A 54520-nucleotide genomic window follows, 5' to 3' on the forward strand; every position below is an offset into this window, starting at 1 on the left:
TCACCCGGCATGCACGATCCGTCTGTACCCAGACCGTTGCGGAGTCCGCGTCGACGTACCTCAAGAGCGGGCCGACCATGAGCTCTGGTGTCCTTCGCGAAGCTGGATGCACGCTGTCATTCTGCGGGCCAATGCTGACGGATACCTGAGAATGCGTGTTACGCATTGCCCGACCGTCGCCAGTTGAGCGGGGTGGTCCCGTGGTTGCGGCGGAAGATTCTCGTGAAGTAGCCGGGATCAGTGAAACCTGTGTGACGCGCGACTTCCTCAATAGGAATATCCGTGTCCGCAAGCAATCGACGTGCTGCGGCCATGCGCCGCTGCACAATCCATTCCCCGACGGTACGACCAGTCTTGTTCTTCACTGTTGTCGTCACGTGCCCAGGAGTCAGGCCGACCGCTCGCGCGATATCTGTTAGCGCCAACGGTTCAGCGTAATGGTCCTCAATGTGCGCGAAGACGGCTGCAAGGAGGGGCTCGTTCTTTGTTTGCAGATCCCGGACGACGTTCTCGCCTAAGCGTGCCGTGTCAACGAGGAGCAGGGTGAGGTGCGCCAGTACTGCGTCGCGGTAACCATCGCGGCGTTCTTTCAGTTCACGCTCCAGCGACTGGAAACGCTGGGACCACGTGTACCTGTCCTCTTCTGGGACATTGAGCCACTGTGCGGTTTCGGTGGCGCCGTGGACGAAGCGACTGAGAAGTGGGTGAGAACGCCACTCACCCGAAGCGCCGGTTCGCAGTACTTCTGGCGGAAAGAACACGATCCACCCGCCGCCTGAATCATCGGAGTCATGATCGTGTGCCGACACCACCTGGCCCGGTGTCACGACACATACATCACCCGGCGCTATCAGGTGAGGCTGGCCCCCTGTGCGCACGCTCCCGCCACCGTCTTCGAAGAAGCAAAGCACAACGAAATCGTGTGCGTGGGAGGACTTCTCCGGCGCCCGTACGCCCGCCTCGAATCGTGTCACGCTCACCGCTGGCAGCCCCGGACTGACCTTATAGCTGACGACAGGGGTTCCGTCGCTGAGCCGGCGCAGCATCCTCGTGCTCATCACGGTCCCCGTCCTGCGAATATCGTCCTATAACAGCCGAATATCACCCGTTCCCCGCTACTGCCTGCCACTTTACGCTAAATAGCATCCAAATATCATCCGAAGGGAACCAGAGAATGACTCACACCGAAGCACATCCGCACGACGAGTGGTACCTTCCCGGTTTTGGCCGTGACTGGCTTCTGCCTCTGTACGATCCATTCAGTAAGCTGAACAACCTCCGGCGCTATCACGAGCTGCTACTCAAGCAGGCCGCACTTTCTCCCGGCGATAGCGTTCTTGAGATCGGTTGCGGTACAGGAAACCTCCTTCTCCTAGCCAAGAAGCTGCATCCGTCTACGGAGTTCACCGGCATCGACCCCGATCCGAAGGCCCTCAACCGTGCGGAGAAGAAAGCGGCCCGCGCGCACCTCGATGTGCGGTTCGAACGCGGGTTCGCGCAGCGGCTGCCCTATGACGATGATTCGTTCGACCGGGTGCTTTCCGCCTTCATGCTGCACCACCTGCCGACAGAGGTGAAGCAGGATGCCCTAGCTGAGGTCCAGCGTGTGTTGCGGCCAGGAGGACAGCTGCACCTCGTCGACGTGACGGGAGGCGCGCACCGGTCCCACGGTTGGCTGACCCGCAGCAGGCGCGCGAAGGCACATATCCATGACCACCTCGGCGAGGGCATCCCTGATCGTCTGCGCGCCACGGGGTTTGCTGACGTACGAGAAGTCGACCACCGCGCTACACGGTTCGGACGGCTTAGTTACTTCGAGGCTTCTTTATGAGGTCCTGAGTGACTCGAGAAGTCCGGCGGACGTCAAAGAGCCTGCGGTGACTAGCTCGAGGTTGGCGAGCGACCCCTCGTGCACAGAATGTTCAGCTGCAGCCACGCAATCAGCGACAACGTGGACAGTGAAGCCGAGATCTGTTCCGTGCCGCGCTGTCTGCTCGACCGTCAGATTCGTTGCCACCCCCGTGATAAGCAAGGTGTCGACACCCTGCTCCTTCAGCCACTGCGGGAGGGCACTTCCAGCGAGTCCGGAGAGCTTCTGGTTATCACTGATGTGCTGCTGGGCTGCCAGGTCTGCCATCTCAGGAATGACCTGGCAGCCAGCGCTGTCCGGACGGAATGCAGATTGCGCCGAACCGACCGCGGACATGAAACCTGTGTTGCGAACGAGGAGTCCTTCGTCTTCGGGGATGGTGAATCGAGTGAACACCAGGGGGATGCCTATCTCGCTGATCGCCTGATGGAAAGCGACAGCACGATCCACTACGCCGCTGCTGGCGACTGGTTCGGCCAGCATCGGACCGAAGAAACCCTCCGGCTTGATTACATTCACCTGCCAGTGCAGGCCAAGAAGCGCGGTTCGCTGAGCCTCGAACGTCATCCCGTCATCCTGCCACCGGTACAGCCCAGAGGCCTCTATTCGCAGTCGACCCACTCGAGATAACCAGTGCCGGTCACCGGTTCACCGTTCCACACGCCGCTGTAGGTGTAGGCGCCGACGTAACCTCGTCCGTGGCCGTACCGGAGCGGAGAGTCGACGTCTGCATCGAAGTGCAGTAGGTCGTCTCCGTTTTCCCGTACTGTCCACCGTAGTTTCGCGGGGACACGCATCTGCCGGCCGCGCGGGTCGATTGCTAGCTCGCTCTGGTATCCCAGAACCTCCATGGTGACGTCGTCGAAGACGCGCGCGTCACCGTCGAGGCTGCGAAGATGGGCGAGTCTGCACGCGGACACACCCGCTGCGCGCACATCGGTGAGCAACAATTGGGTGCGTTCGTTGAGGTTGATGATTTGGTAGGTGAAGAAGTCCACGGGGAGCTTCAGAGCCTCGGGCAGCGGTTTAGCGGTCAGGGATTGCGGTGACATGTAGCGCGCGTACTCGAATGTGCACAACCCTGAAATGTCGGTGTGACCGTTCGCGTCCTCGATCGATCCCGTGTACGTGGCGAGCAGACTGAAATGGTCACACACTGGAGATCGCACGAACCAGGACACCACCTGCGTCGCGGTTACTTGCAGTTCGACGGCCATGTGGCCGTAGCGTGCTGACAGGGCGTAACGCGGATGCTCACACCTAATGGTGAGGTCATCGCCCCATTGCAATAGGGAACTGTCTTCAGCGAGTTGGCAATCGGCGCTCGTGTCGTATGCCCGGTAGTGATGCTCCGGGCCGTGTGCAGTGGAGGACAGCACCGTCGCGGTGCGTCGTGCGTCTTCGGAAACGAGATAGTCGTTGTCGAAGCAGAGGGCACCTGAAGCACCGATGAGGGTCATCGTATTGAGGTACCGGTACGGCTCGGGCAGTTCAGGGATGAACACCCCGTAGTGAGTGCATGCCCACCGAGCGGAATTGATCTGTGGCGCAATTATTTCGGGACAGTCGAAGGGTTCAGATGAGGCGCCGATGCGGCTATCCAGGCGAGGAGCGAGCCCCTTGAGCAGCATCGTTGAGGCCAGCTTCTGCGGCAGCGTTGCCACGTGTTCTCCTTTGATGATTCAGGTGCCCGGTATTGTAGGCGCGATCCGATTGGTGCTAGCGCGTTCGTGGATGATGAGGGCGAGCTCGTCCGCGTTCTGGTCGGGAATCCAGTGCGTAGCGTCGGGGAGCGTGACGAATCGGTAGTCACCGGTCACGTAGCGTTGCGTGAGGCCGGCGCCCTGCTTACTCAGCGCCGTGTCTTTGGCGCCCCATACATGCGTCGTGGGGACGGCCACCTTGCGCATCACTTCCAACGGGTTATCCAGCAGCATGGCGCGGTACCAGTTGAGAGCGCCTGTCAGCGCACCTGTCTGGACGATCTCCTCGTGGACGGCCTCGATCTGGGCGCTCGGCATGCCTGTCGATGAGAGGGCACGAGCGAGCAGCCCTCTGTTTCGCCGGATGAGCATTTCGGGAAGCCATGGGACCTGGAATAAGCCCATGTAGAAGGAGCGCAATGCTTGATCGCTCGTGAGCATCGACCGGACGAATGCAGCACTGTGCGGAACTGAGACTGCGGTGAGGGTCCTGACCCTTTCGGGGTGGCGGGCGGCGGTTGACCATGCGACAGCGGCTCCCCAATCGTGGCCGACGAGATGTACTTCGGGCGCACTGATCTCGTTCAGCAGCTCGATAGTGTCGCGAACCAGCGCACTCATCCGATAAGCAAATCGCCCGCGCGGGCAGGCGAAAGGGGTGTAGCCGCGCTGGTTCATCGCAAACGTTCGATAGCCCCGTTGGTGCAAGTGGGCAGAGACATCCGCCCACGATGATGACGTTTGCGGGAACCCGTGCAGGAGCACCACAGGTTCGCCCTCTAAGGGTCCCGAATCGACCACATCGAAAACGAGATCATCGTTGAGAACGACGTGTATGCGTGAGCGTTTCATGAACGAACCCCTTTCGGCGGGCACTCCGTTGTGCCGCCTCGGTTAACTTACCCGACGGTAAATTACCGTGCATTCATATGAAGCGTCAACCGGACCCGCCAAAGATGTTTAGATAGGAGACAATGAGCACCGCAGGAACCAAAGGGGTGCCGCGCGCGCAGCGTGAGCAGCAGATCCTCGACATAGCCACCGATGAGTTCGGCGGCAGCGGCTACACGGGCACGTCTCTCGCCGCGGTAGCCGCAAGAGCGGGGATCTCGAAACCCCTGATCGTGAGTTATTTCGGTTCCAAGGACGGGCTATATGCCGCGTGCGCGGATCGTGCCGGAACGAACTTGTGCGACCGCATAGAAACCGCACTCGAGGCTCAGGGGCCGACCGCTGTGCGCGCAGAAGAGACCTTGCGAGCGTTCTTCGATGCGCTTCAGCGGCGGCCGCACGACTGGAACATCATTTTCGACCGGACTCTCCCGGCTGACGGGCCAGCAGCCACAACCGCGCGCCGAATCCGAACCCGCCTTGCCGACCAGGCAGCCCGCGGGGTAGCGGCGGTAGGCGCGATGGAACACGTCACCGACCCCGATGATCTCTCCGTCCTGACGGAAGTCTGGATGAATATCGTCGGGGCAATTGTCAACTGGTGGCTGCGCCACCCCGACCAAACGGCAGAACAAATGATCACGCGGTCCAGCCGTATCATCAACCTCATGACCAACCGTCCCACGCGCGGCCATGACTCCTGATCCGCTTCCGGTTCAGCGCGACCGTTTCGACCTTCCCGAAGACGTCGCGTATCTCAACTGTGCCTATATGTCGCCACAGCTGCGCACTGTGTCGGAAGCTGGCATCGAAGCGGTCAAGCGTAAGGCTCAGCCCTGGCGGCTCGCACCCTCTGATTTCTTCACGTCTCTCGAAAAACTGCGCCACCAATTCGGCGCACTCACCGGGCTTGACAGCGAAGGCGTGGCGCTGGGTCCGTCAGTTTCATACGGAATGGCGACGGCTGCATCCAACATCGCTCTGCGCGAGGGTGACCAGGTCCTCGTGCTGGCCGACGAATTCCCGTCACCGTTCTACGCGTTCTCCGCAGCCGCTGCGCTCGCCGGGGCTGAGGTGCTGACAATCCCGCGCCCACCCTCCGCCGAATGGACGCAGCAGATCCTCGCGGCCATTGATGAACGCACAGCTGTGGTCGCTATACCGCCGTGCCACTGGACCGACGGAGCCACTGTAGACCTCGTGGCCATCGGCGCAGCAGCGCGCGAAGCTGGTGCTGTTCTGGTGGTCGATGCCAGCCAATGGCTCGGGGCGGAACCAATGGATGTGACTGCGATTCAGCCCGATGTCGTGTGCGCCGTGGGCTACAAGTGGCTGTTCGGTCCGTTCAACCTGTCGTACGCATGGTTTGCGCCGCATCTGCGCACTGGCGTGCCGCTCGAAGGCAACTGGCTCTCGCGCGCGGGCAGTGACGATTTCAATCGGCTTGTTGAGTACACGGAGAACTTCCAGTCTGGCGCGCGACGGTACGACATGGGCGAAGCGTCGAGTTTCATCCATGTACCTATGGCTATCGCAGCGCTCACGCAGGTTGAGGCCTGGGGAATTGACCGAATCGCAGCCGCGACCCAGCAGCACATCAAGCAGATCGTTTCGGACGCTGAGGGCTTGGGACTCAGCGCGGTACCCGAAGCGCACCGGAGCGCACATCTTGTAGGGCTCACGCTTCCGGCGGATGGGCCCAGCGATATGCCGCGGCGTTTCAACGATGCCGGGGTGTACGTCTCGTTCCGCGGTGGCGTACTGCGAGTGGCGCCAAGCGTCTACAACAGTAGAGAGGACCTCACGCGATTCCGCGATGTCCTCGCGGGCTGCCTGTAGATTCACCACGCCCGGGCGGCTATCCGAAGCTCCTCACGGACAAGCGTGACATGGGGGTTGGTCGGAGGCCCCGACCGCCACGCCAGGTAGGTGGTGTTGATCGGTGGATCGTCGGGTGAGAACAGTTCGACGAGCGCGCCACTCCCAAGTGCCTCGCTGCACAGATATCGCGGCAGCACTGCGAACCCCGCATCGGCGACCACGGCGGCCTTGACTGAACGAAGATCTGGAACGGTAATAGAGGGTGACTGTATGAGTCTGCGCCCAAACACATGCCGCCAGTATCGCCTGGTGATGGGCAGATCCTCCGCGTAAGCGATGAGCGGAGCTCTATGGAGTATGCGTGGGCCCTCGTCTGCGATTCGCTGGGATACCCCGGACGTGCTGAGCCGTCCCGCCCAGGCGGGTGAAGCAACGAGAACGAACTCTTCATCCATCAGCGGAACGGATTCGACTGACCTGCTGCGCGGCCGGGTCGTTGCGATGACGAGGTCATGCCGTCCCACACGCAACTCATCGAGGAGTGGATCAGTGTGTCCCGTGGCTATGCGCACTCGTACTCCCTGGACCACCAGCGGAGTCAGTGCGGGCACGACCCGCGCTGAAAGAAGTTCAGCCGGTCCAGCGAGATGCACTGGCTCAGCGTGGTCCTGCGGATCGGCTGATGAAGGCAGCGCTGCAACGGCGAGCGAATCGAGTGGCCCCGCTATCTGAGCGGCGAGCGCGTCCGCGTACGGAGCCGGCGAAACTCCGCTTCCGCGCCGCGCAAAGAGTTCGCGTCCGAGTTCTCGCTCAAGCGCCGCAATGTGGGCTGTCACCGTGGGTTGCGACAACTCGAGAACGCGTGCCGCGGCAGTGAACGACCCGGCGCGGTGAACGGCAAGGAACGTGCGTAAATGGTTCAGATCGCGTGCCGCATCCGCCATAATCACCGCCTATCAGTAATCTAATACCAGACATCAGAAATCCTATTGGAAATGTGATGCGGTGCGTGCTTAGGGTCGGGCTATGCCAAAGATACTGTTCGTAATGACAGGCGCCGACAAATGGACGCTGGATGACGGCACACAACACCCCACCGGTTTCTGGGCCGAAGAGGCCGTCGCGCCCTACGAAGCCTTCCGCGAAGCCGGATACGACGTAGTCGTAGCAACACCAGGCGGCGTTGTGCCTACGGTAGATAAAGCGAGCCTCGCGGCCGATGCAAACGGGGGCCAGGAGGGGGCAGACAAGATTTCGCAGGCCCTCGACTCGTTCACGGAACTGCAGCAGCCCATTGAACTCGAACACATCGATCTGGACGGCTATGCAGCCGTGTTTTATCCCGGTGGGCATGGTCCTATGGAAGACCTCGCGGTCAACGCGGACTCTGCGAAGATCCTCACGGAGACGCTCCGATCCGGCAAGCCACTGGGCGTGGTCTGCCACGCACCGGCCGCGCTTCTCGCAACGACAGGTTCTGACGGCAAGTCACCATTTGAGGGCTACCGCATGACTGCTTTCACCAATGCCGAGGAACAGCAAGCCGGTCTCGCTGACAAAGCCAAGTGGCTTCTGCAAGACCGGCTCGTGCGGATCGGTGCGGATTTCCAGGAAGGTGAACCGTGGTCGCCGAACGTCATCGTCGACCGCAACCTCTTCACTGGTCAGAACCCAGCCTCCTCCGCGCCGCTCGCTGAAGTCATGCTCGCGTCGCTGAATAACGAGAAAGGGCGATGAATTTCGAAGGCAGCGCGGGTCAGTAGCTCAACCGATACGGTTGCTGCGAGAGGAGTCTGTGATGGCTGAAAATGAGTACGCGATGCCACCTGTCACGCCCCACCTAGTGGTGGACGGTGCCGCAAAAGCAATTGAGTTCTATAAGGCCGCATTTGGTGCCGAAGAAGTGCAGAGAGTGCCCGCCGAAGACGGCGAACGGCTCATGCACGCGGCTGTGACTATCAACGGCGGGCTCGTGATGTTGATGGACGACTTCCCAGAGTACGGAGATGGTCAGGGCAGCACGCCGCAGGCTCTGGGCGGCTCGCCAGTAGTCATCCATCTCGAAGTCGCGGACGTCGACTCCGCGTGGAAGCGCGCCGTCGACGCGGGTGCGACCGTCCTCATGGAACTCGCCGATCAGTTCTGGGGTGACCGCTACGGACAGGTCAAGGACCCCTTCGGGCATACGTGGTCGCTGGCATCGCCTAAACCCGAGTAGACCGCACGATATCGAGAGCCGCGTCTTTGATCTCGGCTTCGGACAACAAGACGTGAGCCGCCGCGCCGCCAAGCGGGATGAAGCTATCTCTGCTTGTCACGCGGCGCAGCGGCCCGGTGAATCCATCGTCGGCAAGCAGCGCGAAGATCGCTTCACTGACTCCGCCAGAGCGTCGGGTCTCGTCAACCACGAGAGCCCGGCCGGTCGCGCGCGCCTCACGGCGGATGTCGTCAGCGGGAAGCGGCGCCAGCCATCGCAAATCGAGCGTTCGGGAATGGATTCCGAGACGATCGAGTTGGCGCGCGACACGGAGGCTCATTCTGAGGCCATTGCCGAAGGTGATTATCGTGAGGTCGGTCCCGCGACCGTATGTCCGCGCCTGTCCGAGCGGGACATGGATCTCTGGGTGACTCCGCGCCACCCATCCCTCATCACCGTCCTGGTGCAGATCTCTGGTGTGATACAGCGCAATGGGTTCTAGAAACACACAAACTGCACCCGCGTTCCTGGCCGCCGCTACGCAAGTCTGCAGCATCGCGGCAGCGTCATCAGGACGGGACGGTGACGCGATGATCAGTCCCGGTATGTCGCGCAGCGCGCCAACCGCATTGTCGTTGTGGAAATGCCCGCCGAAGCCCTTTTGGTACCCGTAGCTCGCGACGCGAACCACCATCGGGTTGCGATACTGGCGATTCGAGAAGAACTGCAGGCTGGCGCCCTCGCCGCGAATCTGATCGGCCGCATTGTGCAGGTACGCGAGATACTGGATTTCCGGGATTGGTAAGAGGCCAGCAAGTCCCGTTCCCAGTGCGAGGCCGAGAATCGTTTGCTCATCGAGCACGGTGTCGAAAACCCGGTGAGAACCGAAACGCTTCAGCAGTCCGCGCGTAACCCCATAAACTCCGCCTTTCAGCGCGACATCCTCACCGAAGACGATGGCTTCCGGGTTCTGGCTGAGTATGTCCGCAAGCGCCTGGTTAATGGCTTGCGCGAGCGTCCGCAATTCGGGTTCCTCGCGTTTTCCGGTCGTCTCAGCCGGGCACGGTTCGGCCGCGATGCTCGCTTCCGCGACAGCGAACAGTGGCCGCATCACCTCTTCCGTGGTCGCTAGCTGCGGGGCGGTACTGACCTCTCGCGCGATATCTAAGATCTGCGTTCTCTTGTCCTCATACAGCTCGAGGATTCCTTCGGGGGAGACGCCCGCGCACGCCACGAGATATCGTGCCGTCTTGATCAGCGGATCCTCGGCCAGATCCGCCGCAACCTCACGCGAAGTGCGATATGCCGGTTCATAATCCGACCCGGCGTGGCCCATAAGCCGAACCGTGCGCAAGTGCAGGAAGGCGGGCCGCCGTCGCGCACGCACCCACTCCACGGCGGCGACTGCTGCGCAGTACGTGTCAGTGACGTCCGTGCCGTCTGATCTGAAGTACTGCAGCCCGTGCCGGGCTTTGAAACTCGATTCGATCCAGCCGGGCGGTGTGCGAGTACTGATACCGATGCCGTTGTCCTCGCACACCAACAGCAGCGGTATGGGGAGACGTTGATACGACGCGTGCAATGCTGCGTTGATCGCACCGAGCGCGGTTGAGTGGCTGGCAGACGCGTCGCCAAAACTGCAAATGACCACCGCGTCGGATGGCCACAAAATCGGAGTTCCGAGTCTGGCTGCGCGACCGATCGCGAACGCTGCGCCGACAGCGCGCGGGAGATGGGAGGAGATAGTTGACGTTTGCGGAATGACGTTGAGATCGCGTCGTCCAAAGACCTTGTGGCGCCCGCCTGCGATGGGCTCCTCCGCAGCCGCGACGATCCCCAGCATTACGTCCCGCAACGGGTCGCTGCCCCTCACTTGCCTGGCACGCTCGAGGAAGAACGCACCGGACCGGTAGTGCAGAAATGCGGGATCTGTGACACGTGTCGCCCGGGCGACCGCGGCATTTGCCTCATGGCCGGACGACCCGATGGTGTAGAAGCCTCTCCCTTGCGCGCGAAGCCACCGCGCCGCTAAATCGAGGTGACGACTACCGAGCTGAGAGTCGAACAGTTCCAGGATGTCGCATGCAGAAAGTTTCGTGGTTACCGGGAGGTTCGATGGCGCTGCCATGGCGGCCACCGCCTCAATGAAGTGGTCATCAACCGGCTCAGTCATTGCCCGGCCTCCTCGGCGCTCCTCCCATGATCGTACGGGCGAGGCCAGATTGTTGTGGCGCCACTCGACAGAAAATTCGCATGCGGAGGTCACCGAAACAGGCGGGAAAACGTCGTTAGTGTTGACTTGCGCAGATGGATTCCATTCGAGGGCAAGGACGGCCACTGCGACTCCTGCGGTAGATTTCATTCATGCCCGATGAGCGCGCTGATCAAGGCCACGTGCAATTCCAGCCCGGAGCCCCAGAGCTTGCGCTCCTGCGTTCTGCGCTCGCCCCGTTTCGGCAGTTGACCAGACCGGTCATGCACGGCATTGAGAACATCCCAGCGAGCGGTGCGGTGCTGGTGGTGGGCAACCACGGACTCCTGGCTCTGGACATGCCGTTCATGATTGATGAGATACATCGCGGTACGGGACGTTTTGTACGCGGGGCAGCGGACAACGCGCACTACGCGATTCCGGGCTGGCGTGACATTCTGACCCGGTACGGCGCGGTACACGGTACGCGTGACAATTGCCGCGCTCTCCTCGCTGCAGGTGAAGCCGTGCTGTTGTACCCCGGGGGCGGGCGTGAGGTAGCTAAGCGCAAGAATGAGCATTACAAACTGATCTGGAAAGAACGACTCGGGTTCGTCAGGCTCGCGGTCGAGGCGGGGTGCCCTATCGTCCCTTTTGGGGCCGTTGGCGCTGACGACTTTTACGACATCGTCGTCGATGCGGACCATCCGGCGCTCAGCCCGCTCCGATCACTTGTGGAACGGTTCGGAGGCCGATGGGACATTGTTTTCCCGCTCGTCCGAGGGATCGGGCCTACGCCTGTGCCACGGCCGCAGCGTTTGTACTTCTCCTTCGGAGAACCGGTCACAACGAGCCAGTGGGCTGGCCGTCAGGACGACACTGACTTGCTGCGATCAGTTCGTGATCAGGTCAAGAGCGCCGTACAACGACAAATCGACTTGATGCTCGACGAGCGCGAGCAAGCTCAGCGGAAACGATAATGACCGCTCAACGATGGGCAATCTGCGCCGGCATCAGTCAGCTGAGGAAGCTACATTGACGCACCGCTCTTAATGGGGCCAACCTGGAATGAGCAGGGAAGAAGGTGCGTCATGACGATCGACCATATTCTGACCAACGACGAGATGCTCGCTGGCCTCACGGCTCAGCAGTTAAGAGAACTAGTCGGCCTCGTCGAGTACGACCCCTCTCACGACCGTTTTCCGGTCAATGGATGGGACGCTGTGGTGTGGGCAGTTGGAAACGCCACCCAGAGCGCGCACTACTTCCAGTCCGCGATGGGAATGGAATTGATCGCTTATTCAGGCCCGCGAACCGGTAATCGTGACCACCAAGCCTATGTACTCCGCAGCGGTGCAGTGATCTTTGTGCTTAAGGGCGCGGTTTCGCCCAGCAGTCCGATCGCCGAACACCACCGCACGCATGGCGACGGTGTGATCGATATCGGGCTCGAGGTCGCGGACGTCGACCGCTGCGTTGAACAGGCACGCGAGGCTGGTGCCCGTGTACTCAGTGATTCTCACGACGAAGCAGACGAGTATGGCACAATCCGTTGCGCTGCCATCGGGACGTACGGCGATACGCGGCACACGCTCGTGGATCGCAGCCGCTACCACGGCCCGTACTGGCCCGGATATGTATCGTGCGCATCCGGATACCGGAAGCGCACGGGCTCGCCCGATCGGCTGTTTGACGCTCTCGACCACGTCGTCGGCAATGTCGAGTTCGGGCGGATGAATGATTGGGTGGACTTTTATCGCCGCGTCATGGGGTTCACTAACCTCGCGGAGTTCATCGGTGACGACATCGCCACCGAGTATTCAGCGTTGATGAGCAAAGTCGTGACCAACGGCAATCATTGGGTGAAGTTCCCGCTCAATGAGCCGGCCGTTGGCAAGCGCCGTTCACAGATCGACGAATATCTCGATTTCTACTGCGGACCGGGAGTGCAGCACCTGGCGCTGGCCACGCCAGACATCCTCACAACAGTCGATCACATGCGACTCGAGGGGGTGGAGTTCCTCTCGATCCCCGATGCGTACTACCTCGACCCCACGCTCAAGGCCCGAATCGGGAAGGTCCGCGCCCCCGCAGAAGAGCTGCGCAAACGCGGTGTGCTTGTCGACCGGGACGAAAACGGCTACCTACTACAAATATTCACGAAGCCAATCGGGGACCGCCCGACTGTCTTCTTCGAACTGATCGAACGACATGGGGCGACAGGGTTCGGTAAAGGCAACTTCAAGGCACTGTTCGAAGCGATCGAACGTGAACAGGAAGCTCGCGGGAACCTCTAGGATCCGGCGAAATGTGCCAGTCATCGTGCGCGGCTAGGATGACTGGGATGAGTTACTCCGCTGCTCCCAACGAGCCGTTCGACGCTGTGATGTTTGATTTCTCAGGCACATTGTTCAGGTTCGAAGAGGACGACAGTTGGCTGACCGGACTGACAGATGAACTTGGACGACCCTTCGACGTCCATCAGCTGACCGAAATTATGCGCCGAATGACCGCGCCAGTTGGACAGATGGTTGAACTGGATGACGAACACCTTTACGCGTGGACCAATCGTGATCTCGACCCCGCGCTACATCGCCGCGCGTACATGGAGGTTCTGCGCAAGTCCGGTGTGACACGCGAAGAGCAGGCAGCGAGTCTCTACGGGCGAGTGATCGACCCGGCATGCTGGACCCCTTATCCCGATGCCGCCGATATGCTCATCGGGCTGAACAAGCGCGGAGTCAAGATCGCCGTCCTCAGCAACATCGCGTTCGACATTCGGCCCGCGTTCGCGGCGCTCGATGTCGACGGTCTTGTCGACGAATTCGTGTTGTCGTTTGAGGTGGGCGCGGTCAAACCGCACCCCAAGATCTTTGAACATGCGTTATCGGCGCTCGAAGTGGAGCCGCGCCGCGCACTAATGGTCGGCGACAGCGAAGAAGCAGACGGCGGTGCGCACGCACTCGGGTGCGAATTCGCTCTCGTCGATCCCCACCCGACGAAGGAGCGTGTCGACGGTCTCGCCGCCGCTCTCACGAGCTTCGGGCTTGGTCCAGTCAGCAGGTGAGGAGGCGCCCATATCGCTGCCAGCCGGACTGTTAGCGAGGACGCCAATCCCGACGGCAATAAACAAGAGCGTTATTGCGGCTGCGATTACGCTGCGCTGTACACGGGCTGGGGGAGGCTGACGAACTTCGAGTGGGACCAGGAAGGATTCGGGGTCGGGATACGGATCTCCGCCCACTCTCACAACCTCCCGTAAGTCGCCCTCGTGCCCCGCACAATTCGTCGATCCTCTTCCGAGGCCCACGCTACCTTCGCTGCACTGTTCCGGTGCCCTGGCGCAGGCTGGGCGCGCAGATCTTTACCAGACAGTTGTCGAAGTGACGCCTATCGATGCCGGGTACTCGAATCCCGCGGTCAGGAAGCGCTCGCTTCACCCCTCGTGGAGCAACCGTCGCATTGGGTGCGGATATCGGGCTCTTCGTGGTTAGCCCGCGGGGCACACACAGCCTCTCGTCATTGCGCCGTTCTGTGTGGCCAAGCAATACCGAAGCGAGATAGCGTCATGATCGCGGGTGGGATGGCCGCACATATCGCAGTCATCTGAATTCTTGGGCCTAGCCGCAGCAGGGGGTTTCGTTGTTGGGGCGGAGGAGGTGACGTATCCGGTGAGGTTCACTGTGGCCATTCCTGACTGCCCAGCCGGAATGCGGCGAGGCGTAACGTGCGCGGTCCCGCAGCGGCTGTCGCCCCTGGTTGATATGGGTGCGCAACCTCAACCCTACGCTGAAACCGGCTCGCTGAGGACGCCCCGTCGCTACAAGTCTTTTTTTGGGCCGCTGTCGATTCGGCTGCATTCCGTTCGTCGTCATCATGTACGGCGCTCAGGCCGTGCGGACCGAAACAAACTATGACTGGAGTCGAACGATGAAATACATGCTGCTGATCAACGCCGGTGCGGTCGACGAGAACGGTGGCGCCGAGGGTTGCGCTCCCGAGGACTGGATGGTCTACGACAAAGAGGTGCGAGAAGCCGGGATCTTGGTGTCGGGTGAATCACTTGCGGACCTTGTCACTGCGACCACGGTCCGAGTAAGCCCAGACGGTGAGCGAACGGTAACCGATGGGCCGTTCGCAGAATCACGTGAAGTTCTTGGTGGCTTCTATGTGCTCGATGTGCCCAACCTTGATGTTGCACTCGACTGGGCAGCGCGCTGTCCCGGCGCGCGGGGCAGCGGTTCGATAGTCGTGCGTCCGATCGCAGATTTCGATGCATAAAAGCGGTGGCCGATGATTTCTCCTCAACTGAGGCATCTTCGCTAGTCGACACCGTGTTCCGAGAGGAGCACGGTCGTCTGCTGGCGTCGCTCGTCAGCCAGTTCGGTGACCTCGACCTGGCTGAAGAAGTCGCATCAGAGGCAGTGGAAGCGGCACTGACCCACTGGCCGAGACAAGGCGTGCCGGACCGCCCGGGCGCTTGGCTGCTGACAACGGCCCGGCGCAAAGCGGTCGACCGGTTGAGGCGGGATCGGGTGCTCGCGCTCAGGGTCGCTGTATTGCAGGCGGAACTGGAACGCACGGAACTGGTGGCGCCGTCATCTGAGGTGAGCGATTTTCCGGATGACCGTCTGCAGCTTTTCTTCACCTGTGCGCATCCCGCGCTGCCCGCTGAGGCGCGTGGTGCGCTCACGCTGCGCTGTCTGGCGGGGCTGACCACACCCGAGGTGGCGCGCGCGTTTCTGGTGCCAGCAGCAACGATGGCTCAGCGAATCGTGCGGGCCAAGAAGAAGATACGTGAGGCACGAATCCCGTTCCGGGTGCCTGCATCCGACGAACTGCCTGCACGTTTACCTGGCGTTCTGCAGGTGATCTACTCGATCTTCACCGAAGGGTATGTGGCGAGTTCGGGCGCGACACTGCAGCGGCTCGACCTGGCCGACGAGGCCATCCGGCTGGCATGGATCCTGCATCGGCTGATGCCGGCAGAGCGGGAAGTCACCGGCCTTCTCGCTCTCATGCTGCTCATCCACGCTCGGCGTGACGCACGGACAGGCCCAAGCGGAGAACTGGTACTGCTGCAAGACCAGGACCGCAACCTGTGGGATCGCGAGCTGATTGATGATGGCCAGCGGCTTGTGGCGCGCTCGCTGAGCGGTGGGCCAGCAGGTCCATATGGTGTACAAGCCGCGATTGCGGCACTGCACAACGGAGCCGACGACTTCGCCACGACCGACTGGCCGCAGATTGTCGCACTGTACGACGTTCTGCTCGCCCTGGAGCCGTCGCCTGTCGTCGCGCTGAACCATGCGGTTGCGATCGCGATGCGTGATGGTCCGGAAGCAGGTCTCAGGTTGCTCGACGAACTTGCCGCGGAGCCACGGCTCCGCGACTACCATCCCTACGCCGCCGCTCGTGCCGACTTGCTAGCGACGCTCGGCCGTCTAGCTGAGGCTGAGACCGCGTATCGTCTGGCGCTCCGACTGGCTGGCACCGAGCCCGAACGGGACCACATCACACGGCGCCTGAGCGCACTTCGCACTCAGATGGATGACCGGTGAAAACGCGCCGCGGCTGCATCACCCGAATGGAGTCCACATGAGGTTGTAGGTCCATCCCAGGCTGACGAAAAGAAGTGCCGCAAGCGCGACAAGTGAATAGTGCACGCGTCCGAACGTGCTCCACCACCCGCGCCTCCACGACACCACTGCCGCGACGACACTGGCTGCCGCCGCCAGCGCGCCTACCGTCACGGGAAGTAGCAGCCAGGCAGGACTGGTGAAGAGCCATTGTTCGAGAACGGCGTTGTTCGCGAGGCCATAAGCAAGAAGCGCGATGAGTGCCACGCTCGAGGCGGCTGCGAGGCCAGCAATCAGGCGAGCGAGGGAAGCGCCCCGCGGGCTGTCTCGGTGGGCGCGCCGCCGGATCCACCGGATAGCCGCGGCGACAGGCCAGGCGAGGACAGTCAGCAGCACCAATGTCGCTGCGGCCCAGCTGATGAGGTGTGCGCGTGGCTGTTCGTACCAGGCAGCCTTCTCGTACGCTTGGGTGGGGTTGATGTTCAGCGCAAGTGCGATTACACGGCCGTCCTCTTCAACGAACGCGGCCATGTCCTCCCTATTTTCGGCGACGAAGAGCCCTTCACCCGCCGGGAACCACGTCTGGTCGAGAGCGGAAAAGCCCTCGATCGACAGCGTGCCGTTGTCGTTGGCGCTGACGCTGAGGTTGTCCATAAAAACTCGAAGCTTACTGAAGTCAGTGACGCTGTTCCGTGTGGTGACGAACGTGCCCTCGTAGCGCGAGAGATCAACGCTGGGGTCCGGTGCCGCGTCTGGCCACGCGGATTCGGCGGCGAAGGTGTCGAGGAATTCCTTGACCACGGAGAACCTCAGGTCCTCCAAAGGATTGCTGGCCGTGCTGTTCTCACCGTCGTCACCGTTGACCGCCACGTAGATGCCCATATCGAGCTCAGGTACCACGACATACATCGTGTGAATACCGGGCAGATCACCGCCGTGACCGAGCCCTGACGGCGGACCGAGCTGAAACTCCCAGGTACCGTAACCAGCGCCAGTAACTCGCGGATCCATTCCCGACTGCCGGGTGAGCATTTGCTGTGTCGATTCAGGGGAGAGAACGCGCTGACCGTCGAGTTCACCCCCATGCAGTAGCGTCCGTATAAACCTGGACATGTCTTCTGCGGTGGAAACCGCCGTACCCGCTGGGGCCCCCGCCAGGTGAATCTCCATCGTTGGTGAACCATCCGCATAGTAGGTGGTCGCGACGTCGTACTTTTCTCGCGCTTCGCTCGCGGGAAGGAACTCGGTCGACGCCATTCCCAGCGGACCAAATATGTTCTCCGAGGTGTAGTCCTCGAAAGACGTGCCCGTGACCTCTTGCACAACAAAGCCTGCAAGACTCATTCCGTAATTCGAGTAGGCGACGAACCGCCCTGGTGGCTGGACGCGTTTCATGCGTGTCCGCGTCACGTATTCCTCAAGCGTCGGCAGCTCGTCAGCACTGCGTGCGCCATCTCCGCTCAGCGCATCCTCAAAGCCAGCAGTATGCGTCAGAAGATGGTGCATTGTGACTGGCTGACCTGGATAGGTGTCCGCTACTTCCGCACCCGGTCCCAGGTATGTGTTGATGTCCGCGTGCAGGTCAAGGAGTCCGCGGTCTACGAGCTGCAGCACCGCCATCGTGGTGAAGGATTTCGCGACGGATGCGGTCTCGAACGCCGTGGATGAGGGCGAGATTGCCTGCTGCTGTTTGACATTGGCATATCCGTATCCTCCGGCTGCGGCCTGCTCGCCGTCAGCGACGATCACCGCGGCAATTCCAGGCGCGCCGTGCGCGTCAAGCAGTGCGGGCAGCCGCTCGTCGAGGAAGTCCTGAGCGGTCTCTGGGGTCAGCTCGACTGCTGCGGCGTCGGAATCCTGAGCGGCCGCGGCTGCGCTAGAAGCGATGATTGCTAAGGCAGTAGCGATTGATACGAACACGCCGCGGTGACGTCGGAGGGCAACCATCACGAGTCCTTCGTTTGTGTGAAAGGTACCTACATGACATTAAGCGTGATGGTCGATCTTGACAGTGCTGTGGGCCCCCTGGTTTCGGTGGGGCTAGCACCACCGCGCCGCCGAATACCAGGAGAAGGACCCCGCGCGCTTACCTTTGAGGTAATCGACCCAATGACGTTCGGTCAGCAGAATTCTCGGTAAGACACCGGCCGCAAACCGTGGCCACCGGACCGAGGAGAGAACCATGCCCACGTTGGACTCCAAGAGCTGCAGCGCCTACGCGATCGCCTACCTGCGTGACGTCGAGGCAGGCCGCGAGATCGTCGAATACATCAAGCGGATCGACGCCACCCTCGAACCATTTGGTGGGCGGTTCCTCGTCCACGGCGGTGCGCTCACCGCAATGGAAGGGGAATGGCCGGGTGACGTCATCATTATCGAATTTCCTAGTCGTGACGACGCGTTCGCGTGGTACAACTCGTCCGCATACCAGGAAATCTTGCCCTTGCGCACAGAGCATTCGAATGGCATCGCCGCGGTCATCGAGGGTGTACCGCAGGGATATCGCGCAACAGAAAAACTCAGTCAGCTGTGACGCCTGCGTTTACTGATCGCGCAGAGATTCCAATAGTCGCAGCCAGACCTCGCTGACCGTCGGGAAAGACGGCACAGCGTGCCAGAGCGTCTCGAGTGGCACCGCACCAACAACAGCGATCGTCGCGGCATGAATAAGTTCGCCCACGTCCGGGCCAACGAACGTTGCGCCGACCAGGCAGCGAGTTTTCTTGTCAATTACCAGCTTTGCGTGGCCGTCGAAGTCGTCCCGTGAGAGCGCGGATCCAGCCACTGCGATGTCGAGCTCCGCTATTGCCACGTCGTAACCCTCGCTTGCGGCCGCCTTTTCCGTAAGACCGATGGATGCGACTTCCGGTGCGGTGAAGACCACCTGGGGCGCTTGGTGCAAGTCCGCGGTTGCTCGGTACTTCGGGTCTTCAAATGGGTGCCCCTCGGCGCGAGCGGCTATCACGTCACCACAGACCCGCGCCTGGTATTTACCCATATGCGTGAGGGGGGAGCGGCCATTGACATCGCCCACTGCATAGAGCCAGTTGCCTTTAGCACCTCGAACTGTCATATGGTCATCAACCTCGACGTAGCGCCCCTCTTCGATCCCGACCGTGGCAAGGCCAAGTCCGTTCGTGGACGGGGCTCTGCCCGCGGCGACGACGATCTCATCTGCCTCGAGCGCCGAATTGCCGAGATCAACAGTGACCGGCCCGCCGTGGATTTTTCCTTCGCCGGTGTCGCGGACTGCTGGACGATCGACGCTTTGAGGGCTAGTGCCGAATAGAATTTCCACGCCGTGACTGCGCAGACTAGAGGCAACCCGTTCACCGGCGAACGGTTCTGCCTTGGGCAGCAGAGATTGTCCGCGCACTAGCAGCGTCACTTTGTCTGCACCCAACGCAGCGAACCACGTCGCACATTCGCAGGCGACCACACCGCCGCCCACAATAACCACCCGCTTCGGCAGTTCGTGCATATTGGTCGCATCGCGGGATGTCCACGGAAATGCGGCGCGAAGCCCGGGGATATCGGGGATGCTCGCCGCGGTTCCTGTTGCCAGTACCACCGCGTGTCGGGCCTGTAATGTCCGATCGCCGACCCGGACGAGCCGCTCACCAGCTAGCCGCCCAGAACCGCGAATCACTTCGATGCCGTTGTTGTTCGCCCACTGCACCTGTGACGAGTCGTCATGTTTGCTGACGAACGCGTCACGCCGGGCATACACCGCGTCCCGCTTCAGCCCCCCAGGTGCGAGCCCCTCACTTACGCCTGGCATCGCCCGCGCTGCGGACAGGAGGTGCGCTGGCCGCAGTAGTGCCTTACTTGGCATGCACGCCCAGTAGGAGCATTCTCCACCGACCAGTTCGCGTTCAATGAGCGCGGCTGTCCGGTCGCTGCCCGCGATCGCGTAGGCAGCTGCGTTCTCACCGGCGGGGCCGCCACCGATCACAATGACGTCGTACGTGTCATGGGTCATAACCTACGGTAGCCGCCGCGCACCGGGTCACGGACAAGTATGACGACTATGCCAGGCCTGTCTCACGCGGCGGCTCGTGAACCGTACGGCGCGCGTCGTACCAGCTGTCACCCGCCGGTTTGCCGTCGAGGTTCCAGCTCCACGAGACGGTAGGTGTGATGCGTATGAAAGTGCCTGGTCCAACGACGCCGACGCGTTCAAACGGTTGCTCGGCACGGCCATAGACCCTGATTGAGCGCGCGATGAATGGGTCGAACGAGACAAGATCGTCTATCACCAGTGCGACCTTGTGGTGGCTGCCAGCGACGTTGCGGAACTTGCGTGTTCCCAGAACTTCCGCACCGATTCCGCCTACCCAGAAATACGTTCCATCGAATTCGAAGGCTACCGGGACAACATCGGGCTGCCCGTCGCCGGAAACGGTCGCGAAACGGGCCACCGGCTGCGAGCGCATATATTCGACTTCTTGCTCAGTAAATGTCATCAGATGGGGTTTCCCTTGGACTCGGTGCGACCGCTGAGATACCGCGGTTGCGGATGCTGTTCCTGCAGGGCATCCGGCGCGGAGAGGCGCCACGCTTCGTATAGGAGTTCACAAAGTTCGTCTGCTTCGATCCGTTCCAGATAGACAACCACCCAGCCGAATCCACCAGCCGTGAACTGGACTTCGAACACGTCGGGTCGCTCCGCGACTAGCGCCGCCTGCTCGATCAAAGTTTGTTTGAGGCCAACAGTCTGCGTGCGAGGCCAGTAGTATCCGAATCGTTTGCCGTGCACGCTAAACGACGTATAGTCGCGGCCCTGAGCTCGCTCGACACCCGCAAGGGTGTCGAGCATCCGGAAGAACAGATCACTTTCAACCACGGTTCTCACGCCTTAGTTCCACACCACAAGTCTGACTGATTCCGGGTTGTCATGGCCGTCATATTCGGACTTGGGCCGGGCCTGTTGTGCCCCGTACGACAAGGTGGGGTTCGAAGACGATCTCCCGGTCAATGATGTCAGGAGCACCCTCAATACGGCCAATCGCACGCTCAACGGCAATTCGGGCGAGTTCGCCCGCATCCTGCCCGACAGTCGTCAGGTCCACGTGCGACATACTCGCGAGGCGACTGTCGTCGTAGCCGACCACCGAAATATCGCTTGGCACAGAAATCCCTTCGCGCAGAAACACATCAAGCACACCAACGGCGCACCGATCGTTGAAGGCAATAACTGCGGTCGGCCGTGGACTCAGCGAAAGAATCAGGCGCGCCACCCGCGCGCCCTGCTCCTCATCGGCGCCTCCGGCCAGGACGATGGCACCCTGCGCTAGTCCACTGCGTCGCATCGCTGTCATGAACCCGCGGCGTCTGTCCGCAGCTCCTGGAGCTTTGCCGCCATCAATTTGCGCGATGCGCTGATGTCCCAACGCGGTGAGGTGGTTGACAGCCTGGTGCACACCAATGTCGTCGGCAGAACGAACGACGTCAACGGTCTCCGCGGCTTTGCCCCGGAGGCGACGAGCAACTGAAACGACCGGGAGTTGCTGGCCGAGCTCGATAAGACGATCGGGTGATTGCTGCGGTCCGAGGAGTATCAGTCCGTCACAGCGGTGTGCAAGGAGGGATTGCACCGCCCGGTCCTCGCCGCGGGCAGGAGTGACGGCGCTTAGTGCTACTTCGTACCCTGCTTGTTCAGCAGCGGCATAGATACCTTCGACCAGGTCGCTGTGAAACGCTTGCTGCAGGCCAAATTGAACCCCAATAAGCCTGGTGTGACGCTGCCGGAGCATCCGTGCTCGGGCGTCTGGCTGGTAGCCAACTTCCCGGGCCGCCTCCAGGACTCGCGCCCGTGTCTGTTCGCTCGCGCCTTTGGCTCCACGCATGACGATCGAAGCGAGCGCCGTTGACACGCCTGCCCGCTTTGCCACCGTGACTAGCGTGGGTCGCTTCACAACAACAGGGTAGAACCAGGGTTCTCAGCCGATAACAGTGGGCGTACGGGTGCACCCGTTTCCACTGATTTGATCGCGGCGAGTGCAATGGCAAGCGCTGCCCGTGCGTCCGATCCTGTGACGTCCGGTGCGCGGCGTTCACGCACGCATCGCGTGAAGTGCACAAGCTCATCGATGTATGCGTCACGAAACAGATCCTGGTCATACCGTACGGTTTCGGCCGATGCGCCGTCTGAGGTGTACGTGGTGGAGTGGGCGCTCAGGAGGTCACCCATCGTCACGAGGCCGGCTGAGGCAAAGACTTCAGCGCGGACGTCATAGCCATAGACTGCCTGAAAACTCGCGTCGGCGGTGGCGACGGCCCCGTTGTCGTAGCGGATCAGGACGACAGCGGTATCAAGCAGGCCCTGCGCCTTGAAGTCAGGCCGTATCACCGCGTCCGCAGTCGCGTACACCTCTATCGCTTGTGCTCCAGGGTTGAGCCAGTTGAGCGTGTCGAAATCGTGGATGAGTGTCTCCATGAAGATCGTCCACTGCGGGATTCGGGATGGATCAGCGAGCTTAGGGTCGCGCGTGTTCGACCGTAGGAGCTGCGGTGTGCCCAACCGACCGCTGGCGATCTTTTCCTGTCCCGCGCGGAAACCGCGGTCAAATCGGCGATTGAAGCCAACCTGGAGCGGCACGTTCGCCGCTTCTGCCGCCGCGATTGCCTTGTCGGCTTCCTCGAGCGTCATCGCCATGGGCTTTTCGCAGTAGATCGCCTTGTTGGCCTGGGATGCTGCGACGACGAGGGCTGCATGGGTACGCGCGGGCGTCGCGATGACTACCGCCTCGATGTCCGAATCGGCCAGCAACTCCTCGATGCTGGTGTACGCCTTGGGGCAGCCCAGTTGCTGGGCGAGGCGGTGGGCGAGGCCGGGAGCGGGATCGGCGATCGCCGCGAGACGTGCTTCCGGGATACGACGTGCGAGGGCTTCAGCGTGGAATGTGCCCATTCTCCCGGCGCCGATGAGGCCTACGGATACTGGAAAGGCAGAGGTGATCATGAGCGTCCTTATCTGGGTTCACAAGTTAGGGGATGGGGCAAAGGCTTGACGGAATCGTTCGATAGCCAGGTGGTCGTCGCCGCTCGCCCATGCCTCCATCGCTATCGAACCGTCGTAGCCCACATCGGCGAGGACTTGCGCGATAGCTGGATAGTTGATTTCACCCGTTCCGGGCTCACAGCGGCCAGGAACATCAGCCACCTGGACCTCGGCGACTAGGCCAGCGCCGACAGCGCGGCGCGTTAGTTCGATGAGGTTTCCTTCACCGATCTGTGCGTGGTACAAGTCCAGGTTCATCCGCAGTCCTGGGCTGTTTACGGCCTCCACGAGCGCGAGGGTGTCTGCAGCTCTGCCGAAGGGTACGCCTGGGTGATCCACCGCTGCGTTGAGGTTTTCCAGCATGAATGTGACGCCCGCCTGTTGGCCGAGCTCAGCAATTCTAGACAGGGTCTGGAACGCGGTCAGCCACATTGGGCCAGTAGTTGCGTGCGAAGGATGCACCGGGAGTCCCTGCGCATCAAGACCAGTGCCGTGGAGATTCAGCCGGGGGCAGTTCAGCTTCTCGGCAGTCTTAGTGGCCTGCTGCGCTGTGCGCAGTAGCTCGTCGGCGCCCTCTGCATCGGTGAGAGTGCCGCGCAGATAGCCAGTCATTGAAGAGAATCGCGCGCCACTGCGCGCGAGGGCGTCGACGTCGTGTTTGCTCAAATCCCAAATCACAGCAGCGAACCCCGCGTCGTCGAGCGCGCGAACACGCTCTATCAGTGGACGGTCGAGGAATACCATCTCCGCGCACACTGCCAGTTGTGTCATGGGCGATGCCTTTCGAGATGTAGAACGTTCTAGTAAACTGAATACTAGAACGTTCTAGTAGGAAAGGCAATAGGCCAACGGCGGCCCGGCACCTCACGTGGCCTGTTACATCCCGTAGGACCTCCGCAGAAGCCTGATCGCGCGCGCGTTGCCTGCCAGTAGCAGGAGCAGGGGAAGCGCGAACAGTGCGGCGCTCGGCAGCGACAACTTCGGCGTCCAGCGCGTGTCGTCCGCGAATGTCGGCTCAGTGAGTGCATCGGCATAGCCAACGTAGATCAGCAACGCAGCGAACCCGCACGAAACAAGAAGGACAAAGATCGCCGCCGCGGACGCGCCGCGACTGAAACGCGGCAGCAGCGAAGCAGTGATGAGACCGCCGATCATGATGGGCACAGTGACGACAGCACCGAAGAAGAGCAGAAAGAACCAGTTGAAGACGGCGTCAGCCAGCCATGACGTTCTTCCCACTTCGTTGAACAGGAACGTGAACGGAATCAGCGCCACAGTGAAACCTAAAGGTGCCGCGGTCATTCCAATCGTCCACCGACGCGCCGACTTCATATCCATCGGTCGATCTTCGCAGACGAGTGGCGGGTCAGACGTCTCCGAGACCGCGCGCCGCCAGTGCTTCCCCGGTCGCGCGAGCGTGCGCGACCGAGCGGACAGCCATAGGGACGAGTAGGGCGCGGGGACTTCGCTCTAGGCCCCGCGCGCGGGCCGCCTCACGCGCTTCATACGCGACCGAAAGCAGAGCCGGTACTGCGCGCAGCATGAGTCCGATTGCCAGGCCGACCCTGTCCGGGTTGACTCCGAAGTGGCGCAGTGGGTGTAGTGCACGCGTCACGGCGTCGAGTATCGCATCCGAGGAGGTTGTCGCTGTCACAACCGTCGCGAGGACCACGATGGCAAGCATGCGGGACGTCACCTGTACCCCGTGGACGAGGTCTGCCTGCCACGAGTGGAAGCCAAGAAGGATGGCCGCGACAACAAGTAGCGGCCGCAACGCCCGCATGAAGGTGAAGACGTTGGTGCGTGACCAGATGACACATCCGGACGCTGCACCTAGGGCCGCAACTGCAAGTTCCGGGCTGCGAATAGCGAATGCTGTCGCACCGAAGCCGCACAGCGCAACGAGCTTGACCCCGGCAGGCAAGCGATGAAGCACTGTCGTGCCGGGCTGGTAGAGGCCGAGCAGATTGGGCTGCCCGGTCATGCCACAACTGCCTGGTAGTAATCAGTGGCAGCCCGCGCTGGTCCGTCAAAAACGATAGTCCCGCTGTCGATCACAAGGGCTCGGTCACAGCGCGACGCGAGTTCTAGGTCGTGGGTGACGATCACGAGCTGCTGAGGGAGTGAGAAAAGATAGTCGCCTATGCGGCGCGTGTTTCGCAAGTCAAGGAGTGTTGTCGGTTCATCGGCGATGAGGACGTTGGGCTCGGCGGCAAGTGCTGCCGTAAGTGCCAGTAGCTGTCGCTGGCCGCCCGATAGTGAATGCACGCTGACGTCTGCGAGGTGATCCAGGCCGAAACGCGCGAGCCAGGCATGCGCCTCCATGCGCCGCTCGTTCTTGCTGAGTTTCCTCCGGCGCAACGAGAGCGCCACGTCCTCTGCTGCGGTTGGCATCACAAGCTGCGCGGCAGGGTCACTGAAGAGAAAACCGACGCGTCGCCGAACCGCAGCACTGTGCTTGCGAGTGTTGAGGCCATCGATAAGGACTGATCCCGATGACGGCTGAGTGAGGCCATTCAGTAAACGGGCGAACGTGGACTTTCCCGAACCGTTCGGACCAATCAGCGCGATGCGCTGTTCGGTTAGTGAGGCTGTGACTGGACCGAGGATTGCTTTCGCGCGATGGGGTTCGGGAAGCGCAACCGTCACACCATCTAGTTCAATGCGTGCCATCAGGCTGCCGCGAGGATTCAGGGCTGACCGCGTGGTTTGTTGCAAAGCGCCGGGGGAGTAGGTCGGGAAAGGCACGATGTACGGCAGTGGCGACTATCGCCATGGCGATGTTCTTAATGACGTCGCCTGGCCAGAAGGCCACATCGAGTGCGAGTGCCTGGGCGAGGGAGACATCCAGCTGGATCGACAGTCCGATAATCCCGAAGGTGTGGATGAAAGCGAAACTGCTGGTAATCCCTGCTAGAAAGACAAGCGGGGTCTGCCATCTCAAGTGTGTCCGCAGCAGCTGTTCCACGAGGAAACCGCACAGCGCCGCAGCAAAGGGGAAGGCCAGCAGGTATCCGGCTGTTGGGCCCGCGAGGACGCCCAGCCCGCCCGCTCCTCCTGAGAAGATCGGGAGGCCAGCGAACCCCACGAGCAAGTACAAGCACACTGCCAGGAAACCGCGACGTGCGCCAAGTACAGCTCCCGCGAGTAGGACCCCAAACGTTTGCAGCGTAATCGGCACGCCACTTGCGGTTAATTTGAGCGCGGGAAGAATCGCGCAGACGGCGATGAGAGCGGCAAAAAGGGCCACTAACGCCAGGTCAGCGGTTGTGTCGCGGGACCTTGTCAGTTGTTTTTCCATCGAAGAATTCCCTTTCTGCCATACCTGAACAGTGTTCACCTGAATGGTGTTCAGGTTAGCCGATATGCTGGGCGTGTGGCTAACTCACTCGACGACGTCATCGATGGCGCGCTTCGTGTGCTCGACGCACGAGGGATGGAGTTCTTCTCCATGAGGCGCGTCGCAGCCGAACTCGACGTCCAGCCGAGCGCGCTTTATCACCATGTAGAGAACAAGCAGACACTGCTGACTCTCATGGCAGCGAGAATCGTCGGCCCGGTAACTATCGACGAGGACCTCGTTGCGGTATCGCATCGACTACGGGACGCCATGCTGGGCATCCGGGATGGGGCCGAAGTGGTCGCGACGGCGACGGCATTCCGGCTTGGAACATCCGAACTTGAAGCCGAGCTAGCGAAGTACTCCTCGCCTGACATCGCTCGCACGCTGTTGATTTATGTCATCGGGCACACCCAGGCCACCCAGTTGCACAGTCAGGCAAGCACACTCGGACTGATACCCCACGATCCCGACCTCGACGAGTCGTTTGTCCGCGGCCTCGCGATCATCTTGGACAGGTGACGCCTCCGCCCTGGTGTCTGTTTTTGTCAGGGGTGGTTGTTAGCGTCGTTCGTATGTTCGATTTGCTGGTGGGGGCGCTGGATGGTGTTGGGGTGCAGGATTTCGGGGAGCTTGATGATGCGGGGGTGATCGCGGTGGCGGCGGTGTGGCATCGGCTGGAGTCGGTGGTCGCGGAGCGGAAGTACGCGGCTGCCGCGGAGCTGTTCCGCCGGTACCGGGCGCGGGAGGATAAGCGGGACGGGTGGGTGCTGGATGCGTATGAGCAGGCCGAAGCGGAGATCGGTGCCGCGCTGGGGATCAGCCGCCGCGCGGCCGGGGATGTGGTGAATTTCGGGGACGCGCTCGCAGCGCGGCTGCCGCGGTTCCGGGAAGCGGTCGCGGCGGGACTGGTGTCGGTGTATCAGGCCCGTCAGGTCGAGGTCGCGACCCGGAATGTGACCGAGACCGCGATCGGGGCGGTCGAGGAGCAGATCCTGGCGCGGGTGCTGGCCCGTGGCGGTACCGCGACCGGGCGGCGGCTGCGTGATCTCGCGGACCGGGTGATCACCGCGGTGGATCCGGACGGGATCCGGGTGCGGCGGCAGCGCGCGCAGGACGAACGGTATGTCGAGGTCTCCGCCGCGGAGGACGGGATGGTGCATGTGCTGGCCAGTCTGCGCGCAGACGAGGGACGGTTCCTCGACGCGCGGGTCACGGAAATGGCGAAAGAGGTCTGCGCGCAGGACCCGCGCCCGTTCCCGGTGCGCCGAGCAGACGCGCTGACCGCGCTGGTCCATGGTGAGTCCCGCCTGGTGTGCCGGTGCGGCAGCTCCGACGGGCGTGTCATGACAAGTGTGTAAGTCCTGGGTGGGTCAAGATCGGCTGGTGTGAGGACCGGTCAGGAAGGACACCTTGTGGCAGAGAAGATATCGGCTGGTGAGAAGGTGGTGCCCCCGGTGCTGGCGGGCGATGGGGGTGCCGCGCGGCTGCTGGCGCAGGTTTTGCCGGAGGAGAAGATTGATTCTCTTATTCAGGAGGCGAAATCTTCCGGGACGCCGCTTGATGGTGTGGATGGCCTGCTGAATCACATGACCAGGGCGGTGCTGGAGCGGGTTCTGGATGTGGAAATGACTGAGCATCTTGGTTACGAGACTGGTGACCCGGCCGGGCGCGGCACGGGTAATTCCCGGAATGGGAAAAACACGAAAACTGTTTCCACACATAATGGGCCCGTTGAGATTTCGGTGCCGCGTGACCGTCAGGGCAGTTTCGAGCCGAGGATCGTGCCGAAACGCAAGCGGCGGACGGGCAGCATCGAGGAGATGATCCTGTCGCTGTACTCGCGCGGTATGACCACCCGTGATATCGAGGCGCACCTGAAGGAGGTGTACGGTGTCTCCGCATCCCGGGAGCTGATCTCGAAGGTCACCGACGTGGTCGAGGACGAGATCCGGCAGTGGCAGTCCCGCCCGCTCGATGAGGTGTACCCGATCCTGTACGTCGACGGGATCCGCATCAAAGTCCGCGACAACGGCATCGTGTCCACCAAGGTGGCGTACCTGGCCATCGGTGTGGACACCGATGGGTTCAAGCATGCCCTGGGCTGCTGGATCGCGGATAGCGAGGCGGCGCGCTTCTGGCAGAAAGTCGTCACCGATCTGCGCAACCGCGGCGTGCGTGACATCCTCATCGCCTGCTGCGACGGCCTGACCGGGCTGCCCGACGCGATCCGCTCGGTGTTCCCCGATACCACGGTTCAGACATGTGTCGTGCATGTCCTGCGCAATGCGATACGGTTCGTCTCTCACGATGACCGCAAGAGGGTCGCCGCAGCGATGCGGCGGATCTACACCGCCCCGAACCTCGAGGGCGCCGAGCTCGCGCTGAAAGAATTCCGGAAACAATTCGGTGATAAATACCCAGGCGCCGTGGATGTGTGGGAACTGGCGTGGGAGGAATTCATTCCATTCCTCGACTATCCAGCCGAGCTGAGAAAAGTCGTGTACACGACAAATATGATCGAATCGATCAATTTCCAGCTCCGGAAAATAACGAAGAACCGGGGGCATTTCCCGGACAATGATGCCGCGATGAAGCTGTTCTACCTGGGATTACGAAACATCTCTAGCTGGCGTGGCGGCACGTCCGGCACTGCGACACCCGGCTGGAAAATCGCCCTCAACACACTGGCGAGAACCTTCCCGGGAAGACTGAAATTCTGATAGCGTAAAAACGGACGTAAGTCATCTAGAACTTACACAGAAATCGTGACAGGCCCGCTCCGACTGCACCCAGCGCGGTGAGCTGCCTGCCCGCCGGAAACCGGTCGTGCATGTCATCCTCACCGACACCGCACTGACCGGGCAGGACCACACCACCCCGGCGTATCTCGACGGGTACGGCATCATCGACAGCGCCCTCGCCCGCGAGATCGCCGCCCACGCGGTCATCCGCCCCCTGACCCCCAGCCAGACCCACCCCGCAGTCCCGGCTGATCCGCCTGTACTGAGCGATCCGGTCCCGTCGGAGCCGGCCTGCCCGGGCGACGCGGCGCTGACGTACCGGCCCAGCCGGCAGATTGCCGATCAAGCCCGGGCCGAGCACGGCACCTGCCAGTGGCCGCACTGTGACCGGGCGGCATGGGAATGCGACCTCGACCATCACGATCCGTTCAACCACGCCGCCCCGGAGGCCGGGGGCCGCACGGTCACGGCGAATCTGGGCCCGTTATGCCGCGGCCATCACCGGATCAAAACCTTCTGCGGCTGGACCTTCACCCCGGGCAGCCACAACACCATGGTGCTGCACGCACCCAGCGGACTGACCTACACCCTCTACAAGTCCGGGCCCGTCGAACTACTCACCGGCACCCCACCCGCGTTCCCCGCCCCGCACACAGCACCCGCACAACTAGCGCGAAAAACCCGCACCCGCACCCAACACCGCACCGCCCGTGTCCGCACCGAACGCGGCATCAACCACGCCACCCGCTGCCAGAACACCACCGGCACCGAACCACCCTTCTAACACCCAGCACACCCCACAACCCGGCCGGAAACACCCCACCCGCCGGGCACACACCCACACCCAAAAAACCGACTTATCATCTCGAGCGTCGGAATCCGCCCTCGGAATTGATCACTTGGCCGACAACCCAGCGTCCTTCGTCAGAGACCAGCCAAGCGATCAACCGTGCCGGGTCATCGGGCGTACCCACTGTGCCCCGGGGGAACGCGGCGTGTACTTCCGTTACCAGCGATACGTCCCGATCGGTTGTCGCTGCCGTGAGGTAACCGGTATCGACCGGGCCGGGATTGACGGTGTTGAGAATGATGCCGCGTTCAATCAGGTCTGATGCGACCGTCTGGGTCATTCCCGCCAGCACCGATTTCGCCGATCCGTACGCAATCTCGTCACGCATGGGCCCGAGATGCTGACCCGAGGTCATCCAGACGACGCGCCCTCTGTCAGCTATCTCGCTTCGGTCGGCGCGGTACTGCCGCGCGAACGCTTGTGTCAGCAGGAGTACGGAGCGGGCGTCCACGGCCCAGTGCCCGTCGAGCATGTCGGCATCAATGTCGAAGAGGCTCCCGTCACTGCCGCTCCGTGCATGGTTGGCTACCAGGATATCGATGTGCCCGAATTCGCGAACAGCCTCATCCATCACCTGTTGTGGCGCATCGGGATTAGCGAAGTCGACACTGCGGTCCACTACCCGCGGAGCACCGGGGAGGTCGCCTAGCAGGGCGCCCAGGTCGTCAGCACCCCACGGCTGTGCTGCGTCGTGTGGAACCCAGTGTGTGAGGTATAGCCTGGCCCCGAGCGCAGCGAGGCGTCGCGCAACGGCATAGCCGATTCCCTGACGACGGCTGACACCCGTGATCAGCGCGACGCGCCCGGACAAGCCATGACTGTTTATCACGGTCTCATTCCACTGCGGGCGGCGGAGATCCGCAACCGAATAATGCCAGCGCTCATTATGCTGGCTGCTCGGTCAACACCCGCTTTCGATAGCTGAGGGAATCGCTCGAAATCTAAACTATTCTTTCGCATTAGTGCGGTCTTTGATATTTCAATAGTTGGGGCTGATTGTTGAAAATGGAACCGTTAGCCTGGTTCTCGCTTCGAAATCAGAAATCTAGCATTCCAAACGTGACTAATTAGCGCTAAAATAGCTTCGTTATCTTGAACCCAGCCAGCCTCGGAGGCCACGATGGCTCTCAAACAACGAATTGGTCAATTCATGATAGTCGGCGCCCTCGCTGCGGGCGTCACGACTGGGGCGCCCGCTGTTGCGAGCGCCGCTCCGGAAATGTGGCCGCATCCGCATTTCTGCGTCTATCCAGGCGGTTTCGGGACTCAGTGGGAAGTCTCGTTCTTCCACGTCACCTTGTTCACGACACCCTGCATCTGAGTCCCGATTTGCCCGGGCCCTGCGACACCGCGGGTAACTAATTGAATTCGATTTCAACGTCGTCGGTCAGCGGAACTGATTGACAGGCGAGGCGTACACCTTGCTCCAATTCGTAACTGTCGAGCGTGTCATTGGCAAGAAGCTTCACCTCGCCACTAATGAGGGTGAATGCACAGGCGCCGCAGGAACCTTCACGGCATGCGTAGGGGGCGTCAATCTCTTGGCTCAATAGCAGATCAAGTAATCGGGACTCACGGGGCCATTTAAGCTCGTGCCTGTCACCGGCGATGTCAACAGTGGCGCGGACCGTGCACAGATCCTTTTCTTTAGGTTGCGGCTCACGCGCCCCGTCGGCATGACTGAATGGGTTCGAAGTCAGGGACTGAAACTTCTCGCGGTGGATGCGGCCCGCGGCCATGTTGCTTATTTCGAGTGCTGCTGCGGCAACGTCCATGAACGGTTCGGGCCCGCACAGGTAGGCGTCATGCCGACCGTTGACAGGGATGCTTGTGAGCCTCGCTGCGAGGGAATCGGGATTGGGCAGTCCGGACTCACAGTCCCACGAGTAGTGCACCGTGAATCGAGAGGGGTATCTGTGTTCGAGTTCTTCAAGCTGCGAAGCGAAGATCGTCGACTCGTGATCTCGGTTTGCATAGACGAGAGCGAGCGAGTTGCGGTGGTCGTGTAGTGCCGTTTTGATGATGGACATGATAGGGGTGATGCCACTTCCCGCCGCAAACAGAAGGAAATCCCGATCCCAGTCCTGCGGCGTGAATGATCCGCTGGGTGCTAGGCAGTCGAGTGCCAATCCAGGCATAGCGTTGTCGCACAACCAATTAGAAGCATATCCGCCTGGCACGCGCTTCACTGTTACAGCTGGTCGGGCGTCTGTGGCGGGTGAACTGCACAGCGAGTAGCAGCGACCGACCGATCCAGCGCCGCTGTCTGGAACGCGAAATGTAAGGAACTGTCCGGGCTGGTACGCGAGCGGCGCACCAGACGCCGGTGGTTCGAACACGAGGGTGACTGCATCGGGCGTTTCGCGCACCACTTCGTCGATGGTGAGCTGATTTAGGGGCGGCATCCTCGTGGCTCCTTCTAGAACTTACCGACACGACTTCTTACCTCTGTTCATTGTGCCATTGACAACTGGCACAATCATGAATGATGCTATGTGCATGGTAGATCAGTCAACGTCGACGAGATCCCCGCTTCGCGCTGTGCCCCGGCAGGCATCATGGCGTTCGCGGGCAGCGGCAACTGGAACACGTTGTGTGCTGCGCAATTTGACAAATGTTGTTCCGCTCAACAGGCCCGGCGTGTGGTTCGCACGACAGCTAGTGTCCGTTTCGATGGGGGTTCTCGGGCCGCCTCTGCGTGGTACGCGCGTCGAACAGGTCAGGTCCGGCGCAGTCCGGGGGGAGTGGGTACGAGGGCCAGGTGTCACACAGTCCGATCGGGCGATCTTCTACATCCACGGCAGTGGTTATGTGGTGTGCTCAGCCCGTACGCACCGGGGACTCGCATCGAGGCTCTCGCAGGCATCTGGTGCGCCTGTTTTCACTGTCGACTACCGGCTGGCGCCAGAACATTCGTTCCCTGCCGCCGCGCAGGACATCGAGACGGCCTATCGGTGGCTCCTTGGGCAGGGCTACGTGAGCGACCAGATAGTGGTCGCAGGGGACTCGGCCGGCGGTCACTTGGCGGTTGACTTGTTCATAGAAAACGCGCGAACCCAAACACCCCAGCCTTCCGCGGCGGTGCTGTTCTCACCGCTCATCGATCTCTCGCTTTCTCTTGCTGAAGCCAAGGAACGAACTCGCAGAGATCCGATGATCAGCGCCGAAAATGCACGCAAGCTGGTATCCCTCTACACGGGCAGGCACCCCGCGGATCATCCACGAATAAAGCTCGGTCTCGCTGCCGGAACCGCGCTGCCGCCACTGCTGGTGCAAGCAGGCGGGGAAGAGATGCTCAGCGCCGATGCCGAATACCTACGTGCCCTTGTCACCCAGACCGGGGGCAGTTGCGAACTGGAGATCTGGCCCGGTCAGATGCACGTTTTCCAGGCGCTGCCACGCCTTATTCCGGAGGCTCGGCCAGCTCTGCGCCGCGCGGGGCATTTCATAACCAGAGCCTGGTCGTCCAGCGACCTGTCCCTTAATGAGCAGGCAGGCTAATCATGAACCAGCACAGGACAAAGCCTTCGTACGGCGCACGCGCCGTAGTCACAGGTGCGGGCAGCGGCATCGGACGGAGCATCGCCGTTGAACTTGCCCGTAGAGGCGGCGACGTGATTTGCGCGGACGTCGACCGTGACCGGGCAGATAAGGCCGCGCAGGAAATCAACGCGAAATACCCTGGCAAAGCCCACTCGTACTTCTGTGACGTCTCGGTTCGCGGAGACGTTGAGAATCTCGCCGCGCACGCCGAAACCGTTTTCCGCGGTCCAGCCACGCTGGTCGTCAACAATGCGGGTGTCGGAATCGGTGGCAAACCGGTCGGCGAGATCGGCTTCACCGACTGGGAGTGGGCCTTAGGCATAAACCTTTGGGGAGTCGTCTACGGCTGCGAACTGTTCATGCCGCAGCTGCGGCGGACGCAACCAGCCGGAATCATCAACGTGGCGTCCGCTGCGGGATTCGCAGCAGCGCCACTGATGGCTCCCTACAACGTCTCCAAAGCAGCGGTGGTATCGCTCTCGGAGACGATTGCCGCCGAACTCAACGGAACGGGAATCACCGTTTCGGTTCTATGCCCGACATTCGTCAAGACCAACGTCGCCCGCGACGGACGGATCACCGCTCAGTCCTTCAGGCTCGCTGACTTCCTCATGAAATGGACAGGACACTCACCCGCACGAGTCGCGCGCATGACACTCGACGCCCACGACAAAGGCCGTTTATACATCCTGCCCCAACTCGATGCACATGCCCTCTGGCATCTCAAGCGCCACCTGCCCCGGCAGTACACCTGGGCGCTCGGGCTGATGAACAGAACCCTTCCGCGCGAGCAAGCGCAACCACCCGTACGTGAAACGACAGGAGCCTGACATGTCCTTCGACTTCGATCAGATGCTAACCAAGATCAAGGCACGCCAATGGTCACTCGCCGACATCGACTGGGATGCTCCCGGCGTGGAGACAATAAGTCCCGACCTGCATGCACGGCTCAAACCATTCATGGCCGACCTCGTGTGGATCGAAAATGTTGGTGCACGAGGGTTTGCCGCAATGGCGAAGAAAGCACCAACTGACACTCTGAAAGAGATCTACCGGTACTTCCACGCCGAGGAGCAGCGCCACGCTAACGCGGAGCTTGCACTGATGCGCCGCTGGGGCATGCTGGACGGCGACGGAGTCCCCGAACCCAACATCAATGTCAAGCTGGTGATCGACTGGCTCGACAAATACTCCGACAGCATGTCCCTCTCTTTCCTCGGCACCGTGATCCCGATGCTGGAAGTCGCGCTCGATGGTGCGCTGGTGAAGTTCATCGTTGACGAGATCAAAGATCCCGTTTGTCAGGACGTATTCCGGAAGATCAATGCTGACGAATCCCGGCATCTCGCCGTGGACTTTGGCGTGATGGACCTTCTCGGACACGCGACGGCACGGAAGATGGCCATAGACCTCGTCGGTGGCTGGCTCAAACCGTCGCTCATCGTCGGTGCGCTCAGTTACGTGCCTTTGCTGAACAAAATGCGTGACAACGTCGTCGCGATGGGAGTGGACGAGGAGAGGCTTTACGCCGCACTCAAGAGATTCAAGGCTGCCGGGGACCGCAGCGCGTACTCGCGACGGCTACCGATGTACCAGATCATCAAGGTGCATGCGGCAATGGTGATCGACCGTAACCACCCGTACCACCTGTTTGCGGACACAATGGTAAAGCTCACTGCTCGCTACCCGAGGCGACTCCTCCGGCCCCAGCCTGCGTGGTCGAAGGAACTGACGTACGAGGCCGCCGCATGAGCGCCCCGGCGCCACTCGACGTGGCGATAGTAGGTGCTGGTTTGCCGGACTCGGTGCAGCGATTCGGCTGCGGCATAAGGGTATCCACAACTTCATGATTCTCGAGCGGGGCACTGCGGTGGGTGGCACGTGGCGTGACAACACCTACCCTGGCGCCGCCTGCGATATCCCGTCACAGCTCTACTCCTACAGCTTCGCGCCAAACCCGGACTGGTCGCACACCTACTCAGGCAGCGACGAAATCCTCACCTACATCGAACACATGGTGCGTGAGTATGACCTGCAACCTTCAATCCGATTCCGCCACAACGTCACTTCACTCGACTTCGATGAGACCACCGGCCTGTGGACCGTCGCTGTAGAAGGCCAGCCAGCCCTGCACGCCCGCGCCATAGTGGTTGCGTCGGGCCCGTTGTCCAACTGCAGTTTCCCTAACATTCCCGGCATTGAAACCTATGAAGGCCACAAGGTTCATAGTGCGCGGTGGGATCATGACTACGATTTCGCAGGCAAGAAAGTTGCTGTCGTCGGTACCGGCGCCAGTGCCGTTCAGATCATTCCTGAACTGGTTAAGAACGCGGAATCGGTGAAGGTTTTCCAGCGCACGCCTGGCTGGGTGCTCCCACGCATAAACCGGCGAACCAGTGGTGCAACGAAGGCGCTGTACCGCCAGCTGCCCGCCGCACAGTCAGCCGCACGGCAAGCCTGGTTCTGGGGGCACGAGACCGTTGCGCTTGGTGTTGTCTGGAAGACCCCACTTACCCGCGCGGTTGAGCTTGTCGGTCAGGCTCACTTGCGGGCGCAGGTCAAAGACCCCTGGCTCAGACGTCAACTAACGCCGGATTTTCGCGCGGGATGCAAGCGGCTGCTGATGACCAGCGACTACTATCCAGCGTTGCAGCGCACCAACTGCAAGCTGGTGACCTGGCCTATAGTGCGTATCTCACCGAAGGGAATTCGCACAGCAGAAGGCATCGAGCACCAATTCGACTGCATCGTCTTCGCGACCGGATTCGATGTGTCGAAAACTGGGACACCCATTCCCATCAGAGGCCGCGGTGGGAGAGTGCTTGCGGACGAGTGGAGCCGCGGCGCGTATGCCCACAAGAGCGTCGCTGTGTCTGGATATCCCAACCTGTTCTTCACATTCGGCCCCAACTCGGGGCCAGGCCACAACTCAGCGCTGGTCTACATGGAGGCACAGATCGACTACATCACCGAAGCGATCAAAATCATCGTTGAGCGTGATCTCACGATGCTCGATGTTCGCAGAGATCGACAAGACACATACAACGCCCGGCTGCAGCGGCGCCTGCGCCGAACCACATGGAATTCTGGCTGCTCCAGTTGGTATCTCACGGAAGACAAATTCAACGCAACCATGTTCCCGGGTTTCGCCACTGAGTTCGCCCACCAGCTACGCGCCGTCGATATGGCTGACTTCGACGCAGTGGTTCAGCCACGCCTGGTAGAAAGAAGGTAAATCACCACTTTCAAGCGACCGTGCGCGGGAGGACCAGCTTCGGATGGCGGAGTACAAGATCGATGACCTTGCACAGGCCGCCAACACCACCACCCGCAATATTCGTGCCTATCGGGAACGCGGCCTGTTGCACGAACCCCAGCGTCGTGGCCGGATAAACTTCTACGATGAGTCACACCTGGAGCGGCTGAAGCTCATTGACACGCTGCTCCAGCGCGGTTTCACCAGCGCGCACATCATCGATTTCATTGAGGGGTGGGAGAGCGGCAAGAGTCTCGCTGAAATTCTGGGACTGCCCAGCGCCGTCACCACGACGTGGTCCCGCGACGAGACACTCGAGCTGCCTCTGGAAGGAATCGAAGCATTCCTCGGAGCGCGCGATCGAGAACTCTTGGACAAACTCATCGAGATGGGCATGGTCTCGATTAGCAACGACAACGCCGTATTCGCGGAAACGCAACTGGTCGAAGCGTTCCTCGAACTGCGCGATTTCGGCTTCGAACTGCGCCCTCTGATAGACGTCATGGGTGCCGTGACCGAGCACGTCGACCAGATCGCTCAAATCATGATCAGGGCAGGAATGGACCTGATCGAAAATCAGCAGCGCGGAAGTGGCGCACCAGAACGCACAGAGGACGTGGGCCGCACTATCGACGCCATCACGCGGCTTGAGAATGTGGCGGTGAAGTCAGTTCACATCCTGCTGGCTCGAGCCGTCGATCACAACCTCAAGCAGGGACTGGACCAGTACTTCGACGGTGCTGCTTCGTCGAACTCTCGCCCTCCTGCCCAGCCCTCGCCCTAGACTTGGGCGCACCGGCACCCGGGACCTGCACTGACCGAATCGAGGAGCGCGATGGCTTTCGGCGAGAGCGTAGCTGGGCAGATGCTCGGTACCGTGCGGGCTCTGGCGCAGGGGGCTACAGGAACGTTCACCCGGCCCCTTTCGGGATTGATGCCGCGGTTCCGGCCCGGTGATCTAGAAGCCCGCGATCCGGATTCGATCCGCGAACTTCTCCCCGGGCTGTGGTTGCTGATGAGCCTTTGGTTCCGCCCCGACGTGCGGGGTTTACACCATATACCTGGCAAGGGCCCAGCGCTGATCGTCGGCAACCACACCGGCGGCCTGCAGTCACCCGAAGTGTTCATCTCCCAGCTCGCTATTTCCTCGTACCTCGGTACGCAACGGCCGTTCTATCAACTCGCCCACAGATTGGTGCTGAACTCACCGTTCGCTTGGATTCTTCGCCGGTTCGGCACAGTTGAGGCGGATCCCGCCAATGCTGACCTAGCCCTCTCTGAAGGAGCTGTGCTGCAAGTCTTCCCGGGCGGTGACTATGAGGTGTTCAGACCGAGCTGGGAATCAGCGAAAGTGGACTTCGGCGGCCGGAAAGGCTTCCTGCGTCTCGCCTACAAACACGACGTTCCTATTGTTCCGCAGGTGACGATTGGTGGCCAAGAGACCGCTCTGTTTCTTTCCCGGGGGGAGTGGCTCGCTCGATTGCTGCGCGTTGACCGGGTTTTCCGGCTCAAAACCATCCCCATCATGGTGTCGGTTCCCTACGGGCTCACGCCGCCGTTCGCGCCATTTGTGCCATTGCCGTCAAAAATCGTCATTCAGTATCTGGAACCTATTGATCTTCGCGCCGAGTATGGCGAGGCCCCAGACTGGGACGAGGTCTATGAAGATGTTCTGGCGCGCATGCAGGACGTGCTGACGGCCCTGCAGATCGAGCGGAAGTTACCGGTGATCGGATGAAGTTCGAGCAAAGAATCGAAGTCGATGCGCCACCCGAAGTGGTGTGGGAAGCCTGCGCGGACCCTGCGCAGCTCGCACGCTTCGTAGGCGCCGCAATGACCGTGACGCCCGCAGAAGAAGGACAGAAGCCAGCACTTGACGGGCGTTACCGGATTCATCTGAAGCTGGGCGCCGCACTGGTAGGCGGCGACATCATTATCGTCGACTTCACGCCCGCCCGCGAATTCGCCTGGAACGCGTTCACCGGCGTCGATCATCGTCTGCGCCTGCGCTTCCGGCCTCTCAGCAATGGCCGCACAGCGCTGACGCTGCGCTTCGCCTATGACGCTCCCGGTGTGCTGGGTACTGTCGCGGATCTCGCCGCCTATCCCAAGGTGCACTCGATGTTCACCAATGCGCTTGAGGCAGCGAAGCTCGAGGCCGAGCACAAGACAGCACCACAGCCAGCGCCACCCTCGTTGCCCCGCCGCGCCATTCGGGAACTTACGTATGCCGGTGTACTGGCGCGCAGAGGGATTGTGCGGCCGATGAGGCCAGATACGCTAGTCCGGCTCGCGTGGGCAGCGCGGACGTGGGGGCTGAGCCTAGGGACAGCGGTCGCGGCGGGGGCGATCCGCAGCGGCGGCGCGCCCCTCATCATCGATGAGTTCGGCACCCAAACCTATGCTGAGGCGGACGAGCGCAGCAACGCGATCGCAAGCGGTCTCGCGCTGCACGGTGTCACTGAAAGCGACACGGTCGGCGTTCTTGCGCGCAATCACCGAGGTTTCCTTGAGGCCGCGACGGCAGTGGCGAAAGTCGGCGCTGACGTTTTGTTGCTGAACACTGAGTTTTCGGGACCCCAATTGCAGGAGGTGACGACGCGGGAGGCCGTGTGCGCCGTTATCTACGACACGGAATTCCACGCGCTGATGGGGGACAGTCCCGCACACATGCTGCGGGTGCTCAGCGACGCCGAACCTGATGGTGATGCGCCCAGCCTCGCATCGTTCGCCGCCGAATATCATGGACGTCGTCCGCCGGTCCCTAATCGGTCAGGGAAGCTCACGATCCTGACCTCCGGGACAACGGGAACTCCCAAAGGCGCTACCCGCGGTGCTGTCGCAGCTGGTGGCACTCTCACCCTGGAGGCGCCGGCAGCGCTCCTAGGCCGTATCCCGCTTCGCGCGGGGATGCGAATCGGTCTGGCTGCGCCGGCCTTCCACGCGTGGGGTCTCGCGAACCTGGTGATGGCGCTGGGGCTGGGCGCATCTGTCGTGATGCGGCGCAGGTTCAGCGCCGAGGAGTGGCTCGCGGAGATCGACCGCTCGAAATGCGAAGCGTTCATCGCGATCCCGGTGATGCTGCAGCGCATCCTCGATCTCCCGAAGGACGTTCGCGACAAATATGACACGTCGTCCCTCGAAGTGGTGGCGGTCTCGGGTTCCGCGCTGGCGGGTGACCTCGCTACTCGGTGGATGGATTCCTTCGGCGACAACCTGTACAACCTCTACGGTTCCACTGAGGTTGCCAACGCCACAATCGCCACCCCGCAGGATTTGCGCGCGGCGCCGAGTACCGCTGGGCGGCCGACCCGCGGCACGACTGTGCGGCTCTTCGACCAATCCGGCAAGGAAGTGCGGCAAGGCGAGACAGGTCGCATCTACGTCGGCAACGCACACCTTTTCGAGGGCTACACGGGTGGCGGTGACAAGGAACGTATCGGTGGCCTCATGGCGACAGGTGATCTCGGACGATTCGACGAGGCGGGCCGTCTGTTCGTAGTAGGCCGTGACGACGAAATGATCGTTTCCGGCGGGGAGAACGTGTATCCGCGAGAAGTCGAAGACGTCATCGCCAGCCACACGTCCGTCGCCGAAGCCGCGTGTGTTGGTGTCGATGACGACAAATTCGGTCAGCGCTTGCGGGCGTTCGTCGTCCTCCGGGATGGCGAGACACTCTCTGCCGACGAAGTGAAAGATTTGGTGCGCGCACAACTTGCGCGCTACAAGGTGCCTCGTGACATCGAGTTTCTCGACGCCCTACCGCGCAACGCTGCCGGGAAGATCGTCAAGCGCGAACTTCTCGATACCTGAGCCTGGCGGCGTCGGACCGCCGTCTACCCACTCGTCCGCGCTGCGAGTGTCCGCTCCACGTACTCGGCGAACTTCGTCAGCGCGTAGTTGACCGCAATGAATATAGCGGCGACCACGACATACACCTGAATGGGATTCGCGAGATTCTCGATGACCAGGCGGCTCATCTTCAGCAGTTCGATGTAACCGCCAAGCACAGCGATCAGCGAGGTGTCTTTCAGAACGACGACGAGTTGGCTGATCAGGGCCGGCAGCATCACCCGGAAAGCCTGAGGCAGCAGGATCATCCGAAGACTCTGCCACCGCGTCAAGCCAAGCGCGAGTGCGGCTTCGTTCTGGCCCTTGGGCAGCGACACGACACCGCTTCGCACGATCTCCGCGATGATGACCGAGTTGTAGGCGGTGAGGCCGATAACCAGCACCCACAAAAGGTCCCCGCCTGGCAGTACGGAGAGGTCGAAACGCAGCACGTTGTCGCCAGGGATCGACACACCGACCCGGAATTCGTCCGCCAATCGCGAAACCAGATAGATAGCGAGAATGACCGGTAATCCGCGAAACAGCTCGATAAACGCAACAATCGGTGTCCGCGTGATCCTGCCCGCGGATATGCGTGCCACACCGATAGCTACACCGATGATCAGGGAGAGCGCGATCGCGAGTACCGCGGCAATCAGCGTTCGCAAAAAGCCATCACCGAGCCGTGCCCACACGTGAGCGAAGTACTCGTTGGTGGGGTCGATCAGCGGTCCCCACTTCGAATACGAAAACTGTCCCGACCGCACCAACTGGAGGATCGCGACACCGATGACTGCGAGCACCGCGACGGCAGCGATGACACTGAACATCAAAGTGCGACGGCGCGCGCGGGGCCCGGGCGCGTCGAACAGCACGGTGGCGCCGTGTTCAGGAGGCTTCAGAGTCGTGAGGGCTTTCATCGTGCGATCGCCACCTTCCGCTCAATAACCTGCAGAGCCAGTCCGGAAGGAATGGTGATGCAGAGGTATCCGACTGCGACACCGATGAAAACGGGCAGCGGTGCGTAGCCTTGTGCGCTCGACAGGTCCATCCCGGTGCTCCAGAGGTCGCCTCCGACGCCGAACGCGCCGAGCACCGCGGAGTTCTTGAACATCGCGATGATGACGCTGCCCAGCGGCGGCACCACTGTCCGCATCGCCTGAGGCAGTACCACGAGCGTCAGCGACTGGCCGAAACCGAGGCCGATGGAGCGCGCAGCTTCAGCTTGACCGGCGGACACTGAATTGATGCCCGAGCGGACGGCCTCACAGACGAATGCTGAGGTGTAGATGATCAGCGCCGCCAGACCGAACGCGTAATAGGACGTGTTGATGCCCAGTTCTGGGAGACCGAACGCGAAAAAGAACAGCACCAGCGTCAGTGGAGTGTTTCGGACCACCGTTACATAGGCCGAACCGACCCACTTGAGGATAGGGATTGGTGATACCCGGAACGTCGCGATGATCACGCCAAGGATAAGTGACCCGATGAGGCCCCAGAGGCAGATCATCACCGACGTCAGGAACCCAGATAAGTACAGGTCGAAATTGTCGATTACCACGCCCATCGAATTGTCCCTCCGATAGCTGGGCCCGAATGGTTGCGCAGAGCGGTCAGGTACATGGATCGAACTCCGGGAGTTCCGGCGTCTGGGCACCTTCTACGGAGCCCGCCGTGTCGAGCCATGCCTCCGTGTAGGCACCCGAGTCGTAAGCGAGCTGAACCTGTTCGTTGATGAACTCGCAAAACGCAACATCGCCTTTGGTTATGCCAATGCCGTAGGGCTCTTCTGTGAACTGCTCACCCGCCATCTTGAACTCACCGTCGGATTTCGCGACGAAGCCCAGAAGGATGACGTTGTCTGTAGTCACCGAGTCAACCTGCCCGGTGCGAAGCGCGTCCGCGCACTTGGAGTAGACGTCGAAAAGCACGAGTTGGCTCAAATTGGCGAGGTACGGCTGAATCTCCTGGCTGGGCGTTGACCCAGTGACCGAACACACCGTTGCATCAGGGTGTTCGGTGAATGATTCTGGACCGGTGATTCGCTCGTCGTCAGCGTTTACCATCAACTGCTGACCGGCGATGTAGTAGGGGCCCGCGAAACTGATCCGTTCACGGCGGCGATCGTTGATGGTGTAGGTGGACACCACCATATCCACATTGTCGTATTCGAGAATTTCTTCCCGCCGTTGAGAGGGCGCTTCGTAGTAGTCGATATCGCTCGGTTCGAATCCGAGCCCGGCGGCAACGAATTGTGCGATTTCGACGTCGAAACCGGTAAATCCGCCCTCTAGCCGCATAAGCCCAAAACCGGGCTGGTCGAATTTGATGCCGACGCGAAACCTCCCGTCTTCGACGATTCGCGCCATGGTGGTGCCTTCGTCAAACACGGGATTGTCGACAACCTCGACACGGGATTCGACGTCCGCGCCCCCCACGCTGCCGCAGGCGCTGAGCGTCATCATCAGCGCTGCGCCGACAACGGCTGACCTGCTGGCAATTATTCGGCGATGCATAGAATTGCCCCAACTTCCCTTTGATAGCCGTGGAGCGGCTAATGGGCGAGGATCTTAGACAGGAAGTCCTGCGCGCGGCTGCTCTGCGGATTCGTGAAGAATTCTTCCGGGGTGTTCTGTTCAACGATCTCACCGTCAGCCATGAAGACCACGCGGTCTGCTGCGCGCCGGGCGAACCCCATCTCGTGAGTGACGACGACCATCGTCATGCCCGACTTCGCCAGCGAGGTCATCACGTCCAGTACTTCGTTGATCATTTCGGGGTCAAGCGCCGAGGTTGGTTCGTCGAAGAGCATGACCTTGGGGTCCATGGCGAGCGATCGAGCGATCGCGACCCGTTGCTGCTGTCCGCCGGACATCTGTGCGGGCATCTTCTTTTCCTGCACCTCCACACCGACACGTGTGAGCAGTTCACGCGCACGCTCGACGGCTTTCGCTTTTGGTACTTTCCGGACTTTGATCGGGCCCAGTGTGACGTTGTCGAGCACAGTCATGTGGGAGAACAAATTGAAGGACTGGAAAACCATGCCCACGTCCGAGCGCAACCGGGCTAGATCTTTTCCCTCTTCGGGAAGCTCTTTTCCGTCAATTGAAATCGTTCCAGATCCGATAGTTTCGAGCCGGTTGATCGCTCGGCACAATGTGGATTTGCCCGAACCTGATGGTCCGATTACCACCACCACTTCACCGCGGTGAATTGTCAGGTTGATATCGCGTAGTACGTGAAGGTCGCCGAAGTGCTTGTTGACATCCTTCAGGACCACGAGTGGTTCGCCGACGTCGGTCATGAGATGACTCTAGGCACTTGTTTCCTTGGGGGCGCAGCGAATCGGGAAATCACCGGGTCGACATCGCCGCGTCATATCGCGTCCAGGCCTGCGCCTCAGTACTGTGATGTCCCATGGCGAAGGATTTCAGTTTCTCGGTCACAATTGATCATCCAGTAGCGGAGGTGCATCGTGCCTTCATCACGCCGGAGCTGTGGCAGCGCCGGGTCGAGGGTGCGGAGAACGTCACGATGACGACAGAAAGCCCAGGGCCGGGAACAATCGAAGTCACTGTCACTCAGAACATTCCTAGCGAGTCGCTCCCGGCGATCGTGCGGAAGGCACTGCGCGGCGACCTCAGCATTGTTCGCACCGACAACTGGGGCCCTCTTGAGGGGGATCAGGCGGGTGCGAAGTTCACTGCGCAATCCACAGGGCTGACCTCCAGCACGGAAGGCACGCTGGTGCTCCGTGCGGATGGTGCGCGAGCCACTTTGGATGTCGAGGGGCGCACCGAAGTGAAGGCGCGCTTCATCGGGGGAGCGATCGAACCGATGATTGTGCAGATGGTGACCAAGCTGGTGAAGTCGGAGTGCGACGACACTGCCACCTGGATCTCGGAGCGCGCCGAACAAGCGTGACCACTCCTCACAGAGTGTGATCGTCGGGGTCCACGATCTGATCTGTTATCCACCCGATGTAGCGGTCGGCTGATGCGCGGGTGACTTTCCGCGCACCCGACTTGATGCACGCGTCTCCGAACGCACTGTAGAGCCGATCGAACTCGAGATGTCCGGCGGTGTCGGCGATCTGCTCAACCAGACGGGGCGGCAGGGGAATGAGATTGGGGAAGCTCCTCATGAATGAGACGCTCGCTCTGTCGGCGCCCACCATGATCGTGTCGCCTGACAAGACTGCTCCGCGACCTCCCGCGGCGCGCTCAATCAGCAGGAGTGAACTTCCAGGAAAGTGCCCGCCGCATTGAACAAGTTCAATACCTGGCAGCACACACTGTCTCGCTGTCCAGTATTTGATGACGGGATCGGGACGTGTGACCCATCGCCGGTCACTGCCGTTGAACCATATGGGGACGTGGCCTAACCGGTGGCTGAGTGCCACACTCGCTCCGACGAGGTGTGGGTGGCTCGATGCGATTGCGGAAATCCCGCCATGCTGGAGGAGCCAGTCGACTAGAACGGGGCCAGCGAAACCGGGTGGCTCCCACAGCACGTTCCCGCTATCGGTTTCCACGACGAAGGTGCGCTGACCGACCCCCACGGTTGGTGTGAAGGTGAGTTCAAGAAGTCCGTCCTCCAGCACACGGGAGGTCAACTGTCTCCGGGTGTGGGCGTCATCGTCGAGTCGCACCCACTGCTGACCGACTGATGGGACGTATTGGCGGTCATCGGTGCAGATGATGCACAACTCGGGTGGAGTGCCCGCGGGCGGGTACTCGTTCGCGCAGGTCACGCAGACCCAGCTCTTCTCGTCGCTGACCATATGTCATCTCTAGCACGCGGTTGTTCTTCATGATGGGCTGCGCCGCTGGGGCCTTTTCTGAGGAGCGCGGCTGCGGGTTCGGCATGCCAGGATGGCTGTGTGGATATTCGTGGTCGCGTGCTCGCACTTTCGAGGTTCCCGGTGAAGTCGACGGCTGGGGAGTCATTGCAGTGCGCGACCGTGACGGGGCAGGGTATTGATCACGATCGAATGTGGGCGGTGTTCACGGAAGACGGGCGGATCGCCAGCGGCAAAACTACGAAGCGGTTCCGTCGGGTTGACGGTTTGTTGTACTGGCGGTCGACGGTCGATGGTGATTGCGTTCACCTTCATGCACCTGACGGAAAGGTGCTGTCTGTCAATAATTCTGCTGCATCGAAGGCACTGTCGGACACCTTCGGCCAGCCGTTGGTGCTGAAAGAGGCGACCGACGAGCCGCACCACGACGATTGTCCAGTTCACCTGGTGACCACATCGTCGATTGAGAGTGTCCAGCGGAGTCTTGGACAGCATATCGATGCTGCTCGTCTGCGTGCGAACATCCTGATTGAAACGGTTGACGCAGGTTTTCCCGAGGATCAGTGGGACGGCGTCTCTCTCGCGATCGGGCCGACAGTTGTTCTCCGCGTCGACGGCGGCATGCCGCGGTGCCGAATGGTGGATGAGCCGCAAGTCGGCGTGACCGCTGAACCCCGGATGTTGAAGTCGATCGGTATGACGCGCGGGGCCGAGCTCGGAGCTCGAGCGACGGTCGTCCAGTCAGGGACGATCACAGTCGGGGACGCCGTGTGTGTGCTGGGGTGACACCCAATTGGGGGCGCCGGTGTCGCTACTGCGCGTCGTGCAGAACGAGACCGAGGGTGTGCCGGTGCCCTGAACGTACACGGCTGACACCGTGGCGAACAGCGCATCGCGACCAGCCGCGTTTTGTCCTCATTGGCCGGTCGCGGGTGGTGAAGATGAGTGCGTGACCTTGTTGGAGCACGGTTACTGTGCCTTGTGATTGTGCTCGGGCGCGCTGTTCAACGAGCATGAACTCGCCACCGGTGTGGTCGACTCCGGGACGGTCCAGCCCGATGACGACCTGCAGCGGGAAGACGAGGTCACCGTAGAGGTCGCGGTGCAGCGCGTTCCAGTCACCTGTGGTGTAGCGCAGCAGTAGTGGGGTCGGTTTGTACTGTCCTGCCGCATGACATTCACTGAGCCAGTCGGCGAAGTCGTCGGGCCATTGGGTCTGATCTCCCAAACGGTCAGCCCAGCTTCGAGCGACGGGCAGCAAGCGATGGTAAAACTCGGCACGCATCGTCATGATCGGCTCAGGGACGGGTTCCGCGAAGTAGCGGTATGTGCCCTGTCCGTACCGGTGCTGGGCCATGTCAACCGTGGTGCGGAACTTGTCGGCGTCATCCCACATCGCGACGAATTCAGCGCACTCCCCGTCAGTGAGGAGCGGGCCGGTTTGCGCGCATCCAAACGCATCGATTTCGTCGGTCAGACGTGGCCAGTCCAGCGATCCGATCCGGTCCGCCAGGCTGGCTGTTGTCGCTCTCATGCCGCCTCCAGAGTCAGCAGGGTGTTCTTCGCCTCTGCGCCGCCGATGTACTGGCCGATTGTGCCGTCGGTCCGCACAACTCGGTGACATGGAATGACGAGTGGCAGAGGGTTGCGGGCGCAGGCGCTGCCCACAGCTCGTACAGCTTTCGGATTGCCGATGGCAGAGGCGACAGCTGCGTAGCTCTCCCGCCGCCCGTAGGCGATCTCGCGCAGGTGATCGAGTACCTGCAGCCGGAAACCACCGAGGAACCGCAGGTCAAGCGGTAGGTCGAACTGGGTGCGCGTCCCGGCGAAGTACTCGTCGATCTCGCGGGCGGCGGTGCTGAGACGACCGGGCGCACGCAGGACCCGGGGACTGATTTTGTGTGCGAGCGATGAGAGCACTGTGTCGTGACCTTCGCTGGCGTAGGCGATCCGTACCAGTCCGATGGGGGTCGCTGCGAGAAGCAATGGTCCCAGTGGGGTGTCGAGAGTGTGGTACGCAACGTCAAGAAGAAGTGCTTCCTCAGCGGCGCGTTCCAGTCGGCTATGCAGCCGCGCCAGCACCTCGGCTTCGTCACCACCAAGTCCGCTTATGAGGCGCCCGTGATCACTTGTTTTCATGATGGATCGTCCTTCGGATAAATCGCTCTTAATGTTCTGATGCCATCGGCGGCCGCACGGCGGGCAGCTGCTGGGGAGTTGTCGAGTAACTCCGCGATCTCTGCGTGCGGCAACCCGGCGAGATAGTGGTAGGCCACGGCTTTGCGCTGTTTATCGGGCAGCGACTTGAGCGCCGCCCACAAATCTGGGTCATAGGTCTCGGGGATACCGATGCTGGCGTGTTGCTCTGGCAGTCTTTCGGCGGGGATCGGTGAACGCGAATTCGTTCGTGCGACATCGATCGCGCGTCGATGGGCTATGGTCACGAGCCAGGCTTCTATGTTTGCCGACGGGCTGAGGTCCGGGTAGGCGCGCATGGCAGACAGAAATGTCTCGGACCAGGCATCTTCAGCATCGGCTGGGCCGAGTACCGCGCGGCACACGCGCAGTACCATCGGGCCGTATTCGGCCACCACGTCCTCGAACGGTCGCACTGTCACACCCCGTAGACGTTTCGGAGCGGCAAAATGTGAGATTGGCTCAAGCTAGGCCGTGCTCAGCTAGCCATTCGCTGGAACGTCGGCGCGATGCCCGGCACAGCCACGCGTCCTGAATAAGCTCCACTAGCTCTCCGTACGGGATCTCATGCAGTTTCGAGGCTCTCACGAGCACGGAGAGGTGGCCGTCGAAATGCGCGGTGGTGAAGTAGGGACGCTGACGATCCTGGATGAGCGACTTCTTCTCACTCTCGCTCGCTACCCAGACGACGATCACGTCGTCATACCTCTCCCCAGTGTCGGGATCGAATGCATCTGGGCGGGGGTTGCGGAAGAAAACGAACGATTTCCCACCGACTTGATAGACCGGGTTAGTGCCCGCCTTCTCCACCTTGACGTATGGCATCCCACCTGCGATTTCGTGAACATCTGACACAGTTGCAGGCCTGTCGTCCTCGGTCATCAGCACAGCTTACGAGGATCTGCCTCTCGCGGCCGTTGAACCAATACCAAGCGCAACAGAATCTGAGTTCATGCACCATGAAAGTGCCCAAGAAGGAAAATACGCGGCTAGAGAGTTGGGATAGGAGGCCGGGAACAATGCGCTGGACGCGACCGATGACCACTGGGACGCTACTTGTCCTTGCGGGCGCAGTTGGTCTCGCACAAGGAGACGGGCTTGTCTCGGGGATCGGAGTCGCCGGTGCCATCGCGGTGGTATGCGGGCTCCTGCTAATCGGGGCGGGGCTCGTGCAGTCGCGAGGCAAAACCCCCGCTCCTCTCACGGAGGCTGATAGGGCGAAGTATCGGCGCATCGCAGAGGAGGAAGGCGCAGTCCGAGCCGTCAAACAATTGCGGACAGATCATCCTGGCATCGGATTGGCCGAAGCAAAACGGATTGTCAGCGGCACGGAGGACGGGTGAGATTGGCGGACGCGGCTGCACGAGTTGCGTGCAGCCGCGGTAGGAGCAACTAACGCAGCTGCACATTTCCAGTGCGCGGGTCTCACCTGACCTTGCGGAACCGGCCTGATGAGAAACCCGCGCCCGCCGTGAGCGCGTAGCCTCAGGCCGCTGCCTGAACCTCAGCCGCAGGCTTCCAGGGTGTGAACTTTCCCCGCAGGACCCGCTTGGGAACGGATTTCGCGTTGCTCAGGAACCCGTTCGGCAATGAAAGCCGGAATACTTTCTTCCAGGCGGACCCGACCTGTTTCGGGAGGGGGCCACTGATGTATTTGAGTTCGTACCGGTCGAACACCTCGCGGACCTTCGGGGCGATCTCCTGGTAACGGTTACTTGGGAGGTCTGGGTAGAGGTGGTGTTCGATCTGGTAGGACAGGTTCCCGGTCATGAAGTGCAGCAGTGGGCCGCCAGAGATGTTGGCGGAGCCGAGCATTTGCCGCAGGTACCACTCGCCACGGGTCTCGCCGTCGATCGAGGTCTTCTCGTAGGTCTGCACGCCTTCAGGGAAGTGGCCGCACATGATCACGGAATGAGTCCATAGGTTGCGGATCAGGTTCGCGGTGACGTTCGCGAGGAAGGTGGTGGGTGCGGAAGGTCCCGACAAGAGCGGGTGCACCACGTAGTCCTTCGCGGCCTGCTTGCGGATTTTGGCCAGAATCGCTTTGCGCTTGCTGTGGAACTCTTCCTTGTCCATGCGGCCTTTGAGGTACTTGCCGATTTCGAGGTCGTATGCGGCGATGCCGTATTCGAAGAAGCAGGCGTTGACGAAGTTGGCGAGCGGCTGGATGAGGTGGTAGCGGGTCCACCTCTGGTCCTCGTCGACACGCATGATGCCGTAGCCGAGGTCGTTATCCTTGCCGAGGACGTTCGTGTAGGTGTGGTGAAGTTCGTTATGGGAGTGCTTCCACATCGCCGCTGGTGAGGCGTTGTCCCATTCCCAGGTTGTCGAATGGATCTTTGAGTCACGCATCCAGTCCCACTGGCCGTGCATCACATTGTGGCCGATTTCCATGTTCTCGACGATCTTCGCGAAGGCGAGACCCGCGGTCCCGATGAGCCACGCTGGCGGGAGGAGCGAGAACAGGAGCACACCGCGGCTGCCGAGTTCGACCGTCCGCTGCATTTTGATGACCGAACGAATGTAGTTGGCGTCGCGCTCGCCGCGGCTGGCGACGATCTGGCTGCGGATGGCGTCGAGTTCCTGACCTAGGTTTTCGATGTCCTGAGCGGTGAGATGGGCGATGGGGTTGTCTTCTATGCGCTGCAATGGAGTCATATCAAATTCCTTATACGTCGATATTGCACGAGCCTGCCGCAGCAGACACACACGTTTGGATGAGGACGCCTTCAGATGCTTCAGTGATGTCGCCGGAGCGGAGATCTCGCACCGCACCCTCTTTGAGTGGCACGACGCATCCGAAACAGACTCCCATCCGGCAGCCCGAAGGCATGAGGACCCCGGAGCCTTCACCGGCGTCGAGCAGGGATTCTGATCCGGCAGCCTCCACGGTTGTCCCGGATCGGGTGAACGTCACTTTGCCGCCGTCTCCGGCGACCACTGGCTCGATCCGGAAGCGCTCGGTGTGCAACTGCCCGGTGAGGCCACGTTCGGCCCAATGCTGTTCGAGAGTGTCAAGCAGCCCCGCAGGGCCGCACGCCCACGTTTCGCGATCAGCCAGGTCACCGACCAGTTTTTCGAGTTCTGAGACGGTGAGTCTGCCGCTGGTTTCGGTATGCCGTTCAATCAGCTGGATCCGTCCTCGCTGTGCGAGCTTGCGAAGCTCGCTCATGAAGATCATTTCGGACGCAGTAGGTGCGGAGTGGACGACAACCACATCGTCGAGATGCTCCGCTTTGTTGCGCAGCATCCCCATGACGGGGGTTATGCCGCTCCCCGCAGTGACAAACAGAACCTTGGCCGGAACGTGGGCACCGAGTGTGAAATCACCCGCGGCACCGTCGAGGTGCACGATTGTGCCGACGCGCGCACGCCGGACCAAGTGGTTACTGACGGTCCCTCCAGGGATCGCTTTGACCGTGATGGCAATACAGCCGTCCACGCGGTCCGTTTCGGATGTCAGCGAGTAGGTCCGCCATTGGCGCACACCGTCGACGTCGATCCCGAGCCGAACGTACTGGCCTGGTTCATGTGGCTGCCAGTCCCGCCCGGGCCTGATCACGAGGGTCACTGCGTCACGCGTTTCCGGGTGAATCGCGGTGATCCGGCCGCGTAACGCAGTACCGGATCGCAGGGGTGCGACGAGATCCAGATAGTCCGACGGGACTAGCGGTGTGGTCGCAATCTGGGCAAGCTTGACCAAACGGTCACGCAGGGTGCCGACAGTGGGTGATTTCGGTGCCCTTGTTGTCATATCTCTACGATCTCCTACTTCGCGGCATAAACTCTTGTCCGTGAAGCGTGAAAGATCAGTCGGCTTTTGTTCGTCAGGAATAGTTCATGGCAAATGAGCGGGCTGAGCGTGATCTGGGTCTCGTTACCGGCCTAGCCCTCGACCCTGAGATTGTCGCCGCCCTTCAAGTAGGTCTGCCCCGGTTCGCGGAGCTGACGGTCGCCGCGGTCATGGTAGAGGTACCCAGCTACTCACGGGCCTTCAGCGGACGCATGGGAAAAACCATCGAAGGCGCGGTCCGAATGGCCCTCGGGGCGCTCGTGCAGATCGCCGCGCGCGCCGAAGGCTCGGACCTGAGGTCGCCTCTCCCCGCTGCGCTCGATGGCGCGTACGAACTCGGCAGAGGGGAGGCGCGCAATGGGAGGTCGATGGACGCACTCCTCGCGGCCTATCGAGTTGGCGCGCGCGCTGCCTGGCGTGAAATGGCAACGACTGTCGTTGAGAGAGGGCTGCCTGCCCTCACCGTCGCGCGGTTCGCCGAACTCGCGTTCGCGTTCATCGATGAGCTCTCGGCTGCAAGCATTGCCGGTCACGCCGATGAACGTGCCACGACCGGGCAAGTCAGACAACATTATCTTGATCAGCTCGGGCAGAACCTCCTAGCTGGAAAACCAGAAGAGGCGCTGTTGTCCAGCGCGGAGCGTGCGACCTGGCAGGCGCCGGACACGCTCACCGCGGTGTTACTGCCGCTCGCGCAAACCCGCGGCCTCATGTCCCGGTTTGGTCAAGCGACATTGCACATCACAGAAGAACTCCCTGGTATGGAGGCGACTGATCCTTCCGCGGTTCTTCTGATTCCTGATATGGACGGGGCAAACAGAGCTACGCTGCTGCGACTGCTCGAGGACCGCCACGCTATCGTTGGTCCGGCACGCGAATGGACCCGTGTGCGCTCGTCGTATCAGCGAGCGCTGCGCACCCGCGAAATCGTACGCGGCGACATCGCCGCACCCATAGACACTAATGAACACTTGGTGGAGCTGATCCTCACCGCAGACCTCGAGGCAGCCGAGGACCTCAGGAACCGCGTACTCGCACCGCTGGCCGAGATCCGGGCCAGCTCCGCCGAGCGTCTCGGCGAAACGCTCCGGTCGTGGCTGCTTCATCAGGGGCAGCGCGACCTTGTGGCGGCAGACCTGTACGTGCATGCCCAGACGGTGCGATATCGCATGACGCAGTTGCGTGAACTTTACGGTGACAGGCTGAGTGATCCGCAAACCGTTCTTGAACTCATTGTTGCGCTGTCAATACCGAGCACCCCTGACAACGACGAAGTCACCTGAGCACAAATCGCTCGTCGTCGACCATCTGCTGCGCAATGCGGCGTGCGCGGATGGCAGCCCGGTCGGCCTTGAAGTTGAGGTCTCTGCGAGGCCGGGTCTCTTGATCCAGTTGCTGCTGGACTGTTTCGAGGACGTCCTGATCACGTTTGCCCATCTCGTGAAACATGGTCCGCAAATATACGGTCACCCTGTCGTCAGCGATCGCGTAGTTGCGCTGGATCTGCAGGAAAACGTGGGTGGCCCCATGACTTTCCGGCGTGAAACCTTGCACTCGCAGCAGCACGTAGGGTTTCTCCCCATCTGGATCGACGATGTAGCGCTGAACGTGTAGCGCGGGGGAGACGAAGATCCCTTCCTCAACCCTGGGCAGCTTCGTATCCGCCGCGAGACCCGCAACGTCCATCTCCCACGACGCCGGACGCGTGGGGACCGTCAGACGAGAGTAGGACACCGACAGTTCGGAGACTTCCACTTCATTCAAAGGCGGAAGTGTGTGTATATCTGGTGGTGCTGCTTCGGGGTACATGTGGAACACGTTGGTCAGGTCGAGGTAGTGCTCATGAAGTAGCAGGTAGTTTGCCCGCACGCGGGACACCTCGAGCGACTTCCCCCATCCATCTTCTTCCGCGGACCAGGGGATTCGTGGCGGCGGCCGGAGACGAGCAGCCGCAGGCTCACCGAGCCAAAGCCACACGAACCCCGATTTCTCGTGGATCGGGTACGTCCGCACTCGGGCTCCTGGCGGGACGTTCTCTTGAGATGGCACGTCCACGAGGCGACCATCAGCGTCGTATGTGCAGCCGTGGTAGCCGCATACGATGCGATCGTCCTCGATTCTGCCCTTCGAGAGAGGATAAGCCCGGTGCAGGCAGCGGTCTTCCATTGCGACGACTTCACCTGTGCCTCGACGGAACATCACGACCGGCTGGTCGAGTACCCGCCGAGCGAAGAGCCCGGCTATCTCCTCGCTCGCTGCGGCTATGTACCAGCAGTTGAATGGATAGTTGGGTCTCATAGGTCCAGCACCAGCCTTTCGGACCTGGATCGCGAAACGCAGATCATGATTGTGTCTCCACTTTCTCGCTCCGCATCCGACAGTACGGAGTCACGAGGGTCGGGGTCGCCTTCGATGACATCGCATTCGCAGGTGCCGCAAACGCCTTCCATGCAAGAACCGAGGACGTCGACGCCCGCTTCCTCGACCGCTTCGTAGATCGTCTTGCCTGGCGGCACAGTCACACTCACACCGGACCGCTGGCACTCGACCTCAAAAGCGCTGTCTCCGCCGACGGCAGGCTCGAATGCCTTCGCGGCAAACCTCTCTATGTGCAGGCTTCCGGTGGGCCAGCTCTTGCATGCTTGTTCAACTGCGCTGAGAAGCCCTTCAGGACCACAGCAGTACACAACGGTGTCTTCGTCAGGCGCGGAGAGTTCCCCGGCCAGGTCAAGCATCCCTGTCTCGTCCTGGGGACACACCGAGACCCGATCGCCGTGATCTCCCAGCACGTCAAGGAAAGCCATCGACGACCGTGTTCTGCCGCCATACAGCAGCTGCCAGTCAGCATTGGTCGCTGCGGCAGCGGCGATCATCGTGTAGATCGGGGTGATGCCAATCCCGCCGGCGATGA

61 protein-coding genes and 1 pseudogene (2 of these 62 running past the window's edge) are annotated in these 54520 nt (G+C 61.3%); 28 read left to right on the forward strand and 34 right to left on the reverse strand.

Going from position 1 to position 54520, the window contains the following annotated elements:
* Nucleotides 1-166, reverse strand: the 5' portion of a protein-coding gene (locus FHU29_RS06390) for an alkaline phosphatase D family protein (protein ID WP_157095351.1). Its footprint begins 1565 nt before the window's first position; only the first 166 of its 1731 coding nucleotides appear in the window; its start codon is at nt 164-166; its stop codon lies off the left edge, out of view.
* Nucleotides 159-1058 (reverse strand): AraC family transcriptional regulator, encoded by a 900-nt coding sequence (locus tag FHU29_RS06395; protein ID WP_064442108.1) that lies wholly within the window; start codon nt 1056-1058, stop codon nt 159-161. The genes FHU29_RS06390 and FHU29_RS06395 overlap by 8 nt, the downstream gene beginning before the upstream one ends.
* A 116-nt stretch (nt 1059-1174) precedes the next feature.
* Here FHU29_RS06395 and FHU29_RS06400 point away from each other — a divergent pair, with 116 nt between their 5' ends.
* Nucleotides 1175-1831 carry a class I SAM-dependent methyltransferase gene (locus tag FHU29_RS06400; protein ID WP_064442107.1) on the forward strand — a complete coding sequence of 219 codons (657 nt, stop codon included), beginning with the start codon at nt 1175-1177 and terminating at the stop codon, nt 1829-1831.
* Here the strand turns inward: FHU29_RS06400 and FHU29_RS06405 are convergent.
* The 3 genes from FHU29_RS06405 to FHU29_RS06415 are packed head-to-tail and all read right to left on the reverse strand — an operon-like array spanning nt 1826 to nt 4425.
* The gene (locus FHU29_RS06405; protein ID WP_064442106.1) at nt 1826-2437 is read right to left on the reverse strand and encodes a cysteine hydrolase family protein; all 612 of its coding nucleotides are present in this window, start codon (nt 2435-2437) and stop codon (nt 1826-1828) included. The genes FHU29_RS06400 and FHU29_RS06405 overlap by 6 nt on opposite strands.
* A gap of 35 nt (nt 2438-2472) precedes the next feature.
* Nucleotides 2473-3501 (reverse strand): DUF6670 family protein, encoded by a 1029-nt coding sequence (locus FHU29_RS06410; RefSeq protein ID WP_064442137.1) that lies wholly within the window; start codon nt 3499-3501, stop codon nt 2473-2475.
* A 51-nt stretch (nt 3502-3552) separates the two neighbouring features.
* A complete protein-coding gene (locus tag FHU29_RS06415) occupies nt 3553-4425 on the reverse strand; it encodes an alpha/beta fold hydrolase (protein ID WP_064442105.1) in 873 nt (290 codons plus the stop codon).
* Nucleotides 4426-4547: 122 nt separating this feature from the next.
* Between FHU29_RS06415 and FHU29_RS06420 the strand changes: the two genes are divergently transcribed.
* Nucleotides 4548-5168, forward strand: coding sequence for a TetR/AcrR family transcriptional regulator (locus FHU29_RS06420; RefSeq protein ID WP_064442104.1), 621 nt, complete (start codon nt 4548-4550; stop codon nt 5166-5168).
* Nucleotides 5158-6303, forward strand: coding sequence for an aminotransferase class V-fold PLP-dependent enzyme (locus FHU29_RS06425; RefSeq protein ID WP_064442103.1), 1146 nt, complete (start codon nt 5158-5160; stop codon nt 6301-6303). The genes FHU29_RS06420 and FHU29_RS06425 overlap by 11 nt, the downstream gene beginning before the upstream one ends.
* 2 nt (nt 6304-6305) lie before the next feature.
* Here FHU29_RS06425 and FHU29_RS06430 read toward each other — a convergent pair whose 3' ends face one another.
* Nucleotides 6306-7229, reverse strand: a complete 924-nt coding sequence (locus FHU29_RS06430; RefSeq protein ID WP_064442102.1) for a LysR family transcriptional regulator — start codon at nt 7227-7229, stop codon at nt 6306-6308.
* Nucleotides 7230-7311: 82 nt separating this feature from the next.
* Here FHU29_RS06430 and FHU29_RS06435 point away from each other — a divergent pair, with 82 nt between their 5' ends.
* Nucleotides 7312-8022 carry a type 1 glutamine amidotransferase domain-containing protein gene (locus FHU29_RS06435; protein WP_064442101.1) on the forward strand — a complete coding sequence of 237 codons (711 nt, stop codon included), beginning with the start codon at nt 7312-7314 and terminating at the stop codon, nt 8020-8022.
* Nucleotides 8023-8083: 61 nt separating this feature from the next.
* A complete protein-coding gene (locus FHU29_RS06440) occupies nt 8084-8503 on the forward strand; it encodes a VOC family protein (protein ID WP_064442100.1) in 420 nt (139 codons plus the stop codon).
* Here the strand turns inward: FHU29_RS06440 and FHU29_RS06445 are convergent.
* Nucleotides 8490-10655, reverse strand: coding sequence for a thiamine pyrophosphate-dependent enzyme (locus FHU29_RS06445; RefSeq protein WP_064442099.1), 2166 nt, complete (start codon nt 10653-10655; stop codon nt 8490-8492). The two genes, FHU29_RS06440 and FHU29_RS06445, sit on opposite strands and share 14 nt — an antisense overlap.
* A gap of 191 nt (nt 10656-10846) precedes the next feature.
* Here FHU29_RS06445 and FHU29_RS06450 point away from each other — a divergent pair, with 191 nt between their 5' ends.
* The 3 genes from FHU29_RS06450 (at nt 10847) to FHU29_RS06460 (ending at nt 13740) form a co-directional block, all read left to right on the forward strand.
* Nucleotides 10847-11653, forward strand: a complete 807-nt coding sequence (locus FHU29_RS06450; RefSeq protein WP_083962495.1) for a lysophospholipid acyltransferase family protein — start codon at nt 10847-10849, stop codon at nt 11651-11653.
* Nucleotides 11654-11764: 111 nt separating this feature from the next.
* Nucleotides 11765-12970, forward strand: coding sequence for a 4-hydroxyphenylpyruvate dioxygenase (gene hppD / locus FHU29_RS06455; RefSeq protein ID WP_064442098.1), 1206 nt, complete (start codon nt 11765-11767; stop codon nt 12968-12970).
* 47 nt (nt 12971-13017) lie between these two features.
* A complete protein-coding gene (locus FHU29_RS06460; RefSeq protein ID WP_064442097.1) occupies nt 13018-13740 on the forward strand; it encodes an HAD family hydrolase in 723 nt (240 codons plus the stop codon).
* A gap of 423 nt (nt 13741-14163) precedes the next feature.
* On the opposite strand, the gene FHU29_RS23815 is transcribed toward FHU29_RS06460, so the two are convergent.
* Nucleotides 14164-14364 (reverse strand): RGCVC family protein, encoded by a 201-nt coding sequence (locus tag FHU29_RS23815; protein WP_198156559.1) that lies wholly within the window; start codon nt 14362-14364, stop codon nt 14164-14166.
* Between the two features lie 239 nt (nt 14365-14603).
* On the opposite strand from FHU29_RS23815, the gene FHU29_RS06465 reads away from it, so the two are divergent.
* Together FHU29_RS06465 and FHU29_RS06470 are read left to right on the forward strand one after the other, a co-directional pair.
* Nucleotides 14604-14954 (forward strand): YciI family protein, encoded by a 351-nt coding sequence (locus FHU29_RS06465; RefSeq protein ID WP_064442096.1) that lies wholly within the window; start codon nt 14604-14606, stop codon nt 14952-14954.
* Between the two features lie 5 nt (nt 14955-14959).
* Nucleotides 14960-16234: an RNA polymerase sigma factor gene (locus tag FHU29_RS06470; protein WP_064442095.1), complete on the forward strand. Its 1275-nt coding sequence runs from the start codon at nt 14960-14962 to the stop codon at nt 16232-16234.
* A gap of 18 nt (nt 16235-16252) precedes the next feature.
* Here FHU29_RS06470 and FHU29_RS06475 read toward each other — a convergent pair whose 3' ends face one another.
* Nucleotides 16253-18199 (reverse strand): serine hydrolase domain-containing protein, encoded by a 1947-nt coding sequence (locus FHU29_RS06475; protein ID WP_064442094.1) that lies wholly within the window; start codon nt 18197-18199, stop codon nt 16253-16255.
* A gap of 33 nt (nt 18200-18232) precedes the next feature.
* Here FHU29_RS06475 and FHU29_RS06480 point away from each other — a divergent pair, with 33 nt between their 5' ends.
* Together FHU29_RS06480 and FHU29_RS06485 are read left to right on the forward strand one after the other, a co-directional pair.
* Nucleotides 18233-18391 carry a hypothetical protein gene (locus FHU29_RS06480; RefSeq protein ID WP_157095349.1) on the forward strand — a complete coding sequence of 53 codons (159 nt, stop codon included), beginning with the start codon at nt 18233-18235 and terminating at the stop codon, nt 18389-18391.
* Nucleotides 18392-18434: 43 nt separating this feature from the next.
* Nucleotides 18435-18785 (forward strand): DUF1330 domain-containing protein, encoded by a 351-nt coding sequence (locus FHU29_RS06485; RefSeq protein WP_064442093.1) that lies wholly within the window; start codon nt 18435-18437, stop codon nt 18783-18785.
* 9 nt (nt 18786-18794) lie between these two features.
* Here FHU29_RS06485 and FHU29_RS06490 read toward each other — a convergent pair whose 3' ends face one another.
* The 10 genes from FHU29_RS06490 to FHU29_RS06535 all read right to left on the reverse strand — a co-directional run bounded on the left by FHU29_RS06490 (nt 18795) and on the right by FHU29_RS06535 (nt 26556).
* The gene (locus FHU29_RS06490; RefSeq protein ID WP_064442092.1) at nt 18795-20234 is read right to left on the reverse strand and encodes a dihydrolipoyl dehydrogenase family protein; all 1440 of its coding nucleotides are present in this window, start codon (nt 20232-20234) and stop codon (nt 18795-18797) included.
* 46 nt (nt 20235-20280) lie between these two features.
* Nucleotides 20281-20718 (reverse strand): PPOX class F420-dependent oxidoreductase, encoded by a 438-nt coding sequence (locus FHU29_RS06495; RefSeq protein ID WP_064442091.1) that lies wholly within the window; start codon nt 20716-20718, stop codon nt 20281-20283.
* On the reverse strand, nt 20718-21098 hold the full coding sequence (locus FHU29_RS06500; protein WP_198156558.1) for an MmcQ/YjbR family DNA-binding protein: 381 nt from the start codon (nt 21096-21098) through the stop codon (nt 20718-20720). The genes FHU29_RS06495 and FHU29_RS06500 overlap by 1 nt, the downstream gene beginning before the upstream one ends.
* A 58-nt stretch (nt 21099-21156) precedes the next feature.
* Nucleotides 21157-22170: a LacI family DNA-binding transcriptional regulator gene (locus FHU29_RS06505; RefSeq protein WP_064442090.1), complete on the reverse strand. Its 1014-nt coding sequence runs from the start codon at nt 22168-22170 to the stop codon at nt 21157-21159.
* The gene (locus FHU29_RS06510) at nt 22167-23216 is read right to left on the reverse strand and encodes a Gfo/Idh/MocA family oxidoreductase (protein WP_064442089.1); all 1050 of its coding nucleotides are present in this window, start codon (nt 23214-23216) and stop codon (nt 22167-22169) included. The genes FHU29_RS06505 and FHU29_RS06510 overlap by 4 nt, the downstream gene beginning before the upstream one ends.
* Before the next feature lie 18 nt (nt 23217-23234).
* Entirely contained in the window at nt 23235-24026 is a 792-nt protein-coding gene (locus tag FHU29_RS06515) for a TIM barrel protein (protein ID WP_064442088.1), read from the reverse strand.
* 105 nt (nt 24027-24131) lie between these two features.
* On the reverse strand, nt 24132-24593 hold the full coding sequence (locus FHU29_RS06520; RefSeq protein ID WP_064442087.1) for a hypothetical protein: 462 nt from the start codon (nt 24591-24593) through the stop codon (nt 24132-24134).
* Between the two features lie 28 nt (nt 24594-24621).
* Complete coding sequence (locus tag FHU29_RS06525) at nt 24622-25239, reverse strand: energy-coupling factor transporter transmembrane component T family protein (RefSeq protein ID WP_064442086.1); 618 nt, start codon at nt 25237-25239, stop codon at nt 24622-24624.
* Entirely contained in the window at nt 25236-25928 is a 693-nt protein-coding gene (locus tag FHU29_RS06530) for an energy-coupling factor ABC transporter ATP-binding protein (protein WP_064442085.1), read from the reverse strand. The genes FHU29_RS06525 and FHU29_RS06530 overlap by 4 nt, the downstream gene beginning before the upstream one ends.
* Nucleotides 25915-26556 (reverse strand): biotin transporter BioY, encoded by a 642-nt coding sequence (locus FHU29_RS06535; protein ID WP_064442084.1) that lies wholly within the window; start codon nt 26554-26556, stop codon nt 25915-25917. The genes FHU29_RS06530 and FHU29_RS06535 overlap by 14 nt, the downstream gene beginning before the upstream one ends.
* 75 nt (nt 26557-26631) lie before the next feature.
* Here FHU29_RS06535 and FHU29_RS06540 point away from each other — a divergent pair, with 75 nt between their 5' ends.
* The 4 genes from FHU29_RS06540 (at nt 26632) to FHU29_RS06555 (ending at nt 30123) form a co-directional block, all read left to right on the forward strand.
* A complete protein-coding gene (locus FHU29_RS06540) occupies nt 26632-27117 on the forward strand; it encodes a TetR family transcriptional regulator (RefSeq protein WP_074390924.1) in 486 nt (161 codons plus the stop codon).
* Entirely contained in the window at nt 27114-27956 is an 843-nt protein-coding gene (locus tag FHU29_RS06545; protein WP_341478963.1) for a DUF222 domain-containing protein, read from the forward strand. Before FHU29_RS06540 ends, FHU29_RS06545 begins: the two co-directional genes overlap by 4 nt.
* A gap of 129 nt (nt 27957-28085) precedes the next feature.
* Nucleotides 28086-29318: an IS256 family transposase gene (locus FHU29_RS06550; protein ID WP_064442702.1), complete on the forward strand. Its 1233-nt coding sequence runs from the start codon at nt 28086-28088 to the stop codon at nt 29316-29318.
* Between the two features lie 106 nt (nt 29319-29424).
* On the forward strand, nt 29425-30123 hold the full coding sequence (locus FHU29_RS06555) for an HNH endonuclease signature motif containing protein (protein WP_260152108.1): 699 nt from the start codon (nt 29425-29427) through the stop codon (nt 30121-30123).
* A gap of 76 nt (nt 30124-30199) precedes the next feature.
* Here FHU29_RS06555 and FHU29_RS06560 read toward each other — a convergent pair whose 3' ends face one another.
* The gene (locus FHU29_RS06560) at nt 30200-31000 is read right to left on the reverse strand and encodes an SDR family oxidoreductase (protein WP_221194685.1); all 801 of its coding nucleotides are present in this window, start codon (nt 30998-31000) and stop codon (nt 30200-30202) included.
* Between the two features lie 309 nt (nt 31001-31309).
* On the opposite strand from FHU29_RS06560, the gene FHU29_RS06565 reads away from it, so the two are divergent.
* Nucleotides 31310-31510 (forward strand): hypothetical protein, encoded by a 201-nt coding sequence (locus FHU29_RS06565; RefSeq protein ID WP_064442072.1) that lies wholly within the window; start codon nt 31310-31312, stop codon nt 31508-31510.
* Nucleotides 31511-31547: 37 nt separating this feature from the next.
* Here the strand turns inward: FHU29_RS06565 and FHU29_RS06570 are convergent, their stop codons facing one another.
* A complete protein-coding gene (locus FHU29_RS06570; RefSeq protein ID WP_064442071.1) occupies nt 31548-32594 on the reverse strand; it encodes a ferredoxin--NADP reductase in 1047 nt (348 codons plus the stop codon).
* 268 nt (nt 32595-32862) lie between these two features.
* Here FHU29_RS06570 and FHU29_RS06575 point away from each other — a divergent pair, with 268 nt between their 5' ends.
* From FHU29_RS06575 to FHU29_RS06605, 7 genes and pseudogenes are all read left to right on the forward strand, one after another.
* A complete protein-coding gene (locus FHU29_RS06575; RefSeq protein ID WP_279347090.1) occupies nt 32863-33690 on the forward strand; it encodes an alpha/beta hydrolase in 828 nt (275 codons plus the stop codon).
* A gap of 2 nt (nt 33691-33692) precedes the next feature.
* Nucleotides 33693-34562 (forward strand): SDR family NAD(P)-dependent oxidoreductase, encoded by an 870-nt coding sequence (locus FHU29_RS06580; RefSeq protein ID WP_064442069.1) that lies wholly within the window; start codon nt 33693-33695, stop codon nt 34560-34562.
* A gap of 1 nt (nt 34563) precedes the next feature.
* Nucleotides 34564-35484 carry a hypothetical protein gene (locus FHU29_RS06585; protein WP_064442068.1) on the forward strand — a complete coding sequence of 307 codons (921 nt, stop codon included), beginning with the start codon at nt 34564-34566 and terminating at the stop codon, nt 35482-35484.
* Nucleotides 35481-36967 (forward strand): annotated as a pseudogene (locus FHU29_RS06590) (flavin-containing monooxygenase). Before FHU29_RS06585 ends, FHU29_RS06590 begins: the two are co-directional and overlap by 4 nt.
* Nucleotides 36968-37010: 43 nt before the next feature.
* Nucleotides 37011-37772 carry a MerR family transcriptional regulator gene (locus FHU29_RS06595; RefSeq protein ID WP_064442067.1) on the forward strand — a complete coding sequence of 254 codons (762 nt, stop codon included), beginning with the start codon at nt 37011-37013 and terminating at the stop codon, nt 37770-37772.
* Between the two features lie 51 nt (nt 37773-37823).
* Nucleotides 37824-38726 carry a 1-acyl-sn-glycerol-3-phosphate acyltransferase gene (locus tag FHU29_RS06600; RefSeq protein WP_157095347.1) on the forward strand — a complete coding sequence of 301 codons (903 nt, stop codon included), beginning with the start codon at nt 37824-37826 and terminating at the stop codon, nt 38724-38726.
* Nucleotides 38723-40801 carry an AMP-binding protein gene (locus tag FHU29_RS06605; protein ID WP_064442066.1) on the forward strand — a complete coding sequence of 693 codons (2079 nt, stop codon included), beginning with the start codon at nt 38723-38725 and terminating at the stop codon, nt 40799-40801. The genes FHU29_RS06600 and FHU29_RS06605 overlap by 4 nt, the downstream gene beginning before the upstream one ends.
* Nucleotides 40802-40824: 23 nt before the next feature.
* Here the strand turns inward: FHU29_RS06605 and FHU29_RS06610 are convergent, their stop codons facing one another.
* The 4 genes from FHU29_RS06610 to FHU29_RS06625 are packed head-to-tail and all read right to left on the reverse strand — an operon-like array spanning nt 40825 to nt 44123.
* The gene (locus FHU29_RS06610; protein WP_064442065.1) at nt 40825-41739 is read right to left on the reverse strand and encodes an amino acid ABC transporter permease; all 915 of its coding nucleotides are present in this window, start codon (nt 41737-41739) and stop codon (nt 40825-40827) included.
* Entirely contained in the window at nt 41736-42386 is a 651-nt protein-coding gene (locus FHU29_RS06615; protein WP_013807205.1) for an amino acid ABC transporter permease, read from the reverse strand. The genes FHU29_RS06610 and FHU29_RS06615 overlap by 4 nt, the downstream gene beginning before the upstream one ends.
* Before the next feature lie 46 nt (nt 42387-42432).
* On the reverse strand, nt 42433-43335 hold the full coding sequence (locus FHU29_RS06620) for a glutamate ABC transporter substrate-binding protein (protein WP_064442064.1): 903 nt from the start codon (nt 43333-43335) through the stop codon (nt 42433-42435).
* A gap of 38 nt (nt 43336-43373) precedes the next feature.
* A complete protein-coding gene (locus FHU29_RS06625) occupies nt 43374-44123 on the reverse strand; it encodes an amino acid ABC transporter ATP-binding protein (protein ID WP_013807203.1) in 750 nt (249 codons plus the stop codon).
* A 113-nt stretch (nt 44124-44236) separates the two neighbouring features.
* On the opposite strand from FHU29_RS06625, the gene FHU29_RS06630 reads away from it, so the two are divergent.
* Complete coding sequence (locus FHU29_RS06630) at nt 44237-44743, forward strand: DUF2505 domain-containing protein (protein WP_064442063.1); 507 nt, start codon at nt 44237-44239, stop codon at nt 44741-44743.
* Between the two features lie 7 nt (nt 44744-44750).
* On the opposite strand, the gene FHU29_RS06635 is transcribed toward FHU29_RS06630, so the two are convergent.
* A complete protein-coding gene (locus tag FHU29_RS06635; protein ID WP_064442062.1) occupies nt 44751-45602 on the reverse strand; it encodes an MBL fold metallo-hydrolase in 852 nt (283 codons plus the stop codon).
* A 99-nt stretch (nt 45603-45701) separates the two neighbouring features.
* On the opposite strand from FHU29_RS06635, the gene FHU29_RS06640 reads away from it, so the two are divergent.
* Nucleotides 45702-46406: an MOSC domain-containing protein gene (locus FHU29_RS06640; protein WP_083962493.1), complete on the forward strand. Its 705-nt coding sequence runs from the start codon at nt 45702-45704 to the stop codon at nt 46404-46406.
* A 25-nt stretch (nt 46407-46431) separates the two neighbouring features.
* On the opposite strand, the gene FHU29_RS06645 is transcribed toward FHU29_RS06640, so the two are convergent.
* The 4 genes from FHU29_RS06645 to FHU29_RS06660 are packed head-to-tail and all read right to left on the reverse strand — an operon-like array spanning nt 46432 to nt 48698.
* Entirely contained in the window at nt 46432-47154 is a 723-nt protein-coding gene (locus FHU29_RS06645) for a 2OG-Fe(II) oxygenase (protein ID WP_064442061.1), read from the reverse strand.
* Complete coding sequence (locus FHU29_RS06650) at nt 47151-47759, reverse strand: methylated-DNA--[protein]-cysteine S-methyltransferase (RefSeq protein ID WP_064442060.1); 609 nt, start codon at nt 47757-47759, stop codon at nt 47151-47153. The genes FHU29_RS06645 and FHU29_RS06650 overlap by 4 nt, the downstream gene beginning before the upstream one ends.
* Nucleotides 47756-48232, reverse strand: coding sequence for an RNA polymerase sigma factor (locus FHU29_RS06655; protein ID WP_064442059.1), 477 nt, complete (start codon nt 48230-48232; stop codon nt 47756-47758). The genes FHU29_RS06650 and FHU29_RS06655 overlap by 4 nt, the downstream gene beginning before the upstream one ends.
* Before the next feature lie 46 nt (nt 48233-48278).
* Complete coding sequence (locus tag FHU29_RS06660; RefSeq protein ID WP_064442080.1) at nt 48279-48698, reverse strand: MmcQ/YjbR family DNA-binding protein; 420 nt, start codon at nt 48696-48698, stop codon at nt 48279-48281.
* Between the two features lie 137 nt (nt 48699-48835).
* On the opposite strand from FHU29_RS06660, the gene FHU29_RS06665 reads away from it, so the two are divergent.
* Nucleotides 48836-49159: a hypothetical protein gene (locus FHU29_RS06665; RefSeq protein WP_064442058.1), complete on the forward strand. Its 324-nt coding sequence runs from the start codon at nt 48836-48838 to the stop codon at nt 49157-49159.
* A 142-nt stretch (nt 49160-49301) separates the two neighbouring features.
* Here FHU29_RS06665 and FHU29_RS06670 read toward each other — a convergent pair whose 3' ends face one another.
* Nucleotides 49302-50474 carry a fatty acid desaturase family protein gene (locus tag FHU29_RS06670; protein ID WP_064442057.1) on the reverse strand — a complete coding sequence of 391 codons (1173 nt, stop codon included), beginning with the start codon at nt 50472-50474 and terminating at the stop codon, nt 49302-49304.
* 10 nt (nt 50475-50484) lie between these two features.
* Nucleotides 50485-51570 carry a ferredoxin reductase gene (locus tag FHU29_RS06675; RefSeq protein ID WP_064442056.1) on the reverse strand — a complete coding sequence of 362 codons (1086 nt, stop codon included), beginning with the start codon at nt 51568-51570 and terminating at the stop codon, nt 50485-50487.
* 86 nt (nt 51571-51656) lie between these two features.
* Between FHU29_RS06675 and FHU29_RS06680 the strand changes: the two genes are divergently transcribed.
* Nucleotides 51657-52892 (forward strand): PucR family transcriptional regulator, encoded by a 1236-nt coding sequence (locus tag FHU29_RS06680; RefSeq protein WP_064442055.1) that lies wholly within the window; start codon nt 51657-51659, stop codon nt 52890-52892.
* On the opposite strand, the gene FHU29_RS06685 is transcribed toward FHU29_RS06680, so the two are convergent.
* Together FHU29_RS06685 and FHU29_RS06690 are read right to left on the reverse strand one after the other, a co-directional pair.
* Complete coding sequence (locus FHU29_RS06685; protein ID WP_064442054.1) at nt 52885-53907, reverse strand: Rieske 2Fe-2S domain-containing protein; 1023 nt, start codon at nt 53905-53907, stop codon at nt 52885-52887. The genes FHU29_RS06680 and FHU29_RS06685 overlap by 8 nt on opposite strands.
* On the reverse strand, nt 53904-54520 hold the 3' portion of the coding sequence (locus tag FHU29_RS06690; RefSeq protein WP_064442053.1) for a PDR/VanB family oxidoreductase. It continues 385 nt past the right edge of the window; only the last 617 of its 1002 coding nucleotides appear in the window; the start codon falls outside the window, past its right edge — the gene reads right to left on this strand; it ends in the stop codon at nt 53904-53906. Before FHU29_RS06690 ends, FHU29_RS06685 begins: the two co-directional genes overlap by 4 nt.

The sequence above is a fragment of the Hoyosella altamirensis genome (assembly GCF_014191505.1).
Classification (GTDB): Bacteria; Actinomycetota; Actinomycetes; order Mycobacteriales; family Mycobacteriaceae; genus Hoyosella; species Hoyosella altamirensis.

Excerpts from the sequence above, each read along its gene's own strand:
- FHU29_RS06395 (WP_064442108.1), bottom strand. The coding sequence starts at position 1,058 with ATGAGCACGAGGATGCTGCGCCGGCTCAGCGACGGAACCCCTGTCGTC.
- FHU29_RS06400 (WP_064442107.1), top strand. The coding sequence starts at position 1,175 with ATGACTCACACCGAAGCACATCCGCACGACGAGTGGTACCTTCCCGGT.
- FHU29_RS06405 (WP_064442106.1), bottom strand. The coding sequence starts at position 2,437 with ATGACGTTCGAGGCTCAGCGAACCGCGCTTCTTGGCCTGCACTGGCAG.
- FHU29_RS06410 (WP_064442137.1), bottom strand. The coding sequence starts at position 3,501 with ATGCTGCTCAAGGGGCTCGCTCCTCGCCTGGATAGCCGCATCGGCGCC.
- FHU29_RS06415 (WP_064442105.1), bottom strand. The coding sequence starts at position 4,425 with ATGAAACGCTCACGCATACACGTCGTTCTCAACGATGATCTCGTTTTC.
- FHU29_RS06420 (WP_064442104.1), top strand. The coding sequence starts at position 4,548 with ATGAGCACCGCAGGAACCAAAGGGGTGCCGCGCGCGCAGCGTGAGCAG.
- FHU29_RS06425 (WP_064442103.1), top strand. The coding sequence starts at position 5,158 with ATGACTCCTGATCCGCTTCCGGTTCAGCGCGACCGTTTCGACCTTCCC.
- FHU29_RS06430 (WP_064442102.1), bottom strand. The coding sequence starts at position 7,229 with ATGGCGGATGCGGCACGCGATCTGAACCATTTACGCACGTTCCTTGCC.
- FHU29_RS06435 (WP_064442101.1), top strand. The coding sequence starts at position 7,312 with ATGCCAAAGATACTGTTCGTAATGACAGGCGCCGACAAATGGACGCTG.
- FHU29_RS06440 (WP_064442100.1), top strand. The coding sequence starts at position 8,084 with ATGGCTGAAAATGAGTACGCGATGCCACCTGTCACGCCCCACCTAGTG.
- FHU29_RS06445 (WP_064442099.1), bottom strand. The coding sequence starts at position 10,655 with ATGACTGAGCCGGTTGATGACCACTTCATTGAGGCGGTGGCCGCCATG.
- FHU29_RS06450 (WP_083962495.1), top strand. The coding sequence starts at position 10,847 with ATGCCCGATGAGCGCGCTGATCAAGGCCACGTGCAATTCCAGCCCGGA.
- hppD (WP_064442098.1), top strand. The coding sequence starts at position 11,765 with ATGACGATCGACCATATTCTGACCAACGACGAGATGCTCGCTGGCCTC.
- FHU29_RS06460 (WP_064442097.1), top strand. The coding sequence starts at position 13,018 with ATGAGTTACTCCGCTGCTCCCAACGAGCCGTTCGACGCTGTGATGTTT.
- FHU29_RS23815 (WP_198156559.1), bottom strand. The coding sequence starts at position 14,364 with ATGGCCACAGTGAACCTCACCGGATACGTCACCTCCTCCGCCCCAACA.
- FHU29_RS06465 (WP_064442096.1), top strand. The coding sequence starts at position 14,604 with ATGAAATACATGCTGCTGATCAACGCCGGTGCGGTCGACGAGAACGGT.
- FHU29_RS06475 (WP_064442094.1), bottom strand. The coding sequence starts at position 18,199 with ATGGTTGCCCTCCGACGTCACCGCGGCGTGTTCGTATCAATCGCTACT.
- FHU29_RS06480 (WP_157095349.1), top strand. The coding sequence starts at position 18,233 with ATGACATTAAGCGTGATGGTCGATCTTGACAGTGCTGTGGGCCCCCTG.
- FHU29_RS06485 (WP_064442093.1), top strand. The coding sequence starts at position 18,435 with ATGCCCACGTTGGACTCCAAGAGCTGCAGCGCCTACGCGATCGCCTAC.
- FHU29_RS06490 (WP_064442092.1), bottom strand. The coding sequence starts at position 20,234 with ATGACCCATGACACGTACGACGTCATTGTGATCGGTGGCGGCCCCGCC.
- FHU29_RS06495 (WP_064442091.1), bottom strand. The coding sequence starts at position 20,718 with ATGACATTTACTGAGCAAGAAGTCGAATATATGCGCTCGCAGCCGGTG.
- FHU29_RS06510 (WP_064442089.1), bottom strand. The coding sequence starts at position 23,216 with ATGATCACCTCTGCCTTTCCAGTATCCGTAGGCCTCATCGGCGCCGGG.
- FHU29_RS06515 (WP_064442088.1), bottom strand. The coding sequence starts at position 24,026 with ATGACACAACTGGCAGTGTGCGCGGAGATGGTATTCCTCGACCGTCCA.
- FHU29_RS06520 (WP_064442087.1), bottom strand. The coding sequence starts at position 24,593 with ATGGATATGAAGTCGGCGCGTCGGTGGACGATTGGAATGACCGCGGCA.
- FHU29_RS06525 (WP_064442086.1), bottom strand. The coding sequence starts at position 25,239 with ATGACCGGGCAGCCCAATCTGCTCGGCCTCTACCAGCCCGGCACGACA.
- FHU29_RS06530 (WP_064442085.1), bottom strand. The coding sequence starts at position 25,928 with ATGGCACGCATTGAACTAGATGGTGTGACGGTTGCGCTTCCCGAACCC.
- FHU29_RS06535 (WP_064442084.1), bottom strand. The coding sequence starts at position 26,556 with ATGGAAAAACAACTGACAAGGTCCCGCGACACAACCGCTGACCTGGCG.
- FHU29_RS06565 (WP_064442072.1), top strand. The coding sequence starts at position 31,310 with ATGGCTCTCAAACAACGAATTGGTCAATTCATGATAGTCGGCGCCCTC.
- FHU29_RS06570 (WP_064442071.1), bottom strand. The coding sequence starts at position 32,594 with ATGCCGCCCCTAAATCAGCTCACCATCGACGAAGTGGTGCGCGAAACG.
- FHU29_RS06575 (WP_279347090.1), top strand. The coding sequence starts at position 32,863 with ATGGGGGTTCTCGGGCCGCCTCTGCGTGGTACGCGCGTCGAACAGGTC.
- FHU29_RS06580 (WP_064442069.1), top strand. The coding sequence starts at position 33,693 with ATGAACCAGCACAGGACAAAGCCTTCGTACGGCGCACGCGCCGTAGTC.
- FHU29_RS06585 (WP_064442068.1), top strand. The coding sequence starts at position 34,564 with ATGTCCTTCGACTTCGATCAGATGCTAACCAAGATCAAGGCACGCCAA.
- FHU29_RS06595 (WP_064442067.1), top strand. The coding sequence starts at position 37,011 with ATGGCGGAGTACAAGATCGATGACCTTGCACAGGCCGCCAACACCACC.
- FHU29_RS06600 (WP_157095347.1), top strand. The coding sequence starts at position 37,824 with ATGGCTTTCGGCGAGAGCGTAGCTGGGCAGATGCTCGGTACCGTGCGG.
- FHU29_RS06605 (WP_064442066.1), top strand. The coding sequence starts at position 38,723 with ATGAAGTTCGAGCAAAGAATCGAAGTCGATGCGCCACCCGAAGTGGTG.
- FHU29_RS06610 (WP_064442065.1), bottom strand. The coding sequence starts at position 41,739 with ATGAAAGCCCTCACGACTCTGAAGCCTCCTGAACACGGCGCCACCGTG.
- FHU29_RS06615 (WP_013807205.1), bottom strand. The coding sequence starts at position 42,386 with ATGGGCGTGGTAATCGACAATTTCGACCTGTACTTATCTGGGTTCCTG.
- FHU29_RS06620 (WP_064442064.1), bottom strand. The coding sequence starts at position 43,335 with ATGCATCGCCGAATAATTGCCAGCAGGTCAGCCGTTGTCGGCGCAGCG.
- FHU29_RS06625 (WP_013807203.1), bottom strand. The coding sequence starts at position 44,123 with ATGACCGACGTCGGCGAACCACTCGTGGTCCTGAAGGATGTCAACAAG.
- FHU29_RS06630 (WP_064442063.1), top strand. The coding sequence starts at position 44,237 with ATGGCGAAGGATTTCAGTTTCTCGGTCACAATTGATCATCCAGTAGCG.
- FHU29_RS06635 (WP_064442062.1), bottom strand. The coding sequence starts at position 45,602 with ATGGTCAGCGACGAGAAGAGCTGGGTCTGCGTGACCTGCGCGAACGAG.
- FHU29_RS06645 (WP_064442061.1), bottom strand. The coding sequence starts at position 47,154 with ATGAGAGCGACAACAGCCAGCCTGGCGGACCGGATCGGATCGCTGGAC.
- FHU29_RS06650 (WP_064442060.1), bottom strand. The coding sequence starts at position 47,759 with ATGAAAACAAGTGATCACGGGCGCCTCATAAGCGGACTTGGTGGTGAC.
- FHU29_RS06660 (WP_064442080.1), bottom strand. The coding sequence starts at position 48,698 with ATGACCGAGGACGACAGGCCTGCAACTGTGTCAGATGTTCACGAAATC.
- FHU29_RS06665 (WP_064442058.1), top strand. The coding sequence starts at position 48,836 with ATGCGCTGGACGCGACCGATGACCACTGGGACGCTACTTGTCCTTGCG.
- FHU29_RS06670 (WP_064442057.1), bottom strand. The coding sequence starts at position 50,474 with ATGACTCCATTGCAGCGCATAGAAGACAACCCCATCGCCCATCTCACC.
- FHU29_RS06675 (WP_064442056.1), bottom strand. The coding sequence starts at position 51,570 with ATGACAACAAGGGCACCGAAATCACCCACTGTCGGCACCCTGCGTGAC.
- FHU29_RS06680 (WP_064442055.1), top strand. The coding sequence starts at position 51,657 with ATGGCAAATGAGCGGGCTGAGCGTGATCTGGGTCTCGTTACCGGCCTA.
- FHU29_RS06685 (WP_064442054.1), bottom strand. The coding sequence starts at position 53,907 with ATGAGACCCAACTATCCATTCAACTGCTGGTACATAGCCGCAGCGAGC.